47 protein-coding genes are annotated in these 52,858 nt (G+C 62.7%); 32 read left to right on the plus strand and 15 right to left on the minus strand.

All coding sequences use genetic code 11. From position 1 onward, the window contains the following. Window positions 1-156: 156 nt before the first annotated feature. From ligA to gyrA, 6 genes are all read left to right on the plus strand, one after another. A complete protein-coding gene (gene ligA / locus ACVOK8_RS09555) occupies window positions 157-2,634 on the plus strand; it encodes an NAD-dependent DNA ligase LigA (RefSeq protein ID WP_481566594.1) in 2,478 nt (825 codons plus the stop codon). Then, on the plus strand, window positions 2,631-3,107 hold the full coding sequence (locus ACVOK8_RS09560) for an N-acetyltransferase family protein (protein WP_481566595.1): 477 nt from the start codon (window positions 2,631-2,633) through the stop codon (window positions 3,105-3,107). The genes ligA and ACVOK8_RS09560 overlap by 4 nt, the downstream gene beginning before the upstream one ends. Further along, window positions 3,074-4,051: an EF-P lysine aminoacylase EpmA gene (gene epmA / locus ACVOK8_RS09565; protein ID WP_481566637.1), complete on the plus strand. Its 978-nt coding sequence runs from the start codon at window positions 3,074-3,076 to the stop codon at window positions 4,049-4,051. Before ACVOK8_RS09560 ends, epmA begins: the two co-directional genes overlap by 34 nt. A gap of 122 nt (window positions 4,052-4,173) precedes the next feature. Beyond that, window positions 4,174-4,857: a DUF3011 domain-containing protein gene (locus ACVOK8_RS09570; protein WP_481566596.1), complete on the plus strand. Its 684-nt coding sequence runs from the start codon at window positions 4,174-4,176 to the stop codon at window positions 4,855-4,857. A gap of 61 nt (window positions 4,858-4,918) precedes the next feature. After that, window positions 4,919-5,983, plus strand: coding sequence for an S-methyl-5-thioribose-1-phosphate isomerase (mtnA, locus tag ACVOK8_RS09575; RefSeq protein WP_481566597.1), 1,065 nt, complete (start codon window positions 4,919-4,921; stop codon window positions 5,981-5,983). 387 nt (window positions 5,984-6,370) lie between these two features. Further along, the gene (gene gyrA / locus ACVOK8_RS09580; protein ID WP_481566598.1) at window positions 6,371-9,088 is read left to right on the plus strand and encodes a DNA gyrase subunit A; all 2,718 of its coding nucleotides are present in this window, start codon (window positions 6,371-6,373) and stop codon (window positions 9,086-9,088) included. A 323-nt stretch (window positions 9,089-9,411) separates the two neighbouring features. Here gyrA and ACVOK8_RS09585 read toward each other — a convergent pair whose 3' ends face one another. Next, window positions 9,412-9,804, minus strand: coding sequence for a DUF3037 domain-containing protein (locus tag ACVOK8_RS09585; RefSeq protein WP_481566599.1), 393 nt, complete (start codon window positions 9,802-9,804; stop codon window positions 9,412-9,414). Next, entirely contained in the window at window positions 9,782-10,558 is a 777-nt protein-coding gene (locus ACVOK8_RS09590) for a HipA family kinase (protein ID WP_481566600.1), read from the minus strand. The genes ACVOK8_RS09585 and ACVOK8_RS09590 overlap by 23 nt, the downstream gene beginning before the upstream one ends. A 114-nt stretch (window positions 10,559-10,672) precedes the next feature. Between ACVOK8_RS09590 and ACVOK8_RS09595 the strand changes: the two genes are divergently transcribed. Further along, complete coding sequence (locus ACVOK8_RS09595; RefSeq protein WP_481566601.1) at window positions 10,673-11,326, plus strand: response regulator; 654 nt, start codon at window positions 10,673-10,675, stop codon at window positions 11,324-11,326. A 1-nt stretch (window position 11,327) separates the two neighbouring features. Here the strand turns inward: ACVOK8_RS09595 and ACVOK8_RS09600 are convergent, their stop codons facing one another. Then, window positions 11,328-12,299, minus strand: coding sequence for a hypothetical protein (locus ACVOK8_RS09600; RefSeq protein ID WP_481566602.1), 972 nt, complete (start codon window positions 12,297-12,299; stop codon window positions 11,328-11,330). 123 nt (window positions 12,300-12,422) lie between these two features. Between ACVOK8_RS09600 and ACVOK8_RS09605 the strand changes: the two genes are divergently transcribed. Further along, window positions 12,423-13,529, plus strand: a complete 1,107-nt coding sequence (locus ACVOK8_RS09605) for a DUF1615 domain-containing protein (protein ID WP_481566603.1) — start codon at window positions 12,423-12,425, stop codon at window positions 13,527-13,529. 164 nt (window positions 13,530-13,693) lie between these two features. On the opposite strand, the gene fabR is transcribed toward ACVOK8_RS09605, so the two are convergent. Next, complete coding sequence (fabR, locus tag ACVOK8_RS09610; protein WP_481566604.1) at window positions 13,694-14,356, minus strand: HTH-type transcriptional repressor FabR; 663 nt, start codon at window positions 14,354-14,356, stop codon at window positions 13,694-13,696. Between the two features lie 93 nt (window positions 14,357-14,449). Here fabR and ACVOK8_RS09615 point away from each other — a divergent pair, with 93 nt between their 5' ends. Next, a complete protein-coding gene (locus ACVOK8_RS09615) occupies window positions 14,450-15,502 on the plus strand; it encodes a ferredoxin reductase (protein WP_481566605.1) in 1,053 nt (350 codons plus the stop codon). A 3-nt stretch (window positions 15,503-15,505) separates the two neighbouring features. Beyond that, window positions 15,506-16,633 (plus strand): fatty acid desaturase family protein, encoded by a 1,128-nt coding sequence (locus ACVOK8_RS09620; RefSeq protein WP_481566606.1) that lies wholly within the window; start codon window positions 15,506-15,508, stop codon window positions 16,631-16,633. Between the two features lie 131 nt (window positions 16,634-16,764). Here the strand turns inward: ACVOK8_RS09620 and ACVOK8_RS09625 are convergent, their stop codons facing one another. Beyond that, window positions 16,765-17,703: an ABC transporter six-transmembrane domain-containing protein gene (locus ACVOK8_RS09625; RefSeq protein WP_481566607.1), complete on the minus strand. Its 939-nt coding sequence runs from the start codon at window positions 17,701-17,703 to the stop codon at window positions 16,765-16,767. 14 nt (window positions 17,704-17,717) lie between these two features. Here ACVOK8_RS09625 and ACVOK8_RS09630 point away from each other — a divergent pair, with 14 nt between their 5' ends. Then, entirely contained in the window at window positions 17,718-18,392 is a 675-nt protein-coding gene (locus ACVOK8_RS09630; protein WP_481566608.1) for a TetR/AcrR family transcriptional regulator, read from the plus strand. A gap of 14 nt (window positions 18,393-18,406) precedes the next feature. Here the strand turns inward: ACVOK8_RS09630 and ACVOK8_RS09635 are convergent, their stop codons facing one another. Next, window positions 18,407-19,600 (minus strand): acyltransferase family protein, encoded by a 1,194-nt coding sequence (locus ACVOK8_RS09635; protein WP_481566609.1) that lies wholly within the window; start codon window positions 19,598-19,600, stop codon window positions 18,407-18,409. 154 nt (window positions 19,601-19,754) lie between these two features. Between ACVOK8_RS09635 and ACVOK8_RS09640 the strand changes: the two genes are divergently transcribed. From ACVOK8_RS09640 to ACVOK8_RS09655, 4 genes are all read left to right on the plus strand, one after another. Beyond that, the gene (locus ACVOK8_RS09640) at window positions 19,755-20,660 is read left to right on the plus strand and encodes a LytTR family DNA-binding domain-containing protein (protein ID WP_481566610.1); all 906 of its coding nucleotides are present in this window, start codon (window positions 19,755-19,757) and stop codon (window positions 20,658-20,660) included. 77 nt (window positions 20,661-20,737) lie between these two features. After that, on the plus strand, window positions 20,738-21,418 hold the full coding sequence (locus ACVOK8_RS09645) for a hypothetical protein (protein ID WP_481566611.1): 681 nt from the start codon (window positions 20,738-20,740) through the stop codon (window positions 21,416-21,418). A gap of 183 nt (window positions 21,419-21,601) precedes the next feature. Then, window positions 21,602-22,348, plus strand: coding sequence for a DUF6794 domain-containing protein (locus tag ACVOK8_RS09650; RefSeq protein WP_481566612.1), 747 nt, complete (start codon window positions 21,602-21,604; stop codon window positions 22,346-22,348). Between the two features lie 123 nt (window positions 22,349-22,471). After that, window positions 22,472-25,324, plus strand: a complete 2,853-nt coding sequence (locus ACVOK8_RS09655) for a VIT domain-containing protein (protein WP_481566638.1) — start codon at window positions 22,472-22,474, stop codon at window positions 25,322-25,324. Between the two features lie 171 nt (window positions 25,325-25,495). Here the strand turns inward: ACVOK8_RS09655 and ACVOK8_RS09660 are convergent, their stop codons facing one another. Then, complete coding sequence (locus tag ACVOK8_RS09660; protein WP_481566613.1) at window positions 25,496-26,842, minus strand: ABC transporter substrate-binding protein; 1,347 nt, start codon at window positions 26,840-26,842, stop codon at window positions 25,496-25,498. 114 nt (window positions 26,843-26,956) lie between these two features. Next, a complete protein-coding gene (locus ACVOK8_RS09665; protein WP_481566614.1) occupies window positions 26,957-28,135 on the minus strand; it encodes a pre-peptidase C-terminal domain-containing protein in 1,179 nt (392 codons plus the stop codon). Window positions 28,136-28,293: 158 nt separating this feature from the next. Between ACVOK8_RS09665 and prfB the strand changes: the two genes are divergently transcribed. Both prfB and lysS read left to right on the plus strand, forming a co-directional pair. Then, a protein-coding gene (prfB, locus tag ACVOK8_RS09670) for a peptide chain release factor 2 (protein WP_481566615.1) occupies window positions 28,294-29,419 on the plus strand; the annotation gives its coding sequence in 2 pieces (ribosomal slippage) (window positions 28,294-28,368 and window positions 28,370-29,419; 1,125 coding nt in all). Between the two features lie 99 nt (window positions 29,420-29,518). Further along, a complete protein-coding gene (gene lysS, locus ACVOK8_RS09675) occupies window positions 29,519-31,039 on the plus strand; it encodes a lysine--tRNA ligase (protein WP_481566616.1) in 1,521 nt (506 codons plus the stop codon). 226 nt (window positions 31,040-31,265) lie between these two features. Here the strand turns inward: lysS and ACVOK8_RS09680 are convergent, their stop codons facing one another. Then, window positions 31,266-32,294 (minus strand): YeiH family protein, encoded by a 1,029-nt coding sequence (locus ACVOK8_RS09680; RefSeq protein ID WP_481566617.1) that lies wholly within the window; start codon window positions 32,292-32,294, stop codon window positions 31,266-31,268. 127 nt (window positions 32,295-32,421) lie between these two features. On the opposite strand from ACVOK8_RS09680, the gene ACVOK8_RS09685 reads away from it, so the two are divergent. From ACVOK8_RS09685 to ACVOK8_RS09700, 4 genes are all read left to right on the plus strand, one after another. Continuing rightward, window positions 32,422-33,327, plus strand: a complete 906-nt coding sequence (locus ACVOK8_RS09685) for a LysR family transcriptional regulator (RefSeq protein ID WP_481566618.1) — start codon at window positions 32,422-32,424, stop codon at window positions 33,325-33,327. A gap of 35 nt (window positions 33,328-33,362) precedes the next feature. Then, the gene (locus ACVOK8_RS09690; protein WP_481566619.1) at window positions 33,363-35,252 is read left to right on the plus strand and encodes an ATP-binding cassette domain-containing protein; all 1,890 of its coding nucleotides are present in this window, start codon (window positions 33,363-33,365) and stop codon (window positions 35,250-35,252) included. An 86-nt stretch (window positions 35,253-35,338) separates the two neighbouring features. Continuing rightward, window positions 35,339-35,767, plus strand: coding sequence for a VOC family protein (locus ACVOK8_RS09695; protein ID WP_481566620.1), 429 nt, complete (start codon window positions 35,339-35,341; stop codon window positions 35,765-35,767). 266 nt (window positions 35,768-36,033) lie between these two features. Next, window positions 36,034-36,561: an SRPBCC family protein gene (locus tag ACVOK8_RS09700; RefSeq protein WP_481566621.1), complete on the plus strand. Its 528-nt coding sequence runs from the start codon at window positions 36,034-36,036 to the stop codon at window positions 36,559-36,561. A gap of 3 nt (window positions 36,562-36,564) precedes the next feature. On the opposite strand, the gene ACVOK8_RS09705 is transcribed toward ACVOK8_RS09700, so the two are convergent. Continuing rightward, window positions 36,565-37,011 carry a barstar family protein gene (locus ACVOK8_RS09705; protein ID WP_481566622.1) on the minus strand — a complete coding sequence of 149 codons (447 nt, stop codon included), beginning with the start codon at window positions 37,009-37,011 and terminating at the stop codon, window positions 36,565-36,567. Continuing rightward, on the minus strand, window positions 37,008-37,472 hold the full coding sequence (locus ACVOK8_RS09710) for a guanyl-specific ribonuclease (protein ID WP_481566623.1): 465 nt from the start codon (window positions 37,470-37,472) through the stop codon (window positions 37,008-37,010). Before ACVOK8_RS09710 ends, ACVOK8_RS09705 begins: the two co-directional genes overlap by 4 nt. 261 nt (window positions 37,473-37,733) lie before the next feature. On the opposite strand from ACVOK8_RS09710, the gene ACVOK8_RS09715 reads away from it, so the two are divergent. Beyond that, window positions 37,734-38,345: a superoxide dismutase gene (locus ACVOK8_RS09715; RefSeq protein ID WP_481566624.1), complete on the plus strand. Its 612-nt coding sequence runs from the start codon at window positions 37,734-37,736 to the stop codon at window positions 38,343-38,345. 333 nt (window positions 38,346-38,678) lie between these two features. Here ACVOK8_RS09715 and ACVOK8_RS09720 read toward each other — a convergent pair whose 3' ends face one another. Then, the gene (locus tag ACVOK8_RS09720; protein ID WP_481566625.1) at window positions 38,679-39,440 is read right to left on the minus strand and encodes an endonuclease/exonuclease/phosphatase family protein; all 762 of its coding nucleotides are present in this window, start codon (window positions 39,438-39,440) and stop codon (window positions 38,679-38,681) included. Window positions 39,441-39,666: 226 nt separating this feature from the next. Here ACVOK8_RS09720 and ACVOK8_RS09725 point away from each other — a divergent pair, with 226 nt between their 5' ends. Both ACVOK8_RS09725 and ACVOK8_RS09730 read left to right on the plus strand, forming a co-directional pair. Further along, window positions 39,667-41,235 carry a POT-type proton-dependent oligopeptide transporter gene (locus ACVOK8_RS09725; protein ID WP_481566626.1) on the plus strand — a complete coding sequence of 523 codons (1,569 nt, stop codon included), beginning with the start codon at window positions 39,667-39,669 and terminating at the stop codon, window positions 41,233-41,235. A 2-nt stretch (window positions 41,236-41,237) separates the two neighbouring features. Beyond that, complete coding sequence (locus ACVOK8_RS09730) at window positions 41,238-41,858, plus strand: rhomboid family intramembrane serine protease (protein WP_481566627.1); 621 nt, start codon at window positions 41,238-41,240, stop codon at window positions 41,856-41,858. Window positions 41,859-41,990: 132 nt separating this feature from the next. Here ACVOK8_RS09730 and ACVOK8_RS09735 read toward each other — a convergent pair whose 3' ends face one another. Then, complete coding sequence (locus ACVOK8_RS09735; RefSeq protein WP_481546359.1) at window positions 41,991-42,155, minus strand: hypothetical protein; 165 nt, start codon at window positions 42,153-42,155, stop codon at window positions 41,991-41,993. Window positions 42,156-42,354: 199 nt separating this feature from the next. Here ACVOK8_RS09735 and ACVOK8_RS09740 point away from each other — a divergent pair, with 199 nt between their 5' ends. From ACVOK8_RS09740 to ACVOK8_RS09770, 7 genes are all read left to right on the plus strand, one after another. After that, a complete protein-coding gene (locus ACVOK8_RS09740) occupies window positions 42,355-42,648 on the plus strand; it encodes a GNAT family N-acetyltransferase (RefSeq protein ID WP_481566628.1) in 294 nt (97 codons plus the stop codon). A 60-nt stretch (window positions 42,649-42,708) separates the two neighbouring features. Beyond that, entirely contained in the window at window positions 42,709-43,536 is an 828-nt protein-coding gene (locus ACVOK8_RS09745) for a DUF3298 and DUF4163 domain-containing protein (protein WP_481566629.1), read from the plus strand. A gap of 17 nt (window positions 43,537-43,553) precedes the next feature. After that, window positions 43,554-44,669: a cyclopropane fatty acyl phospholipid synthase gene (gene cfa / locus ACVOK8_RS09750; protein WP_481566630.1), complete on the plus strand. Its 1,116-nt coding sequence runs from the start codon at window positions 43,554-43,556 to the stop codon at window positions 44,667-44,669. A 90-nt stretch (window positions 44,670-44,759) separates the two neighbouring features. Continuing rightward, window positions 44,760-45,254 (plus strand): MarR family winged helix-turn-helix transcriptional regulator, encoded by a 495-nt coding sequence (locus ACVOK8_RS09755; RefSeq protein WP_481566631.1) that lies wholly within the window; start codon window positions 44,760-44,762, stop codon window positions 45,252-45,254. Window positions 45,255-45,261: 7 nt separating this feature from the next. Further along, window positions 45,262-47,406 (plus strand): FUSC family protein, encoded by a 2,145-nt coding sequence (locus ACVOK8_RS09760; RefSeq protein WP_481566632.1) that lies wholly within the window; start codon window positions 45,262-45,264, stop codon window positions 47,404-47,406. Then, window positions 47,396-47,593 carry a DUF1656 domain-containing protein gene (locus ACVOK8_RS09765; RefSeq protein WP_481566633.1) on the plus strand — a complete coding sequence of 66 codons (198 nt, stop codon included), beginning with the start codon at window positions 47,396-47,398 and terminating at the stop codon, window positions 47,591-47,593. Before ACVOK8_RS09760 ends, ACVOK8_RS09765 begins: the two co-directional genes overlap by 11 nt. A gap of 9 nt (window positions 47,594-47,602) precedes the next feature. Beyond that, window positions 47,603-48,604: an HlyD family secretion protein gene (locus ACVOK8_RS09770; protein WP_481566634.1), complete on the plus strand. Its 1,002-nt coding sequence runs from the start codon at window positions 47,603-47,605 to the stop codon at window positions 48,602-48,604. A 363-nt stretch (window positions 48,605-48,967) separates the two neighbouring features. On the opposite strand, the gene ACVOK8_RS09775 is transcribed toward ACVOK8_RS09770, so the two are convergent. Then, the gene (locus ACVOK8_RS09775) at window positions 48,968-51,139 is read right to left on the minus strand and encodes a M3 family metallopeptidase (RefSeq protein WP_481566635.1); all 2,172 of its coding nucleotides are present in this window, start codon (window positions 51,137-51,139) and stop codon (window positions 48,968-48,970) included. A gap of 155 nt (window positions 51,140-51,294) precedes the next feature. Here ACVOK8_RS09775 and ACVOK8_RS09780 point away from each other — a divergent pair, with 155 nt between their 5' ends. Then, window positions 51,295-51,774: a glutathione peroxidase gene (locus ACVOK8_RS09780; RefSeq protein ID WP_481566636.1), complete on the plus strand. Its 480-nt coding sequence runs from the start codon at window positions 51,295-51,297 to the stop codon at window positions 51,772-51,774. A gap of 100 nt (window positions 51,775-51,874) precedes the next feature. Here the strand turns inward: ACVOK8_RS09780 and ACVOK8_RS09785 are convergent, their stop codons facing one another. After that, a complete protein-coding gene (locus tag ACVOK8_RS09785) occupies window positions 51,875-52,663 on the minus strand; it encodes a ferredoxin--NADP reductase (protein WP_303746558.1) in 789 nt (262 codons plus the stop codon). Between the last annotated feature and the right edge of the window lie 195 nt (window positions 52,664-52,858).

Below are 52,858 nucleotides of genomic sequence, written 5' to 3' on the forward strand. Positions count from 1 at the left end.
GCGCGGGGGGCGCGCTTCGGGGGGGGGGGGGGGTTTGCGCCTACGTTGCCGCTCCTCGCGGGGGTGGGCCGGGGAGGGGTGCTGTTCGCAGTAAACATAGGCGCCCTCGCACACCAACTCACCCGCGCCAACACTCCGCGCAGGTAAAATTGCCGCATGAACCAGAATACCGCCGCTACCCAGTGCATCAGCGAACTCCGCCGCCAGCTGGCCGACGCCTCGCGTGCGTACCATGAGCACGACGAGCAGATCATCCCGGACGCCGAATACGACCGGTTGATGCGTGAGCTGGAAGCGCTCGAAGCTGCGCACCCGGAACTGGACAGCGCCGATTCGCCCAGCCATCAGGTCGGTGGCAAGCCGTCATCGCGCTTCCCGGAAGTCGTGCATGCAGTGCCGATGCTGTCGCTGGGTAATGCCTTCAGCGATGCCGAAGTGCATGACTTCGTGCGGCGTATTGATGAGCGTCTGCATCGCCGCGAACTGTTCTTCTCCGCAGAGCCCAAGCTCGATGGCCTTGCCATCAACCTGCGCTACGAGAACGGCGTGTTCGTGCAAGGCGCGACCCGTGGCGACGGTGCCACCGGCGAAGACGTCAGCGCCAACCTACGCCAGATCAAGGTCATCCCGCAGCAACTGGACGGCGAAGGCTGGCCTGAAGTACTGGAAGTACGTGGCGAGGTCTATATGCCGCGCGCCGACTTCGAACGTTACAACGAGCAGGCGCGCCTGCATGGTGGCAAGGTGCTGGCCAATCCACGCAATGGCGCCGCCGGCTCGCTGCGCCAGCTTGATCCGAAGATCAGTGCGCAACGGCCGCTGAGCTTCTATGCCTATGGTCTGGGTGAGGTGTCCGGTGGCGAGCTGCCCGGGACGCATTCGGCAACCTTGGCGCAGCTGGCACAGTGGGGCTTCCCGGTCAGCGATCTGTGCAAGGTGGTGCAGGGCGTCGAAGGTCTGCTGGCGTACTACCGCGATATCGGTGAGCGCCGCGACAGCCTGGCTTATGACATCGATGGCGTGGTCTACAAACTTGACGACCGCGAAGGCCAGCAGGAGATGGGCTTCGTCGCGCGCGCGCCACGCTGGGCGATCGCGCACAAGTTCCCGGCGCAGGAACAGACCACCACGGTCGAAGCCATCGAGATCCAGATCGGCCGTACCGGTGCGGCAACGCCGGTTGCACGGTTGAAGCCAGTGCATGTGGCCGGAGTCGTCGTCACCAACGCAACCCTGCACAATGCCGATCAGATCGCGCGCCTGGATGTACGGGTCGGAGACTCGGTGATCGTGCGTCGCGCAGGCGATGTGATTCCGGAGGTGGTCAGCGTCATAGTCGATCGCCGCCCCGAAGGCACCACGCCATGGCAGATGCCGCGCGCCTGCCCGGTGTGTGGTTCGGAAATCGTGCGCGAGGAAGGCGAGGCGGCGTGGCGCTGCTCCGGCGAGCTCAGCTGCCCGGCGCAGCGCAAGGAAGCCATTGCCCACTTTGCCTCACGCAAGGCGATGGATATCGACGGGCTCGGCGACAAGTACATCGAGGTGCTGGTGGATGCCGGCATCGTGCGCGGCGTCGCTGATCTGTATGCACTCAACCGCGACCAGTTGCTGGTGCTGAAGCTTGCGTTGGATGCCGACTCACCGGAGGCGCTCGCTTCGCAGCTCGGCCTGCACCTGCAACCGGAAGGCAGCGGTGACACCCTCAATCGGATCCTCAAGCTGGATGCGGGCGATGCGTCCTGGCGTGCGCAGGCCTTGTCGGTGCCTGCCAGCTTCCAGTGGAACACCAAGAAGATTGCCACCAAATGGGCCGACAACCTGATTGCCGCGATTGCCGCCAGCCGCAACACCACGCTGGAGCGCTTGCTGTTTGCACTGGGTATCGAGCACGTAGGCGAAAGCACCGCCAAGGCCCTGTCGGCCTGGTTCGGTGATCTTGAGCTGATCCGCCACCTGCCGTGGCCGATATTCAAGCGCGTGCCGGATATCGGTGGTGAAGTTGCCCGCTCGATTGGTCACTTCATGGCGCAACCCGGCAACCAGCAAGCCATTGATGCACTGTTGGAGCGTGGCGTGCAGATCAGCGATACCCACGCGCCCAATTCAAAGCTGCGTGCCGATCTGAATCTGGCAACCGTGTTGGCGGACCTTGAGATTCCCAAGGTCACGCCGGTACGCGCGCGCCAGCTGGCCGAGGCGTTCCGTTCGACGGTGGCTATCCTGGATGAAGAAGCGCACAACTTCATGACCGCCGGTCTGCCCGCGGAAACCGCCAATGCCCTGGTTGCATGGTTGAACGTTGATGCCAACGCGCAGCTGTTCAGCGCTGCTGGCGCAGCATTGGAACGTTTGCTGGCAATCACGCCGGTGGAACAGCAACAGGTCGCCGGTGTGCTCGATGGCAAGACGGCGGTGCTGACCGGTACGCTGACGCAGATGGGCCGCGACGAGGCCAAGGCCAAGCTGGAGGTCCTGGGCGCCAAGGTCGCTGGCAGCGTCTCGAAGAAAACCAGTTTCGTGGTGGCCGGTGCCGAAGCCGGCTCCAAGTTGGACAAGGCAAATGAGCTTGGTGTGGAAGTGTGGGACGAAGCGCGTCTGCTTGCCTTCCTTGCCGAGCACGGAGAACAGGCATGAGTGAGATCAAGGCGCGCTTGGCGCAACCGCAAGACTTCCCGCAGCTGATCGCGATGGTGCGTGAGTTCTATGTGGAGGATCAGATTCCCTATATCGCCGAACGGGTGGAGCCGGGCCTGCACACGTTGCTGGAGCAGCCAAGCTGTGGCGCGGCGTTGCTGTTGCTGGATGGTGAAAGCGTGGTCGGCTACATCACCCTGGGCTGGTGCTTCAGCGTCGAGCAGGGCGGTCGTTTCGTATTGTTGGACGAGCTGTACCTGGGCCCGGCAGCGCGTGGTCGTGGCTGGGGTCGACAGGCCTTGGCGCTGGCTCGCGACTGGGCTGCAGGGCAGGGCGCTGCGGTGATCCGGCTTGAAGTGAATCACCACAATGCCAAGGCCAAGTCGTTGTATCTGTCGGCTGGCTACCGCGACGATGAGCGCGACATCCTGACCTTGTCATTGGACGGGCACTCCGGGCGTTTGCACTCGTGATCGAGGCCCTGCGTCAGCGCGCACGCTTGAATGCATTGATCCGCGGCTTTTTTGCCGAGCGCGATGTATTGGAAGTGGAAACGCCAATCATGTCGGCTGCCGGGAATACCGAGCCGAACATCGAGGGCTTCCATACCCGCTTCAGTGGTCACGTCGATGCCGGTTCGCCACAGCGTTGGCTGCGCACTTCGCCGGAGTATCCACTCAAGCGGCTGCTGGCTGCCGGCGCTGGTGATTGCTATGAACTGGGCCGGGTATTCCGCAACGGCGAGGCCGGTGGTCGCCATAATCCCGAGTTCACCATGCTGGAATGGTATCGGGTGGGTTGGGATCATCATCGCCTGATCGATGAAACGATTGCGCTGGTACAGCAGGCCTTGGTGATGGTGAAGCGTCCGCCGGCATCGGTGCGCATCGTCAGCTATCGCGACCTGTTCATCCAGGCAGTGGCATTGGATCCGTTCCTGGCTGACGAAGCGCAGCTACGTGCAGGTCTGGGCGAGGTCGATATCCAGCCCGATGGCCTGACCCGCGATGACTGGTTGGATCTGCTCATGAGTCATCGCATCCAGTCGCAGTTCGCAGCCGATGCCATTACCGTGATCCATGACTGGCCGGCCAGCCAGGCTGCGCTGGCGAGGATCCGTCAAGGCACGCCACCATTGGCTGAACGCTTTGAGCTGTATCTGGGCCCGTTTGAGCTGGCCAACGGCTATCACGAGCTGAACGACGCGGTCGAGCAGCGCCAGCGCTTCGAGCGTGATCTGGCTATCCGGGCGGCGCGCGGAGCTGAACAGCCGCCCTTGGATGAGGCCTTTCTTGCGGCATTGCCGTCGTTGCCTGCATGCGCCGGTGTTGCGGTTGGCGTGGATAGATTGCTGATGGCTTTGGCCGGTACGGCGCGTATCGGCGATGTGTTGGCGTTTGATTTCGCCAGCGCCTGATGCTGGTTTGCGCTGGATCATGGATCTGCAACCTTGCGGCGACGATGATAATGCTTTGCTCACAATGACTCAGGCAGTGTGTGATCATCGGAATCCATCATGACCGAACAGGGGGGCGTCTGATGAAGCGGGTCTGCGGCTTGCTGCTATTGCTGGCGCCGACAGTACTGGCAGCCCGGGAATCTGCGCCAGCAGCGGCGGACCGGCAGGTGGTGCGCTGTGAATCGGGTGAGCAGTTGCGGACGTTCTGCCCGATGGATGCCAGTGCTGGTGTGCAACTGGTGCGGCAGCTGTCCAGGCGCGACTGCATCCGCGAGACCAGTTGGGGCGTTGAAGGTAATGCGGTTTGGGTGAGCCAGGGCTGCAGCGCTGAATTTGCCCGCCCGCAGGCCTCCAGTCGCACGACGCGCCGCGTGGTGCGCTGCGAATCGAAAGGGCGAACGGAGGTTTGCCCGGTGGTGTTGCGTGGTGCGCCAGTGCGCTTGTTGCGGCAGCAGTCGGTGCTGCCATGCCGCGAAGGCCGCAGCTGGGGATACAGTGGCAAGGAAATCTGGGTCAGTCGAGGTTGCCAGGGGGTGTTCGAGGTTGGGGCCGAGGACGGCTCGGGCTTTGTCGATATCCCGCGCAGGGTGATCTGTGAGTCCAAGGGTGAGCTGCGGCGCGAATGCGGTGTCAGCGTGACTCGCCGGGTAACCTTGGTGGAGCAGCTGTCCAACGCCGCCTGCCGAGAGGGTGACAGCTGGGGCTGGGATCGCAATGGCATCTGGGTGGACAAAGGCTGCCGCGGCGAGTTTTCCGCCGATTGAGCGGGGCTGGCTGATCGGAGGTTGTTGATCCGCGCCGGGCAGCGCCGATTACAATGGGCAAATGAACGATACCCCTGCCATTGACTACGCTCGTTACGACCATATCCGCCCGATCCGCTGGACCGGCGAGGCCCTGGAGCTGCTGGACCAGCGCAAACTGCCATTTATCGTCGAGCACGTGCAGTGCCATGACAGCGATGCGGTTGCAGAAGCCATCCATGCCTTGACCGTGCGCGGTGCGCCCGCGATCGGTATCGCCGCCGCCTGGGGCGTTGTGTTGGCCGCGCGCGAGGTACAGGCCGATGACGGCGCGGCTGCGTTGCAGTTATTGGCGCCGGCGTTGGATCGACTCAATGCCTCGCGTCCTACCGCGGTCAACCTGGCTTGGGCGCTTGCACGCATGCGCCGCGCTTTGGTTGCCGCCGGTTCGGACTGGAAGCTGGTCGCCGCGCTTGAAGCGCAGGCAATCGCTGATGAAGACCTTGCTGCCAACCGTCATATGGGCGCCTTGGGTGCAGCGTTGATTGCACCGGGTAGCGGCGTGCTGACCCATTGCAACACCGGCTCGCTGGCCACCGCTGGCTTCGGCACCGCATTGGGCGTGATCCGCGCGGGCGTCGCGCAGGACCGTATCGTGAAGGTGTTTGCTGGGGAAACCCGGCCGTGGTTGCAGGGTGCGCGTCTGACCGTTTGGGAGCTGCAGCAGGACGGCATCGATGCAACCTTGATTGCCGACTCGGCTGCCTCGCACCTGATGAAGACCGGCGCGGTGCAATGGGTGATCGTCGGCGCTGACCGGATCTGCGCCAATGGCGACACCGCCAACAAGATCGGCACCTACCAGCTGGCCATCGCCGCGCGCCATCACGGTGTGAAGTTCATGGTGGTTGCCCCGTCTTCGACCGTGGACATGGGGACCGCGCATGGCGACGAGATCGAGATTGAGCAGCGTGACCCGGGCGAACTGTTCGGTGTGGGTGGTGTGCGTACCGTAGCCGAGGGCATTGCTGCCTGGAATCCGGTGTTCGACGTGACCCCGGGCGAGCTGATCGACGCCATCGTCACCGAGCGTGGCGTGATCCTGAAGCCGGATCTGGCGACGATGTCTGCCGCGTTCGCCGACTAACCGGTAATGCAGAGCCATGCTAGGCAGGGGCTTGCCCGGTAAGGCCCCAGCCTCGGCTCTACAGGGGGCACTTTGCATTGTGGGAGTGGCGTAAGCCGCGAGGCTGGCTGTGTTTGAATCCAAGGCGGCGCTGGGACCTGTTGGATCTATGGCTTCGCGGCTTACGCCGCTTCTACAAAGGGCTATCGGTAATGCCCCTGCCGAGCATGGCTCGGCACTACCCTGTAGCTGCCCCTAAGTTCCTGATTTCTTCCGGTAAAAGCACCCTAAGTGGCGGCGAAAAACCTGCCCTTGTGGTAGACTCCGCAGGTTGATCCGAGTTTCCGGCAGGGTGGCCCGTCAAGGTGCCACCGGCGGACGGGATCGCTACCTGACAACGGAACCCGAATGGCAGAAAACGCCAAGGAAATCATCCAGGTCAACCTGGAAGACGAGATGCGCAAGAGCTACCTCGATTACGCGATGAGCGTGATCGTCGGCCGCGCACTCCCCGATGCCCGCGATGGCCTCAAACCAGTTCATCGCCGCGTCCTGTTTGCGATGAATGAGCTGGGTGCTCATAGCAACAAGGCGTACTTCAAGTCGGCGCGTATCGTCGGTGACGTGATCGGTAAGTACCACCCGCACGGCGACCAGTCGGTTTACGACGCGCTGGTGCGTTTGGCGCAGCCATTCTCGCTGCGTTACATGCTGGTGGACGGCCAAGGTAACTTCGGTTCGGTCGACGGCGACTCGGCAGCAGCAATGCGTTACACCGAGGCCCGCATGTCGCGCCTGACGCACGAGTTGATGGCCGATATCGACAAGGAAACCGTCGATTTCCAGCCCAACTACGACGAAAAGGAACTGGAGCCGACGGTCATGCCGACCCGGTTCCCGAACCTGCTGGTCAATGGTTCTGCCGGTATCGCGGTGGGCATGGCGACCAATATTCCGCCGCACAACCTCACCGAAGCCATCACCGCCTGCATCGCGCTGATCGACGATCCGTCGATCGACGTTGACGGCTTGATGGAATACATCCCGGGTCCGGATTTCCCCACCGCCGGCATCATCAATGGCACCGCCGGCATCATCGCCGGTTACCGCACCGGTCGTGGCCGCGTGCGCATCCGTGCCAAGGCTGATATCGAAGTGGCTGACAATGGTCGTGAGTCGATCATCGTCACCGAGATTCCGTACCAGGTGAACAAGGCGCGGTTGATCGAGAAGATCGCCGAGCTGGTCAAGGAAAAGAAGCTCGAAGGCATCAGCGAGCTGCGCGATGAGTCCGACAAGGACGGCATGCGCATCTACATCGAAATCAAGCGTGGCGAGTCGGCCGAGGTTGTGCTTAACAATCTTTACCAGCAGACCCAGATGGAGTCGGTGTTCGGCATCAACATGGTGGCGCTGGTCGATGGCCGGCCGAAGCTGTTGAACCTCAAGGAGGTGCTGGAGGCGTTCATCCGCCATCGCCGTGAGGTTGTGACCCGCCGCACCATCTTTGAGCTGCGCAAGGCGCGTGCGCGTGCGCACGTGTTGGAAGGCCTGACCGTTGCCTTGGCCAACATCGATGAAATGATCGAGTTGATCAAGACCTCGGCCAATCCCGCTGAAGCCAAGGAGCGCATGCTCTCCAAGGTGTGGCAGCCGGGTCTTGTCGGTGCGCTGCTGGGCGCTGCCGGTGCCGAGGCCTCGCGTCCGGAAGACCTGCCCAAGGGTATTGGCCTGGTCGACGGCAACTACCAGCTCAGCGAAGTCCAGGCCACGCAGATCCTGGAAATGCGCCTGCACCGTCTGACCGGGCTGGAGCAGGACAGGCTGACCGAGGAATACAAGCAGCTGCTGGAGGTCATCGCTGGCCTGATCCGCATTCTGGAAAATCCGGATGTGCTGCTGCAGGTCATCCGCGATGAGCTGGAAAGCGTACGCGCCGAGTTTGGCGATGCGCGTCGTACCGAAATCCGTCACAGCGAAGAAGATCTGGACATCCTCGATCTGATCGCACCGGAAGATGTAGTGGTCACGCTGTCACGCGCCGGCTACGTCAAGCGCCAGCCGGTCAGTGCTTACCGCGCACAGCGTCGCGGTGGTCGTGGCCGCAGTGCCGCAGCGACCAAGGACGAGGATTCGATCGAACAGCTGTGGCTGGTCAACACCCATGACACGCTGTTGACCTTCACCAGCTCGGGCAAGGTGTTCTGGTTGCCGGTGCATCAGTTGCCGGAAGCCGGCTCCAATGCACGTGGCCGCCCGATCATCAACTGGATCGCGCTGGAGAACGGCGAGCGTGTGCAGGCCGTGTTGCCGGTGCGCGAGTACGACGAAAACCACTTCGTGTTCTTCGCTACCCGCAACGGTACGGTCAAGAAGACCCAGCTGAGCGAGTTCGCGTTCCGTCTGGCGCGCGGCAAGATCGCCATCAACCTCGATGACGGTGACGCGCTGGTCGGCGTCGGCCTCACTGATGGTGAGCGTGACATCGTGCTGTTCGCCTCCAACGGCAAGACCGTCCGCTTCGGCGAAGACAAGGTCCGCTCGATGGGCCGTACTGCTACCGGCGTGCGCGGCATCAAGATGCCCAAGGGCGAGGAAGTGGTCAGCCTGATCGTCGCCGAAAGTGCTGGCGGCGTTGAGGATGAGAACGAAGAAGAGAACGGCGTCGAGGAAGTGGCAGTGGACGGCGGCGAGATCGTCGAAGCTGCAGAGGATGCTGGCGTGCAGTACATCCTGACCGCGACCGAGAACGGCTACGGCAAGCGCACCCCGCTGGCGGATTACCCGCGCAAGGGCCGTGGTACCCAAGGCGTGATCGGCATCCAGACCAGCGAGCGCAACGGCAAGTTGGTCAGCGCGGTGCTGCTGGGTACCGGCGATGAAGTGTTGTTGATTTCCGACGGCGGTACCTTGGTGCGCACCCGTGGTTCGGAGATCTCGCGCGTCGGCCGCAACACCCAGGGCGTGACCCTGATCCGTCTGTCCAAGGGCGAGAAGCTGCAGGCGGTTGAACGCCTGGATGCTTCGCTTGAGGCTGAGGATGAGGTGCTGGAAGACGACGCTGCAGGCGCTGTGGAAGCTGTGGAAGCTGTGGAAGCTGTGGCACCGGCAGCGCCGGAAGCCTGATTTTTCAGCGGTTACGTTTGGAAAAAGCGCCGGCATGCCGGCGCTTTTTTTTCTTGTGCTTTTGTCTGGTTTTATCGGCTAGAAGCGCGCCCTCACCCCAACCCCTCTCCCGCGGGAGAGGGGTTGGGGTGAGGGCAGGCTTCTAGCTCGTAGCTCAAAGCCCAGCACGCCTCTGCAAGCAACTTTGCAGCGACAAGCGCCAAGCGTGTTATGCGGATTCCGTAGTGCCGAGCCATGCTCTGCAGTTGCTTTACTGGTAACGCCCATGCCGAGCATGGCTCGGCACTACAGGTGTCGATTGCTTACTCGCGCCTTTCGGTGACTTAGCGCGGTGTACGCACCATACGTTCCAGCAAATGCTCGACGATGCCGGCCGGGTTGGCGGTTCGACCTACATGGGTAACCGAGGTTTGCACCACCGAGCTGCGCTTGGCCGTCAGGAAGTGAAAGCGTGCACGCGGCGGCAGCTGCGCAATCGGTCCAGCACCCGGTTCGCCGCGACAGATCGCAACGATCGCATCCAGCCAGGGCTGCACGCCGCCCAGATCCAGTTGCGGCGCAAATGCCTGCAGGCGCACGACATCGATCTCGATGGCGGCCTGCAGGTGAGCAGCGCTGGGGCAGGAGACGATAACGCCCACGTTGATGAATTCCTCGCGCTCCACCCGCGGTACCACGCGGATGATGGCGTAATCATAGGTATGCAGCGTGGGCACGGATGGCCTCCTGTACGAAGGCTTCGCGCAATTGCAGGCGGCGCTTCAAATAGCTGGCGTACGCCGAGCGGTATGCGGTGGCATCCACGAAGCTTGGCTCGGTCTGCAGCCAGGTGTCCGGAATCTGCGCGACGATGCCGTCGATGACCGCGTCGGTCAGCAAAGGGGTCAGTGCCGCGTCGGCTTCGGCGATGCGACTGGCGAACGGCAGCAATACATGGTCCTTGATCAACACGAACGGCTTGCCACAGGCTTCGCCGGCGTTCTCCCAATCGTGATGGAAGTACAGCGCCGCGCCGTGATCAATCAGATAGAGCTTGCGGTGCCAGACCATCAGGTTGGGATTGCGGGCAGTGCGGTCGACGTTGCTGGTGTAGGCATCAAACCAGACGATGCGCGAGGCCAGTTCGGCATCGGGCTGCATTGCGGCAGGGTCATAATTGATTGCGCCCGGCAGGTAATCACTGCCCAGATTGGTGCCCTCGCTGGCACGGATCAGGTCCTGGATTTCTGGGTCGGGCTCGGTGCGGGCGAACTCGCGGTCCAGTTCGACCAGGGCGATGTCCGGCATCGGCAGGCCCAATACCTGCGCAAGCCGGCCAACCACCAGTTCGGCGATCAGCGCTTTGGGGCCTTGGCCGGCACCACGGAACTTGATGACGTACATGCCGTCGTCATCGGCTTCGATCACCGCTGGCAATGAGCCGCCTTCGCGCAGCGGAGTGATGTAGCGGGTGGCGTGGACCGTTCTCAAGGGAATTGAACCGGTTTGGCAGGGCGGCCAGCCTAACCCAAAGCCGGCCTGCCGACGCGGGATTTGTGCCGGTTGGCTCCCGCTGAGGTGTTGGAGCAACAGCCCGTCGGCAAAATGATCGCAGCCGATCCGCGCGAACGCGTTTTCGATCCGTTCTTCACCACCAAAAGCAGCGACAAGGGCAGCGGTCTAGGGCTGACGATGGTCAAGACCTTTGTCGAGAATTCCAATGGCCATGTCAGCATCGACTCGACGCCGGGAGTGGGTACCCGGGTAGCGCTGTATCTGCCGGTGTCGCATGTGCCGGTGGAGGCTGTGGCCGAGGACATTCCAAACCTGCAGCAGGGGGCGGGGTGGATCCTGCTGGTGGAAGATGACGATTCAGTGCGCGAGGCGATGAATTTCATCCTCAATCAACTCGGCTACGACACCCTTCCGTCTTTCAGCTCCGATCACGCTGTGACCCTGTTGCAGAGCGGGATACTACCGGATCTGATCATTTCCGACATCCGCTTGCCCGGCCGGCTTGCCGTGCTCGACCTGATTGCAGTGGTCGAGGCGCAGATCGGTACGCCCATCATCTTTGCAACCGGCTACAGCGCCGATGTGGTGATCAAAGAAGGCCTGGTGAACGACAGGTGCCCGGTGTTGTTCAAACCGTTTTCAGCGGCGGATATCTCCGTGCACATCCAGGCGGCGCTGAGCCCGCACTCGCGGATCGGCAATGGCGGTGCGGTCGCGAACGACGCAACATCGCCGCTGGGCTGATTCAATCGCTGTTGGCTGCACCGTCATTGCGCAGCAGGTTGCGGGCGCTGTCCCACCAGCCGGCAAGCATGCCCTTGCCCTCTTCGGTCATCTGCCCCAGCTTGCCGTTCTGCTGGTCGACGAAGCCGATAAGGCTGCGCATGCCCTGCGGACCATGCAGGCGTGCTTCGCGCCATACGATCATTGCGAACACGCGGGCAGTCCAGAGTGAGGAGTCGACGCTGCCGGTCTCGGCTTCAATCTCGCCGATCACCTGCTGCAGATAGTCGCGCACCTCGGCCGGGACGTGCGGATCATTGGACAGCCGCTTCAGCGCCACCAGGCCCTGCCGCAGGTCGCCCTGCTGGATTGCCAGCCCAGCGTTGCCCAGCTCGATCAGCCAGGGCAGTTCCAGAATCAGTGCGATGGCTTCCACATGCACCTGGGCGCGCGCCGAATCCTTGTCAGCCAGCGCGGCGTAGCCGAGTACTGCATGGATGACGAGGGCTTGCACCAGGGCCTGCTCGGCATTGACGGCACTGCTGCGCGGGCCGCCGTAGGTTGCCAGTTCGCTTTGCCCGCGCGCCAGCTGCGGCCACTCAAGGCGCTGGAAGGCCACCGAGCGTAGCGCCGCACTGAGCTGATCCAGGTCGCTGCAGGCTGGCAGGGCATCGACGATGTCGGCCTCGGCAATGGCCAGGGTGCCGCGGTTCGCGGTCAGTGCGCTGTAGCCGAGCAGGACGTGCACCAGGCATTCGTTGCTCTGCGTGAGTGGCGGCACCGGCTTGCCATTGGTCAATTGGCTGCTCAGCGCCCAGGTAGAGTAGGCGGCGGGCAGTCCCTTGTGCGAGACCTGCCGATAGCGCTTGTAGGTGAAGCTGTCGCGCAGAGCGTCCAGCTGTTGTTGTTCGGTCTTCTCGCCACAGGCCGTCAACAACAGGCAAGCGACGATGCAGCTCAGCAGCGGCTGGCGGCGAGGGCGGGGCGTTGGCATTCCGTTGCAGCTCCGGTAGTTCGTGAGCGCAAGTGTGCCATGCTGAACGGCAGCCATGCTTTCGTGACAGCTGCGGACGCGTTAGGGTCGGGCATTGATCGGACGGCGCGGAGTGCGACGGGCATGGGTGGTACCGGAACGATGGGGTGGCGACGTCTGCTGATGAGCGGTGCGGGCCTGGCGCTGCTGGTCGGTTGCAGCAGCATGCCCTCGGCACCTGCCGGCCCTGTTGCGGATGTGGCTCGGGCCGATATCGCACGTCGCATTCCGACCCGGGTAGATGACCGTGACGGCTGGGCGGCCGATATCCAGACAGCATTGGCCGCGCAGGAACTGCCCGCGAACCCGGAAAACATCTGCGCGACACTGGCGGTGATCGAGCAGGAATCCGGTTATCGCGCCAATCCCGAGGTGGCGGATCTGCCGCGTATTGCCAGGGCCGAGATAGACCGCCGCGCTGCCGCGTTGCATGTTCCCAAACTGTTGGTGGACACGGGCTTGAAGATGAAAGCCAATGATGGCCGCAGCTATGGTGAGCGGCTGGCGCGGGTACGCAGCGAGCGGGATCTCAGTGAGCTTTACGAGGAGATCATCGGTCGCGTGCCGATGGGGTCACGCTTGTTTGCCGGCAAGAACCCGGTGCAGACCGGTGGCGCGATGCAGGTCAGCATTCCGTTTGCGCAGGCCAATGCGCAGGACTACCCGTACCCGGTGGCGCGCAGCATCCGCGATGAAGTATTTACCCGCCGCGGTGGTGTGTACTTCGGCATCGCTCATCTACTCGACTACCAGACGCCGTACACGCAGAAGGTGCATCGGTTTGCTGATTACAACGCAGGCCGTTACGCCAGTCGCAACGCCGCATTCCAGAGCGCAGTGAGTAGTTTGACAGGGGTGTCGCTGGCGCTGGACGGCGATCTGCTGGTGCCGGATGCGCCCATCGACAAGCCGGGTCAGACCGAGCTGGCAGTGCGCAGACTTGCACCGCGACTGGGCATGGACGAGCGTGAGATACGTCGTGCGCTTGCGCAGTCGGATAGCCTGGAGTTCAGCAATAGCGGCTTGCATTCGCAGGTGTTCGCGCTGGCCGATGCACGCGCCGGGAAGACCTTGCCGCGCGCATTGATTCCCGGCATCCGCCTGGACAGCCCCAAAATCACCCGCGAACTGACCACCGAATGGTTTGCCAACCGGGTAGCCGACCGCTACCGCCAATGCCTGCAAAGGTAGTGCCGAGCCATGCTCGGCAGCGGCGTTGCCGATAGACGGGCTGTAGGAGGGGGGTAAGCGGCGAAGCCGATGCCAATGAAGTGCTGGAACAACCGTGATCGGACAGATCAGCAGCTTCGCGGCTGACGCCGCTCCCACAACCGAACAGATTTGCTCGGCCTGGATCAGGCCTTGACCGGATGCCGCGCCAGCGCGCGGGCGCCGGTGATGATCATGCGGATCATCTGCGACATCTCTTCGATCAACTCAGGGTCGCGCTGCTCGGGCAGGTCAATCGCGCTGCCGCCCATCGCGAACACCAGCCGGGTAATGGCTTTGGCGGCAAGCGCCGGTTCGTGCAGGGTGGCACCATCGAGCGCGGCCAGTCGTACAAGGTCGGCCTTCAGCTCTTCCTCGAAATACTCCAGCTCCCGTTCCACGGCGTGCTTGAAGGCGTCCGAGCCGGCGGTGCCTTCACGCAGCAGCACGTGCATCAGGCGGTCGTCGGCACGCAGCTGCTCCATGAAGGTTTCCACCGACAGGCGAATAACTCCGCGATTGCTGTCGGCTGCGCGCAACCGCGCCTGGCCGATGATGGTACGCAGTGAGCGACCCGCCAGATCGATCAGGGCAACTGTCAGTTCATCCATGTCGCGGAACTGGCGATAGAACGAATTTGGTGCGATCCCGGCCTCGCGCGCGACCTCGCGCAAGCTCAGCGTGGACACGCTGCGGTGCGGGCCGATAAGGGCGAGTGCGGCGGCCAGCAGGTCGTCACGCGAGATGGAAGCCTTGCGCGCCGGGTGCAGGTCGTCTTGTGCGGGCAGGGGCTGTTCGCGTGCTGTCATGGGGCTCGGGCCGGTCAGGTGCGTGAATCATAGCCTGTACTGGCAATATACAACTGTATACACAGTCGTATGCTCGGCCGTATAGTGCGCGACATGAGTGCTGTCTACCGCAATGCCTCGCCGCCGCCGATCCCGTGGCTGAGTGAAGGTTTCTTTGATTTCTGGTCTTCCCGGGTGCATCCGCTGTGGACGCTGCGGCGGCCACTGGCCCGACTGGTGGCGCGGCATGAGGCCAGCGCCGATGCCGTTACCCTTGAATTGCAGCCCAATCGCCACTTCCGCGGCGTGCAGGCTGGCCAACACATCAATCTTGGTGCCGAGCTGGATGGGCGCCTGACCACGCGGAGTTACAGTCCCGCCTTGCTTGAGAATGGCCGCCTTGCGATCACGGTCAAGCGTATCGCCGGTGGCAAACTCAGCCAGTACCTGTCTGAACAGGCGGCCATCGGCGAGGTGTTCGCGTTGGGGCAGGCCTTCGGTGAGATGTTGTTGCCGGCAACCCCGCCGCCGAAGCTGGTGATGTTGGCTGCAGGCAGCGGCATCACCCCGATGCGCGCCTTGCTGCGCCAGCTGGACGCGCAGGGCATGCCGGGTTCGGTCGATCTGGTTTACTGGGCGCGTCAGCGCGAGCAGTTGTGCTTCGTTGACGAGTTCAATGCCATCGCCGCGCGCCATCCGTCGTTCCGTCTGCATCTGGCGGTGACCGGGGAGGCTGCTACGCGCGTAGGCGATTACGACCTCGAAAGCTTTGGCGACCTGGCCGCGGCCCACGTTCTGGCCTGTGGCCCCGGCGGCTTTGTCGATGCGGCACGTGCCCGCCTGCAGGCACAGGTGGCGCAGTTCGACAGCGAGGCGTTCAGCGCGCCGCAGCAGGCTGAAGTTGAGCAGGGCAGTGTGCAGATACAGCTGCTCAAAACTGGCCGCACGCTCACCGTGCCGCGTGGCATTGCTTTGTTGCCAGCGCTTGAAGCAGCCGGCATCAAGCCAGCCAGCGGCTGCCGCATGGGTATCTGCAATACCTGTGTTTGCGGGAAAACCTCGGGCATCACCCGCCATACCTTGACCGGCGACTACGCCAGCGAGCCGTCTGTTCCACTCAAACTGTGCGTCAACAGCGCCAGTACCGATTTGACCCTGGAGTTGTAAGTCATGTCTTCCGTGCACAACCGCGTGCTGTCTCCCGCCGAGCTGCAGGCTTTTGGTGATGAACTGGACGGCGTACGCGCAAAGCACCAGGCCCTGCTCGGTGCCAGCGATGCGCGCTACATCCGCCGGATTGTGGCAGCCGTGCGGTGGACCGGCGTAGCCGGGCGTGCGCTGTTGTTCCTGGGCGCATTCGTGCACAGCGTGCTGGTGCCTGCATGGATTGCCGGTGTGCTGTTGCTCGCACTGTCCAAGATTCTGGAAAACATGGAGCTGGCGCACAATGTCATCCATGGCCAGTACGACTGGATGGGCGACCCGCAGCTGCAGGGCAAGACCTACGAATGGGATATCGCTGGCACCTCGGAAAACTGGCGCAAGACGCATAACTTCCGCCACCACACCTATACCAACGTGCGCGGGCTGGACGATGACATCGGCTACGGCCTGCTGCGGATTTTCCCGGAGCAGCGCTGGCATCCGTTCTTCCTCGCCCAACCGTTTGTGGCAGTGGTGTTCGCACTGCTGTTCGAATGGGGCATTGCCATACAGGATCTGCGCATCGGCCGCGTGCTGGTCGGCAAGATGACCCTCAAGCAGCTGTGGAACCAGGCACGTCCGGTTGGGCGCAAGGCAATGCTGCAGATTCTGAAGGACTACGTGCTGTTCCCGGCATTGGCCGGCCCGTTCTTCTTGCCGGTGTTGCTGGGTAATGTGGCGGCCAACATCATCCGCAACGTCTGGACGTATGTGGTGATCTTCTGCGGTCACTTCACCGCCGATGCTGAAACCTTCCCCAAGGAATGCATCCGCAACGAAGGCCGCGGCCATTGGTATCTGCGCCAGCTGCGCGGCTCATCCAATCTGACGGGCGGCAAGTTGATGAACGTGATGACCGGCAATCTCAGCCATCAGATCGAACACCATTTCTATCCGGATATCCCTGCCAACCGCTATGCGGCGATGGCGGTGGAAGTGAAGGACATCTGCGCGCGCTACGGTCAGCACTACAACACCGGCTCGCTGCCGCGCCAGTTCGGCCAGGTGATGTGGCGGATCCTGCGCCATGCCTTCCCGAGCAAGCCGGCGCCGGAACGGCCGTTGGTGCGCGAACCACAGGCGGAAGCAAGCTGAGACAGTTGAGTCTGCTGACGGCCTGAAAAACGCGACGCTACCCGTACGGGTGCGCCGCGCTCTGCTTTTCGCGTTGTGCTGCGCGCCTCAGCCCGCGGCTCTGTTCCTGGCTGCGAGTCCAGCGCACAGGCTCAGTGATCGGTATGTTCCGGAGCAGCCTCTTCCAGGCCGGGATTCACTCGCTTGCCGATGTCCTTCAGCCGAGCCAGCTGGTCGACCATTGTTGGACCGTCATCCAGACTGGTAACAAAGGTCCAGAGGTAGGTCATCACTGCATAGACATGCCCTGGCGTGACGTCCTTCGTGGTGGCCAGTTGCATCATGGTCAGTGCGAACAAGGCCGCAGCGGCGGTCCCAACCACGAGGAAGGCGCCGGCTTCCCGGTCAGACAGCCAGATGCGCAAGCGCGAAAGCACCGTGTAGTGGCGAAGCAGAGTCCCGGCATTGACCCGCTCCACCATCCGGATCTCATGCTCCAGCCGGTCATTCAGACGCCCATGCAAGCGCTCATTACGGCGGGCGTAGCGGGGAAGTACCGTCATTCCAAGCAGCAACACCGACAGGGCGGCGATGCCGACCCACGGCTCGATCACCAATAGCATGATCGCTGCACCGACCATCGATACCAACGCGGTGGTGATGATCGGCACGTGCTTCTCGAAGAAGTCGACAAATTCCCGGGCCAGTACAACCCGTGCCGCGACCGTGGAAGTTGCCTGCATCTGCTGCCGCTGCGCCAGCACTACGCCGACCGCCAGATCCGCGTAGATCCGGGTGAATACGCGGGTGTCCATCGCCCTGCGCGCTGCGCCTACCAGCCAGAAGGACAACACCACCCCCGCGTACCAGATCGCCTTGTACACATCGCCTTTGATGATCGAGTCCACGGCGAAACCGGCGAACAGCGGGTAGGCGAGCAGAAGCGCATTTTCCGCCGCGACGAGCGAAAGCGTCAGGCTGATCTGGCCCGGATAAGCCTTTGCCAGGGCAGCGAGCGTGCTTGCTGCAGTCTGCTGCCCGATCCGGGTGGCGGGTGCTGAGAGCGGCCCTGGAGATGGAAAGCGTTTCATGTAGAGATGTAGAATTGAGCGATCGCTCAATTCTACTTGAGCGATCGCTCAAGTGCTTGAGTCGATATGCTTTTCATTCAGTTCTGCCCAACAGGTGTCGTTTGGCCATTCCTTCCCGTCGAGATCAGATCATCGAAACAGCTTTGCATCTGTTTCGAACGAATGGCCTGGCCAATGTCTCAACACGCGATATATCCGCCCACGCTGGCATTTCCCGTAGTCACATCTATCACTACTTCGCTGACTGGAATGAGCTCCGCCGCGAAGCATTCGCCCGCTTCGCGAACGAGCAGCTTGAGCAGGTGAAGGTAGCGGTCCAGCCCCTCGCGCCGGACGAAGCACTCGCTTTCTTTCTGAGCGATTGTTTGCCGGCAACCGACGATGACTCCTGGGTGTTGTGGCTCGATGCCTGGGATGAGGCCATGCATGACGCCAAGCTGTCTGCGACCTATCTGGTCGTGAACCAGCAGTGGCAGGACCTTTTGGCCGGGATAGTGCAACGTGGCGTGGAAGCCGGCAGCTACCAATGCGCATCGCCAACGCGGGTAGCCCGGCAACTGTTCGCTCTGGCGATGGGCTATGCCAACGACCTGATGCTGCTGCGCTCGGACGATGAACGCTCAGCGATGGAAAGTGAGCTGGCCGAGGTTGCGCGGTTGTTGCTCGGCACTGCAACGCCACGTGGTTGATCGAGGCCCTCGGTTCAGTCCCTCACGGGCTTTGCCGATGACTGGATCAGTCTTGCCGCGGGCTGTGTGCGCAGCCCAAACAGCGGCCGCAGCGGCGCGCAGCGGCGGATCAGTTCGTAGGCAGCAAGACACAAAGCAAAAGTGATCACGATAAGGATGACGGCCTCGATGCCAGGATTCAGCTGCAGCGGCTTGAGCTTGTGTGCCAGCACCACAATCACCGTCTGGTGCAGGATGTACAGCGGGAACACCGCCAGGGTGAGATAGCGCAGCACCGGGCTGTCGGCCTCGCGCCAACGGTAGGCAAAGCCCAGCAAGGCGGCGATCGCGCACCATTGGTCCACCGCCCAGACAACCCGAAGGGCAAGGCGCAATTCCAGCGGCGGCGGTTGTGCGTCGTTGTAGCCGGAGAAATACCAGACGTGGAGAAGCACGGCGTAGCAGACTCCAGCAGCAACCAGTGATAGCCAGCGCAGGTGCTGCAGCGATTCCCAGAACCGGGTGTTGAAAGCGGCAAGGAAGCCGATCAGGAAGATGCTGGCGTACTGGGCATGGTTGTACCAGTCATCGGTCAGCGCGTGGGTCTGTTCGAAGCGGTTTACCAGCAGCAGACGCGCTGCTGCCAGAATGACTACCGGGACAATCAGCGCGCCCCAGCCGTTCAAGGCTACCTCGGTCCATTGGCGCAAACGCGACAATGCGGATGCAGGCAGCAATCGCCACAACAGCCAGGCCAGGACCGTGTAGCTCCATAGATAGGGCAGAAACCAGAGATGGTTCCAGGTAGGAACCCGCAGGCAGCCATCGCTGTCGCAGAAGCCACGATAGTCGCTGAGGTATTTTCCGTAGAACGCCCAGTAGGACTCGTTGTAGCCGCCGGGTAGCTGCTCGACCACTTGGTAGTAGGCCTGCGGCGGCACGATCACCGCCATCCCGAACAGCAACGGTAGCAGCAATTGCCATGAGCGGCGGCGTAGCAGGCCGCTAGGTTGGCGCTCGAAAATGAAGGCGGTAGCCACGCCGGAGATCAGGAACAGCAGCGACATCCGCCAGGGCGAAGTCAGCAGCATGAAAGGCTCCGGTGCGATGCTCGCGGCCGGGCTTTTGACGTGCCAGTCCCAGCTCACGTAGTACATGCCGACGTGGTAAACCACCAGCAGGCCAAAGGCGATCACCCGCAGCCAATCCAGATCGTGGCGCCTGTGCATTGCATGTCCAGCAGATGAGAAGGCCGTCACTACAACCCGGAATGTGCATCCCGTGGGGCCGGAAGGGCCGACCTGCGGGCGCCAAGGGACGAGTGGTGGTGATCTGGGGATGGCCAGCGACGGCTGCGGCCGCCGCGCCGTCTAGAATGCGCGGATGAACCAAACCGCATCGCCGACCTTGTTGAATCGCTCCATCCCCTGGCGGCAAAGCATGGAGCTGCTGTTCTGGTTGCTGTTGGTGTTGATCAACTGCAGCGGCAATGCGATCACTACCTGGATGGATGCCAACCGCTCCGGTGCGCCTTCCATGGAATGGTGGGAACCCTGGGTCTGGGAGTTCTCCAGTGGACTGGTCTGGCTGCTGTTGCTGGTACCGGCCATTGTCTGGTTCAGCAGGCGATGGCCACTGCATCTGGACAACTGGCGGCGACGCCTGCCCTGGTACCTGCTGGCCAGTGTGCCGATCTCGCTGCTGCACGTGCTGGCGATGTTCGGGATCAGGATGCTCGCCTATGCCGTGGTCGGGGAGCGCTATCAGGTCGGCTCCTGGCTGGACGAGCTGCTATACGAATACCTCAAGGACGTGCGCACCTACGCCGCCATCCTGTTCTGCATCGATGGCTACCGCTTTCTGCTTCGTCGTCTGCAAGGCGAGGCACAGTTGCTGGCCGAGCCTGATGAAGGGCCGCCGGTGGAGCCCATCGATCATCCGGAGCGGCTGCTGGTACGCAAGCTGGGCCGCGACTTCCTGATCGCAACGGCCGATATCGAATGGGCACAGGCCGCGGGCAACTACGTCAACCTGCACCTGCGCGGCCACGACTACCCGCTGCGGATCACCATGGCCGCGCTCGAGCAGAAGCTGGATGCCGCGTGTTTCGTTCGGGTCCATCGCAGTTGGTTGATCAACCTGGCGCATCTGGTGTCGATCGAACCGCAGGAAGGTGGTGAGGCCCTGCTGCATATGGCCGATGGGAAAGAGGTCGCCTGCAGCAGGCGTTACCTGCCGACGCTGAAGTCGAAGTTGAGCAGTACCAAGGAAGAGCCTGCCTCGACCTGAGCCCGGAAGGGGGCAGAGTTGGCCCGAAGGGAAAACACGGCACAATGCGAACAACAGGCGCCAGTCGAGCAAACAAGATGCAGAAATCGGTTCTTGCAGGATCATTGGCAGTATTGGCTACAGTCACGGCGTGGGTTGCACACGGGCAGGAAAAGCAGCCATTGCTGGACGCAATGCAGGCGATGACGGAAGGCAACATCGCACTGGATGCAATATTTGGCCGGAGTGACTCGGCGATTGACGGACCGCATTTCGATCGCTCAGCCAACGAATGGCGGATGGTAGTCGAGCGTGGTGCACCCAGCGCGCTGCAGACCGCACGTGACAAACGGCAAGGATTGGCCGAGGCAGCGCTGAATCCACCGCCCGATCTGCAGGGCGTAATGAAAGCGGTCTTACGCCATCAACTGGCCTCTGGCGGTTATCTGGCGAGCAATCGCATACCGGTATATGTGAGCATCAGTTCGCCCAGGGGTGACAGTGCGATCGACCTGTCGCCGGAATCAATCCGTGATCTTGGGGAAATCGGGGTCCAGCTTATGCCCGGTTCGGCATGGCAGCCACCACCTGAGGGCACGCGCGTGGGGACAACGATGAGCATGGGCTTGGGTGCTCCCATCCGACGTGCGGATGGGGATTACGACCTTGGGTTCGGATTCTTTTGTGGTGGCGCTTGTGGATCGCAGCATGAGGCCGTGCTGCGCCACGATGCATCAGGTTGGCGAGTGCTTTCCTCGGAGATGGGTGTGATTTTCTGAGGTTTATCAGCTGCCGTAGGCTTCGGGTGTCCGAGGTTGATCGCGACCGCAGGGCTGATCGCATACTGAGGACCTCAAGGACACATCTGGCGATCGTGCCAGCTATCGACGGAGTTACGAGATTTCCATCGGTTGGCTGGTTCTCACCGTTGCATCGATAGAAAACACACATGGATGAAGCGCATGCGCAAGGCTTTGATTTGGTCGCTTGGCATGCTTTCGGTGGTGCTCGGCGCATGCGCCCCGGGCGCGCCGCGGGCGGCAGAGGCACCGAAGAACACCCCTTGGCCGAGCACGGTTGATGAAGCTGTCGTTCGACTTCTTGGCAAGCTGCCCGCTGACGACATCGATTGGATGCGGCGAAACTCAAAGGACAGTGTCACCAACCAGCTCTACATGGGATACGGCACAGGCGTGCGCAACGAGTTTGGCTTGTGGGGCGGCAATGATGCACTCCGCAGGTCCTGCGGAACTGAAGATCCAGAAGGATGTTCGATCGTCATCCTCGAGGCTATGTGGGACCGAGTGCAGGCGCAAACAGATTCTGCTTTGCGGTCCTCTCTGCAATGCCAATTTGCAACGGTGCTCAAGATCCGGATCGATACGACTGGCTGGTATCTGATAACTGTCGGCGAGATGCTTGAAGCCATGCAAGCGCAGATCGACCGCCAAGTGGCTGGCGCGGCTGCGCCAGGCTGCCCTACGGAGTTGCGCATCGTGCCCGTGGGCGATTTGAACCGCCAATGCTTCGTTCGGGCGGAGTTCGAGAGCGAGGCGTCGCTCGATGCTGCGCTGGTGTGGCTCGGTTTCCGAAATGAACTTATCCCGCGCCATGCGCCTCCCAACCTGGAGTTAAAGTTCAACAAAGCATGCGTATGGCCCGAACGCCCGAGCCACTTCGCGCCCACTTCGGAAGAGTCCACTTCCTGACACAGGTAGCGAAAAGCGTGCCAGTGTCGAGGTCTGGCCAATTGAAATGATTTATCCGCCAACCCCGTTGTGGCTGTTGGGGCGTTTGATCTTCCAACCTTTGGATGGAGTGCTGCGATGAGCATGGTTAGCTGGCGGCGTTGTTGGATGATTTGCCTGGTGTTGGGCGTGGCGGTGACGCCAGTTGCCGCGCAGCAGGGCAGGGGGCTGATCCAGCCTCCGGTACTGATTGCCATCTCCAAGGACGAGCAGCCAATCCAGCTGCAACGGGCGATCATCGATGGCGAAGTGCAGGCCGGTGTAGCGCAGACCAGGATCGAGTTGGTATTCCACAACCCCAATCGGCGGGTGATGGAGGGTGAGCTGCAGTTCCCATTGGCTGATGGCCAACAGATCAGTGGGTTCGCCCTGGATATTGACGGGCAGCTGCGTGACGCGGTGCCGGTTCCGAAGGAGCGCGGCCGGCAGGTGTTCGAGGCTATCGTCCGGCAGGGTCAGGACCCAGCGTTGCTGGAGCAGACCGCCGGCAACCAGTTCCGCCTTCGTGTGTATCCGCTGCCAGCCGGCGGTAGCCGCCGGGTGCAGTTGACCATCCGTGAGGCGATGCCCTTGTCCAGCGAGGGCTGGCAGTGGCGTTTGCCGCTACAGTTCGCAGCCGCGGCAGGCGAGGTCAGTTTGCGCCTGCGTGCGAGCGGTGCGGACAAGCTTGGGCAGGCACCGTTCCGGTTGATGGCCGGTGCGCTGGATTGGCAGGGCGGCGGTCGCCAGTTGCCGGCGCAGCTGCAATGGCAGCTGCCAGCCAAGCCGCAGTCTGCGCTGCAGTCCGCGCGCTACGACGGGCAACACTATCTGCTTGCACAGCTGCCGGTGGCTGCGCCGGTTGCGCGTCGCATCCCGTCAAAGGTCGGCCTGCTTTGGGATGCGTCGGGCTCGGCGGGTACACGTAACCGGGCGCGGGAGTTTGCGCTGCTGGATCGTTATTTCGCGGCGATGGGTGAGGGCAGTGTCGTATTGACGGTGCTGCGCGACAAGCCGGAAGCGGAGCGTCGCTTCAGTATCCGCAACGGTGACTGGAGCGCGCTGCGCCGCGTGTTGGAGCAGACGCCGAACGATGGCGCCAGCGCCTTGGCGTCGTGGACGCCAAAGGCAGAGCTCGGCGAGTACCTGCTGCTCAGTGATGGCCTGTCCAATTGGGGTGCGTCGGCATTACCTGCACTGACGGCAGATCAGCGTCTGTATGCGATCAGCAGTGCGGCGGCGGGTGCCGATACCGCGCGCTTGCGTAGTTGGAGCGAGGTCAACGGCGGCAGTCTGGTGCAGCTGGATTCCGATGACGTGGCTGCTGCGGCAACTCGCCTGCTGGCGCTGCCGGCGGCGGTGGAAGTTGCACCGGCAGCAGGGCTGCACGATGTGGTGATTGATCGCCGTAGTCTGGAGCAGGGCTGGTTGTGGCTGTACGCGCGTGCCGATGCAGCGCCGGCCGAGCTGCGCTTGCGGATCAATGGTGGTCAGTGGCAAGCGCTGGGCGTCGCGCCCGGCAATGCTGATGGCGGCTTGATGGCCGGGCTGTGGGCGCAGGCGCGCTTGCAACAGCTGGCAGCGGACCCGCGTGGCAACCGCGAGGCGATGCAGTTGCTGTCGCAGCAGTTCGGCATGGTCAGCGAGGGCAGCTCCTTGCTTGTGCTGGATACGATAGACGACTACCTGCGCTACGCGATCCGGCCGCCGGCAGGCCTGCGGGCCGAATACGACCGTCGTTTTGCCCGCCAGGTTGCCGACCGTGAGGCTGCGCGCAGGACCCATCTTGATGAGGTGGCCGAGCAATGGCAGCAGCGCCAGGTGTGGTGGGACAAGCGTTGGCCGAAAGACTCGCCGTTGAAGGTGGCACAGGCTGCCAAGTTGGCAAGACAGCGTTCGAGTGGCGCGCCGGCCCCAGTAATGGCGATGGCACCGCCGCCTGCGCCGGCTGCCGCAATGGTGGCGGAGTCCGCTGTGGCCGCGGACAGTTTCAGGGTCGCCGATAGCGCTGTCGCGGCTGCGGCAGCTGAGGAGCAGATCAACTCTGGCGCGGTGCAGATCAGACTGGCCGCTTGGGAGCCGGATTCACCGTTCGCACAACGCTTGCGCAAGGCACCTGCCGGTGAGTTGTATGCGTGGTACCTGGATGAGCGCGAAGCCAATGCCAACAGTAGTGCGTTCTTCCTGGATGTGGCCGATATGTTGTTCGCTGCCGGGCAGCGTGAGTTGGCGTTGCGGGTACTGTCCAACCTGGTCGAGATGGAGCTGGACAACCGGCATCTGCTGCGGGTGTTGGGTTATCGGTTGATGCAGGCCGGTGAGCAGAGTCTGGCGGTGCCGGTGTTCGAGCAGGTGCTGGCAATGGCTGAGGACGAGCCGCAGAGTTTCCGCGATCTGGGCTTGGCGCTGGAGGCGGCAGGGCGAGCGCAGCAGGCAGTCGATCCGCTCTACGAAGTGGTGCAGCGCCAATGGGATGGCCGCTTCGACGGCGTGGCGCTGATCGCGCTGGATGAGTTGACCAACCTGATCGCACGCGGTGGCACGGCGCTGGATGCAAGGCAGGTTGATCCACGCCTGCGCAAGGCGATGCCGCTGGATCTGCGCGTTGTATTGGCTTGGGACGTGGACAACAGCGATATGGATCTGTGGGTGACCGATCCCAATGGCGAACGTGCGTACTACGGCAACCGTTTGACCTATCAGGGCGGACAGATGTCGCAGGATTTCACTGGTGGCTACGGGCCTGAGCAGTTCTCGTTGCGCGATGCCAAGCCTGGTATCTACAAGGTGGAGGCCAATTACTTTGGCAGTCGTCAGCAGTTGGTGACTGGTGCGGCAACTTTGATGCTGCGCTTGAGTACCCATTGGGGTACGCCAAGGCAGAAGGATCAGGCGGTGACCATGCGTTTGCAGGACGCCACCGACACCGTGCTGGTAGGTGAGTTCGAAGTGCGCTGAGCCGGTTGCTGTAGCAATCAGCTGTTTGTTTGTGGGAGCGGCGTAAGCCGCGAAGCCGGCGCTGCCAATCCCTTGTGCTGATGCATTGTTTGATTCGCGGCTTACGCCGCTCCCACAAAAAAAGAACCCCCGATGCCAGAGATCTGGCGTCGGGGGTTTGGTAAGGCTTGCTTACTTGCGACGTGCCAGCAGGCGGTAGCTGCCGGTAGCGTTCGGATCGAAGCTGTGGGCGAACACGATGTAGCGGCCGGCTTCCAGTTCGATTTCCAGGTTCGGATCCAGACTGGAGTCGCTGTCGTCCTGCTGGGCGACTTCTTCACCATTGCGCATCACGGTGATCATGCCATCCAGGCTCGAGGAGCCGGCCGTCATGCTGATCACGTACTTGCCCTTGCGCGGAATCTCCAAGGTGTACATGTCACGGTTGCCGGCACGCAGCTGGCCTTGGACTTCGCGGCCGATCTTGAGCTCGGGGCGGATCGGACCGTCGGGGGCGGCTGCAGTGCTGGTAGCCAGCTGGAACACGCCGCCACGGCTGTTCACCGAGCGCACCGATACGTTGTACTCGCCCGCGTCCAGTACCTGGCTGATGCGCGAATTGACACCGCCGCCGCCATCATCGTCGCTCAGGGTGATGTCGCCGCCCTGCAGGGTGAGCATGGTGTCCAGATCCTTGCCGCTGGCGTCGAGTTGTACGCGGCGACGCTCCGGCAGGTTCAATACAAAGCTGCGGGTGTCGTCAGCACCGATGAAGCCGCTCACGGTGCCTTCCAGCGGCAGGCTGGTGCCGTCGTTGAAGACCAGGCCTTCCGGGAAATCAGCCTGCTCCACGCCCAGGTAGAACGCGCCGGAAGCTTCGCCCAGACCGCCGGCGGTCAGCGTGTAGCGGCCCGGCTGCAATGGAGCGACCAGGCGCGCATTGAGGTTGTTGCCGCCATCGTCATCTTCCAGATTCAGGCCGTTGCCGCTCAGCTCCAGACGCGAATCGAACTCGCTGGACTCCAGGTTGATGGTGTACAGGCCGGGCTTGTCGACCTGCAGGACGAAGGTCTTGTCGCCGTTGCTCAGCCAATCGGTGACCCGGCGGCCGGCGGTCAGCGGCTTGCCGTCATAGGCGACGATTGGTTCGGCCGACAGCTGGAACGGGCCGAACGCACGTGCGTCGGCGCCGCTGACGGCGACCAGGTATTGGCCGGCCTTGTCGGCGCGCATGCTCAGCGTGGTGCTGCCTTCGCTGCCGGCGTCGGTGCGCGAGACCAGGACATCACGATTGAACACGGCCAGGGCGCCCTTGAGCGCACCTTCCAGCTTCAGCGAAACCGCTTGGCCGGCGCCCATCTGCAACGAAAACAGCTGGCTGCGGGTGCCGTCGCTGTAGTTGACCGGGCTTGAAGAAGTGATTTCGCCGTTGACATCGCCATCGATGGCGAGGGGGCGGGCCGGGCCGGCGGCATACGCGGGGGCGTGCACGGCGGCGGCAATGGCAAGGGACAGCAGTCCGGCTGCAAGTCGCTTCACTTGAACTCCTTTAGGTGGGAAGCAGGGGTAGGTAAAGAACGGCCACGCTGCCTGCGGGGGCAGGCGGCGTGGCCGTGGGCCCAACACGCCGGCTGGCGAGTTGGGCGGTGTGGCTTATTGGATGACGGCGGCGGCTGCGTCGGCAGCAGCGCTGGCGGCCTCTTCGGCAGCATCCTTGCGATTACTGTTGGCTGGGGCCGCGACATCGCCGCCACCGAGGTCGGTGGTTTCCAGCTCGAATACGCCCTGCTGGCTGCCCAGGCTGGTGACCGCAACGATGTAGCGGCCGGCACGCAGGTTCAGGGTCAGCTGGGCGTTGGTGCCGTTGCCGCCGTCGTCGTTCTCTTCGTCGACGCCCGGACCGGTGATGTGCAGCACCGAATCGAAACCATCGGCGATGGCGTCGAACTGGATGTGCTTGGGTGCGTCCAGATTCAGTACGAAGGTGCGGCGGCCACGCGAATCCATCATCGATTGTGCGGTCTGGCCTACGGTCAGCGCAGTGCCGTCACGGGTAACCAGGCCATTCTCGGTTGGGGTCAGCTTGACGTTTAGCTTGAACGAGCCGGTGTTGCCATTCACCGAGGACGCGGCGACGGTGTACTCGCCCGGCTCCAGGTAGGTGCGGATGCGGGCGTTGAGGTTGCCGCCGTTGTCATCGTCTTCCAGTTCGACGTTGCGGCCGTTCAGGCGCAGGTAGGAGTCGAATGCGCTGGACTCCACGGTGATGGCGTACAGCCCGGCCTTGTCGACCTTCAGCTTGTACTCCTGCTTGTCACCCATCAGCCAGTCGGTGATCTCGCTTTCGGCGCCCAGCGGCTTGCCGTCATACGGCACGACCTTGGCGCTCTTGAGCTTGAACGGGCCAAACGCGTCGGCGCTGGCGCTGTTGACTGCGACCAGGTAGGTGCCGTCCTTGGGGGCGCGGAAGGCCAGGTTGACCGAGCTGGAGGAGTCGCCTTCACTCATGCCCGAAGAGGAGGCATTGGCAATCATGTTCTGGCCGTCGAACACCGCCAGCTGGCCGCTGAGCGAGCCACCCAGTTCCAGGGAGACGGCTTCGCCGTTCTTCATGGTGATCTTGTAGCCCTGGTGACGGCTGCCGTCGTTGTAGTTCAGGGTGCTGGACGAGGTGATTTCACCAGAGACCGTCTCTCCGACGGTCAGGTTCGAAGCCTTGTCACCGCCGGTGGGGGCAAGGCCGCCCAGCTTCTGGCAGGCAGCAAGTGCCAAGGTCAAGGTGATGGCTGCAAACAGGCGAGCGTGTCTGGCGTTCAAGCTTAGGTCCTTCATGGTCAGAAATGTCTCCTTTTCCCGTCTTTGCGGGTCAGGGGGCGATTCTAACGTTAAGTCGTGTCTATTCAGCGAGAACGTCTTCACGGCCCAAAGGCCCAATTCAGGAGTCGGCTGGATGCTAGAATTGTCAGCTTGTCTGCCTTACTAGACCGACCATGATCGAACTCAATCCCATCCGCCAGCGAATCACCGATCTCACCGATCGCGTGCTATCGCTCAGGGGGTATCTTTGACTACGACGTCAAGAAAGAACGTCTCGAAGAAGTAACCCGCGAACTCGAAAACCCGGACATCTGGAACAACCCGGAATACGCCCAGACCTTGGGCCGTGAGCGCTCGATGCTGGACAAGACCGTCACCGGTATTGCCAACGTATTGGACGGCTTGTCCGAAGCCACCGAGCTGCTTGAGCTTGCCGAAAGCGAGCAGGACGAAGACACCGCACTGGCCGTGGTGGCTGACTTGGACAAGTTCCAGGCGCACATCGAGAAGCTCGAGTTCCAGCGCATGTTCTCCGGCGAGATGGACAGCTGCAATGCGTTCGTCGATATCCAGGCCGGTGCCGGTGGTACCGAAGCTCAAGACTGGGCGGAAATCATGCTGCGCATGTACCTGCGCTGGTGTGAATCGCGCGGCTGGAAGACTGAGCTGATGGAAGTGTCCGGCGGCGACGTCGCTGGCATCAAATCTGCCACCTTCCGCGTCGAGGGCGAGTTCGCCTATGGCTGGCTGAAGACCGAGATCGGCGTGCACCGGCTGGTGCGCAAGTCGCCGTTCGACTCGGACAATCGCCGCCACACCAGCTTCACCTCGGTATTCGTGTCGCCGGAAGTCGATGACAACATCGAAATCGACATCAACCCGGCCGACCTGCGCACCGACGTGTACCGTTCCTCCGGTGCCGGTGGTCAGCACGTCAACAAGACCGAGTCGGCGGTGCGTATCACCCACATCCCGACCAACACCGTGGTGGCCTGTCAGATCGGCCGTAGTCAGCACCAGAACCGCGACACCGCGATGAAGATGCTGGCTGCCAAGCTCTATGAGCTGGAAGTGCAGAAGCGCAACAGCGAGCGTGACGCGCTGGAAGCGACCAAGTCCGACATCGGCTGGGGCAGCCAGATCCGCAACTACGTGCTCGACCAGAGCCGTATCAAGGACCTGCGCACCGGCGTTGAACGTACTGACACGCAGAAGGTGCTGGACGGCGACCTTGATGAGTTCATCGAGGCCAGCCTCAAGTCCGGCCTGCAGGCCGGCGCCAAGCGCATCGACGCTTGATCCGGGATGGCCCTGCACGGGCCATTCCCTTGTTGTACGGTGCGGTTTCACCAGACGGTGGCCGCGCCTGGTTATCTCCCCCAATTAGAAAACAAAGCCATGACCGAACAGACCCCTGAAACGCAGCAGCTCCCCGTCGACGAGAACAGCCTCATCGCCGAGCGCCGCGCGAAACTCACGGCGCTGCGCGGGCAGGGCATCGCCTACCCGAACGACTTCCGTCGCGAAGACTTCGCCGGCACGTTGCAGGCCGAGTACGCCGATGCCGAGGCCTGGACCAGCGAAGCGCTGGAAGCCACCGGCCGCACCGTGAAAATGGCCGGCCGTTTGATGGCCAAGCGCATCATGGGCAAGGCCAGCTTCGCCCAGATCCAGGACGAGAGCGGCCGCATCCAGCTGTTCCTGCAGGCCGCCGCACTGGGCGACATCTACGCCGCGTTCAAGGGCTGGGACGTGGGCGATATCATCGCCGTCGAAGGCGGCCTGACCCGTACCAAGACTGGCGAACTGTCGGTCAAGGCGACCAGCATCCGCTTGCTGACCAAGTCGCTGCGCCCGCTGCCGGACAAGTGGCATGGCCTGGCCGACGTCGAGCAGCGCTATCGCCAGCGCTACGTCGACCTGATCGTCACCCCGGAATCGCGCGACGTCTTCATCAAGCGCTCCAAGATCATCCGCGCCATGCGTGCATGGCTGGACAATCGCGACTTCCTCGAAGTCGAAACGCCGATGATGCATTACATCCCCGGCGGCGCCACGGCCAAGCCGTTCACCACCCACCACAACGCGCTGGATATGCAGTTGTACCTGCGCGTGGCGCCGGAGTTGTACTTGAAGCGTCTGGTGGTTGGCGGCCTTGAGCGCGTCTACGAAATCAACCGCAACTTCCGCAACGAAGGCGTCAGCACCCGCCACAATCCGGAATTCACCATGATGGAGTTGTACGAGGCCTACGCCACGTACAACGAAGTGATGGACCTGACCGAAGGCGTGATCCGCGATGTCGCGCAGAGCGTGCTCGGCACCACTTCGGTGGAATGGGATGGCGTGCAGATCGACCTGGCCCCGGCCTTCCGCCGCTGGCGCATGGACGAGGCGGTGCGTCACCACAACCCGGAAATCACCGCCGCGGACTGCACCGATCGTGATGCACTGCTGCGCCATTGCGAACGCCTGAAGATCCGCGTCAAGCCGAGCTACGGCTGGGGCAAGCTGCTGCTGGAGATCTTCGAGGCCACGGTCGAACACACCTTGATCCAGCCGACCTTCATCACCGATCACCCGGTCGAGGTCTCGCCGCTGGCCCGCGCCAGCGACAACGACGCCGGCTACACCGATCGTTTCGAACTGTTCGTCAACGGCAAGGAACTGGCCAATGGCTTCTCCGAGTTGAACGACCCGGAAGACCAGGCCGCGCGTTTCCAGGCCCAGGTTGAAGCCAAGGACGGTGGCGATGATGAAGCCATGCACTACGACGCTGACTACATCCGTGCGCTGGAATATGGCATGGCACCGACCGGTGGTCTGGGCATCGGCATCGACCGTCTGGTGATGATGCTGACCGGCCGCGCCTCGATCCGCGACGTACTGCTGTTCCCGTACATGCGCCCGGAAGCCTGATCCAAGGCGACCCGGTTGCAGCCGCAAGAACAAAGGCCTTCCCGTAACTGGGAAGGCCTTTTTGTTTCTGAAATGTAGTGCCGAGCCATGCTCGGCAGGGGCTTTACCAGCGAGAAGCTGCCCTCACCCCAACCCCTCTCCCGCACGCGGGAGAGGGGCTAAAGCCGTCGCGGCCCCAATCCTGTAGTGCCGAGCCATGCTCGGCAGGGGCTTTCCCGGTAGCGCCTCAGCCCAGCACAGCCCGCACGCCCAGATTGATCAACATGCCGCCAGCCAACAACCAGATGAACAACAACAAAGCCAACAACATCGGCTTGGCACCGGCCTGACGCAGCGCCGAAGCATGCGTGGTCAGGCCCAGCGCGGCCATCGCCATCGCCAGCAACACGGTGTCCAGATCCACCAATACCTTCACCACCTCAGCCGGCAGCAACTGCAGCGAGTTGAAACCGACCATCGCGATGAAGCCGAACGCAAACCACGGAATGGTGATCTTCGAACGTTCGCCATTGCCGCTGCTCTGGCCGCGGGCCAGCAAAGCAGACAGACCGACCAGGAACGGTGCCAGCATCATCACCCGCACCATCTTGGTGATGACAGCGGCATCGGCGGCAGGCTCACTGACCGCACGTCCAGCAGCCACCACCTGGGCGACCTCATGCACAGTAGAGCCGGTAAATACACCGAACGCCGTCTCATCCAACGGCATCCAGCCCGCCGACACGCCCCACTGATACAGCAGCGGGTACAGGAACATCGCGATCGTGCCGAACACCACCACCGTGGCCACGGCGACCGCTACCTGTTCGGCGCGGCCCTTGATCACTGGTTCGGCCGCCATCACCGCGGCGGCGCCACAGATCGAACTGCCGGCGCCGATCAGCAGCGCAGAGTTGCGGTCCATGCCCAGCAACCTGGTGCCCAGCCACCAGGCCAGGCCGAAGGTCGAGCACAGTACCAGCGCATCGATCGCCACGCCGGCAACGCCAACCTGGCCGATATCCTGCAGGGTCAGCCGCAGGCCATAGAGAATGATGCCGGCGCGCAGCAAGGTGGCCTTGGAGAAACCAACGCCAGCGTCGGCGCGGGTCGCAAGGCTGCGATAGACCGTGTTTCCGAGAACAATGCCGATGACGATGGCCAGAGTCAGCGCGCTGATGCCGTGGCTCTGCATCCACGGCAAGGTACCCAGCCAGATCGACAGGCCGGCGACTGCGGCCGTCAACAGCAGGCCGGGGAGACGGGAGAGGGGCATCGAGGTAAGCCCTTGGGTCGAGGTGTTCATAACGTTGGGTTATTAGAAGATAGCCCATGCTGCACCCAAGGTTATTACCTGTAAAACGGATAATATTGGTTGAATCAACCGATTTTAGAGATAGGTTATGCATCTCTCCCTGCGTCAGTTGCAGATCTTTTCCGGTATCGCCGAGGCCGGCACCACGACTGCGGCCGGTGAGCTGCTGGGCTTGTCGCAATCGGCGGTCAGTGCCGCCCTGGTCGAATTGGAGAGCCTGCTCGGGCTGGCTTTGTTCGATCGGATTGGGCGCCGGCTGGTGCTCAACGGCCACGGCAGAGCCTTGCTGCCGCAGGCGCGAGCGTTGTTGGCGGGTATGACCGATATCGAGCGTCGGTTCCGGGCCGACAGCCAGACCGGTGCGGCCGTGCGTTGGCAGGTGGGCGCCAGTACCACCATCGGCAACTACCTGATGCCGGCGCGGATAGCAGACCTGCAGGCCTCCAATCCGCATGCCCATGTGGAGCTGGTGATCGGCAATACCCGGGAAGTCACCAGCGCCGTGCAGCGGCTGGAAGTGGATGTCGGCTTGATTGAAGGGCCCAGCCACGAGCCGGGGCTGGAAGTGGCGCATTGGCAGCAGGACGAACTGGTGGTGGTGTTTGGCCAACGCCATCCGCTGGCGACGCAATTCAGTAAGGGAGCGGACCTGGCGATGTTGCGGCAGGCACGTTGGCTGCTGCGCGAACCCGGTTCAGGTACCCGTGAGGCCGCCGAGCATGCCTTGTTGCCGCATCTGCATGGGTTTGCCGAGGTGCTGCAGCTGGGCGGCACCGAGGCGATCAAGCAGGGCGCGGTCGCCGGGCTCGGCCTGGCCTGCCTGTCGCGGCACGCGGTGGCGGACCTGGTGACGCTGGGCAAGCTGAATGTGTTGGCGACGCCGTTGCCACCACTGCAGCGCCAATTGTGGGCGGTGCGCCACCCCGGCAAGCGCATTCCGGCCAGCCTGCGCCAGCTGCTCGGCCTGCCGGCGGGCGTGTTTAGCGACGATTGAGCGCGGTCGGCCGCCAGAGCCCGTACAATACGCCCATGCCTTTGATTACCTTGCAGAACGTCGACTACAGCGTCGGCGGCCCGTTGTTGCTGGAAAAAGCCGAACTGTCGATCGAGACTGGCGAGCGTATCGCCCTGATCGGCCGCAACGGCGCCGGCAAATCCACTCTCATGAAGCTGATGGCTGGCGAGCTCAAGCCCGATGACGGCGAGGTGCGCGTGCAGCAGGGCGTGCGCGTCACCCGGCTCGAGCAGGAAGTGCCGCATGGCGCTGCCGGCAGCGTGTTCGACGTGGTCGCCGATGGCCTTGGCGAACTCGGCCATTGGCTGGCCGAGTTCCACCGCCTGAGCCACGCCGAGGTCTTCGATGGCGAGGCCATGGGCAATGTGCAGGCCAAGATCGATGCCGCCGATGGCTGGGGTCTGGATCAGCGTGTCGAGGAAACCCTGACCAAACTCGACCTGGATGGCGATGCCGAATTCGGCCGTCTGTCCGGCGGCATGAAGCGCCGCGTGCTGCTGGCGCGTGCGCTGGTCGCTGGCCCGGACGTGCTGCTGCTCGACGAGCCGACCAACCATCTGGACATCGAAGCCATCGATTGGCTGGAAACCTTCCTCAAGGGCTGGAACGGCTGCGTGGTGTTCGTCACCCATGACCGCCGCTTCCTGCGTGCCCTGGCCACCCGCATCGTCGAGATCGATCGCGGCCAGGTAACCAGCTGGCCGGGTGACTGGGACAACTACGAGCGCCGCCGCGAAGAGCGCCTCAACGCGCAGGCCCAGGAAAACGCCCGCTTCGACAAGCTGCTGGCGCAGGAAGAAGTCTGGATCCGCCAAGGCATCAAGGCGCGCCGTACCCGCGACGAAGGTCGTGTACGCCGGCTCAAGGCGATGCGCAACGAGCGCAGCCAGCGCCGTGAGCTCGGTGGCAACGTCAAGCTGGAAGCGGCCGGTGCCGAGAACTCCGGCAAGAAGGTCATCGACATCAAGAACATCTCCTTCTCGTTCGGCGAGCGGGTGATGGTCAAGGATTTCGAAACCACCATCCTGCGCGGTGACCGTATCGGCCTGATCGGCCCCAACGGCAGCGGCAAGACCACCTTGCTGAAGCTGCTGCTGGGCGAACTGCAGCCGGACAGCGGTGAAGTGCGCCAGGGTACCAACCTGCAGATCGCCTATTTCGACCAGTACCGCGCCACCCTGCGCGAAGACTGGAGTGCGATCGAGAACGTGGCCGAAGGCGCGGACTTCATCGATCTCAACGGCAAGCGCAAGCATGTGCATGCCTACCTGCAGGACTTCCTGTTCACCCCGGAACGCGCACGCGCGCCGATCACCCGCCTGTCCGGTGGCGAGCGCAACCGTCTGCTGCTGGCCAAGCTGTTTGCGCAGCCGTCCAATCTACTGGTGATGGACGAACCGACCAACGACCTGGATGTGGAAACCCTGGAGCTGCTGGAAGAACTGCTGGCCGACTACACCGGCACCTTGCTGCTGGTCAGTCATGACCGTGACTTCCTCGACAACGTGGTGACCTCCACGCTGGTGCTGGAAGGCGAGGGCAGGGTAGGCGATTACATCGGCGGCTACAGCGACTCGCTGCGCCAGCGCCCGGCACCGACCCAGACCGCGATGGCGGTGGCCAAGGCTTCGGCGACGGCGGCACCTACAGCTGCGCCTGCCGCTCCGGTGGCCGATGCCGCGCCCAAGCGCAAGCTCAGCTTCAAGGACGCGCGCGAACTGGAGCAGCTGCCGGCCAAGATCGAAAGGCTGGAACTGGATGTGGAAGGCCTGACGTCGGCGATGAATGACCCCTCGTTCTATACCCGTTCCAGTGCCGAAGTCACTGCGCACACGGCGCAGCTGACCAAGGTGCAGGCCGAGCTGGATGCCGCCTACGCCCGTTGGCAGGAACTGGACGCCTGAGCCGGGTCTGACGGTCTACGCCTTGCTTCACCTGCCGTCCTCGCAGAGGACGGCAGGATGGTGTCCATGGATGCTGCGAGGTGATGATGAAAAGGCCGTTTGAGATTGAGCGTATCGATCACGTGGTGTTCCGGGTCCGCGACCTGGAGCGCAGCATTGCTTTCTATTCAACGGTGCTGGGCTGCGAGGTGGTGCGACGACGCGACCATCTTGGTTTGGTGCATCTGCGTGCCGGCGCGTCGATGATCGACCTGATCAGTCTGGATGGTAGCTTGGGTGTGCGCGGTGGTGCCGGGCCGGGGTTGGAAGCGCGTAATGTTGATCATCTGTGCCTGCGCGTCGAGCCTTTCGATGAGGCCAGCTTGGTGGCATATCTTTCCTTGCATGGCGCAACGCCGTTGGCGGCAGCCGAAGTGAACTTTGGCGCTGAAGGGGATGGGCTGTCGCTGTATTTCAGAGATCCGGATGGCAACACCATTGAATTGAAGGGGCCGGTTTCGGTGGCGGTCGGCTGATGCTCTGCTCCCTCCCTTGCGCCGTGGGCGTAGGGGAGGGTTGGGGAGGGGTGCTTTGAGCTGTTGATCTTCGGATTTTCGGCCTACAGCTGCAGCGCTGATTGGTTGCTGGGAAGGCTCCTGCCGAGCATGGCTCGGCACTACGCTCCCTCCCTTGCACCGCAGGTGCAGGGGAGGGCAGGGAGGGGTGCTCTTAGGCACGAGCTAGCGCTTGCGGCCCAACCACGCTCCGCGCATGCTCATGCCATTCAACAAGAGCAGCAGCCATGCACCGCAGACTCAATACGCTCCTGCTGCTCGCAACCGCTTTCGCCTTACCGGCCTACGCCGAAGTCAAAGACGCCACACCCGGTGGCTTCACCGTCGAAAACAGTGTCCTGATCGCAGCCGCGCCTAAGCGTGTGTGGCGGGCGATGACCGCCGATATCGACCTTTGGTGGCCAAAAGACCACAGTTGGTGGGGCAAGGGTGCAACGCTGTCCATCGATGCCCGCGCCGGTGGCTGTTTCTGCGAGATCGTAGGCGCGCAGCAGGCACAGCATCTGCAGGTCGTGTTCGTAGATCCGGAGAAAATCCTGCGCATGACTGGCGGGCTGGGGCCGATGCAGGGCATGGGTCTGCACGGTGTCGCCGAATGGACCCTGCAGGCAGAAGGCACTTCAACCCGGGTAAGTTGGCGCTACCGCGCAGGCGGTTACAGCCCCGATGATCTCAGCGCCCTGGCGCCAGTGGTGGACAAGGTCCAGGCGCAACAGCTGGACGGCCTGGCGCGCTGGCTGCAGGCCGCCCGCTGAGGGTTACTCTTCTTCGTCGCCAGCTGCTTCCTCACCGCCACCCGGTAGTTCCAGGAAGGCCCAGAACGCCACCTTGTCCTCGGCCCAGCTGGCCGAGGCTTCGGACAGCACGTCCAGCAAGGTATCGAAGTCAGCCGGGCTGCCTTGGCGCAGGTCGTTTGCATCGCTGAACAACAACGCATAGCCGTTGGCCGGCAGCCAGGACAGGTCACGCAATCCATCGGACAGCGCATCCCAGTTGCGGCTCCGGCCGGTCGGGAAGTCGAGCTGGGTGCCAAGGCGCATCAGCAAGGTGCGCTTGTCGGTGCAGCCTTCCAGGTCGATGCGGCACACGCGCAGTCCGGCATCGCGTGCTACCGCCGCCAAACCGCCGAGGTCGCCGTCGCCAACACCGTAGACGCCGGCCTGGCTGACGTCTTCCAGGCCCATATCAAAACCGCTGTCACTCATGGCGTACTCCTGGCGGGGACTTCAAAGCTGCGGAAGCTCTCGTAATGGTCGTCGGTGTAATACCAAGCATCCGGCGGGTCGCCGCCGGTGACGATGCGCTTGGCGCCACGATGGCTCAGTCCCGGCGTATCCACGGTGTACTCGCGGTAATACCCGCGCGGCCGCTGCGGTAGCTGGCGCTCGCGGTTGCCGAAGGTGCTGCCATCCTGGCGGTGCGGGTGGGGGCCGCCGCGCTGGATCAGGGCGATGGTCTCGCGTGCCTCGGGCGGCAGGAAGGCCGGAAGCGGGTCCTTGCTCTGTTCCTCAGCGCGTGCGGCTTGGCTGGTCCCCGCCGATGCGGGCAAGTCCTGCGAAAGCGACGGCGCGAACTGCGGAGGCGCAGGTTGCTGCAGCACGCGCATGCCCCACAGTCCCCCGATGAGCAGAACGATGGCGACAACAAGGAGCAGAGGCTTACGCATGGGCAGTAGGAGGATTCCGAAACAAGCGACGATTATCACGCCATGACAGCGTGTTTGTTGAACAGATGGTTCAGTACGTTGGCTTCACGCAACAGTAACAACGGTCGCGCAGATCGTGCATGCACTGTCCAGCGCCCGCGTGCGGGACAAAGTTTCCTTTACGACACCCTTGGTAAGTTGCTGCTTCGTCCCTACCATTGATAGCGCACCGTCTGGTTTTTCGACCAGACACAGAAACCGGCTATCCAAAGGAGATCCCTCATGGCTTACACCCTGCCCAAGCTGCCTTACGCCTACGACGCCCTGGAACCGCATATCGATGCGGCCACGATGGAGATCCACCACAGCAAGCACCACCAGACCTACATCAACAACGTCAATGCTGCGCTGGAAGGCACCGAGTACGCCGACCTGCCGGTTGATGAGCTGGTGAAGAAGACCAAGTCGCTGCCGGAAAACCTGCAGGGTCCGGTGCGCAACAACGGTGGCGGCCATGCCAACCATTCCCTGTTCTGGACCGTGATGTCGCCCAACGGCGGCGGCCAGCCGGTCGGTGACGTCGGCAAGGCGATCGAATCGCAGCTGGGCGGTTTCGAGAAGTTCAAGGACGCCTTCACCAAAGCCGCGCTGACCCGTTTCGGCAGCGGCTGGGCGTGGCTGAGCGTGACCCCGGACAAGAAGGTTGTCGTCGAGTCCTCGGCCAACCAGGACAGCCCGCTGATGGACGGCAACACCCCCATCCTGGCGCTGGACGTTTGGGAACACGCCTACTACCTGAAGTACCAGAACCGTCGCCCGGAATACATCGGCGCGTTCTTCAACGTGGTCGACTGGAACGAAGTCGAGCGTCGTTACCAGGAAGCGATTGCCTGATAGCGGTGACATGAAGCGGCTGTTCCGGTTGAGACGGCCGCTCCAGCAAAGGCCGGGCATTGCCCGGCCTTTGCCGTTGCTGGCGCCCCAAACCCCATGTTGGGGAGCGGCGTCAGCCGCGAAGCTGGTGCAACATCAGATTGCAAGGATGCCCGCAACTACGGCAACGCCAGCTTCGCGGGCACAGGGCAAACGCAGGCTGGCAGGCTCTTGTAGGAGCGGCGTCAGCCGCGAAGCACACACATCATCGGAGTGCATGTGTGCCCGCAGCTCCACCCACCCCAGCTTCGCGGCTGACGCCGCTCTCACAAACGACTGCAGGCAACTGCCGCCTCAGGGCTGCTCAGCGTCCTCAGTTACGGGGATGCGGGTGATACGCAACGTTGCCATCATGCCCAGCGGTTCGGGGGTGGGTTGCGTTTCGCTGGCTGGTAATTGGATCGCCTGCTGGGTGATGTCTGCGAAGCTGCGGACCTGGTACAGCACGTCCAGCCCGTGTTGGGCGTCGGCTGCGAGGCGGGCATCACCACGGCGATTGGACGGATTCCTGCGTGCCGGCTGATAACCGGGCAGTTGCCGAACCAGTTCCTCGGTGGGCGCGGCAAAGTTGCCGATGATCAGTGACGGCAGGCCTTCGGCGGTGGCATCCATCCAGGAGCGCAGATCTGCCGCCTGGTGTCCGCGCGCCACCGGGCTGTTGTCGCTGGGGCACATGCTGGCCGCATAGATGTTCAGTTGGGTCTGCTGCAGCTGCAGGCGCTGCATGCCGGCCGCGGTCGGGGCGTCATCTCCGTGCAGCAGGGTGATGCCATCCTGCTGTGCCTGCAGGCGGGTCAACACCGCATTGCCGCGGCGCACCGGCTGGCTGGGGCGATCGGCACTGATGAAATCGCAGCTGTATTTGAGGCGGCTGCCCAGCCAGCACGCAGGGTTGGGGGTGTTGGCCAGCTGGCGCACATCCTGCACCACGATCACGTCAGGACGCAGGTCTTCCATCAGCGCGGCGATCCGGTCGCGCTGGCCGGTCCAGATTTCGCCGCTGTCGGGCAGGCGCAGGTTGGCGATCTTGATGACCGGAATTACCGGCTCAGCCATGACACCAAATGACAGGACAAGCAGTCCAAAACAGCCCCAGCGCAGCATTGCAACGCCTCAAGATGAGGGGCTGTCATCCTAATGCTTTCCGCGTAGAAGGGGCGTGCAGGCGGCTGTAATAGGGTTTTGCTGGTGTGGGCGGTAGGTGTTTTACCTGTTGGATCCAGTCTGGCGGGCAGCGTGATGCGTTACGCTTGCAACCTTTGTATTCACGGATCGCCCGCAGATGACGACCAACGACGTGGCAGCAGCCCCGAACCCCAAGGCAAAAATGCCGCGCCAGATCGGCTACATCATCGGTAACGAGGCGTGCGAACGCTTCAGTTTCTACGGGATGCGCAACATCCTGGTGCAGTTCCTGATCACCTCGCTGCTGTTGCAGGAGATCACCGCCGAAGGCCGTGCAGGCGAAGCCAAGGACATCATGCACAGCTTCATGATCGGCGTGTATTTCTTCCCGCTGCTCGGTGGCTGGCTGGCAGACCGCTTTTTCGGCAAGTACCACACCATTCTCTGGTTCAGCCTGATCTACTGCGTCGGCCATCTGTGCCTGGCGCTGTTCGAGGGCAACCGCCAAGGCTTCTTCCTGGGCTTGGGGCTGATCGCCTTGGGTGCAGGTGGCATCAAGCCGCTGGTGGCGTCGTTCATGGGCGACCAGTTCGACCAGGGCAACAAGCATCTGGCCAAGATCGTGTTTGACGCGTTCTACTGGATCATCAATTTCGGCTCGCTGTTCGCCTCGCTGCTGATTCCGCTGGCGCTGAAGAACCTCGGCCCACAGTGGGCATTCGGCATCCCCGGCATCCTGATGTTCGTGGCCACCTTCGTGTTCTGGCTGGGCCGCAAGCGCTATGTGCTGGTGCCGCTGCCGCCCAAGGACCCGCATTCCTTCGCCAACGTGATCCGCACCGCGCTGCTGGCACAGGCGCCTGGCCAGGGCCGCATGGGTCTGGTGGTGGCGGTGCTCGGCGTGCTGCTGGCGCTGGCTTCGTTCGCGTTGGTGCCCAGTTTGGGCATCGTGATCTGCCTGTGTCTGGCGCTGGTCTCGGTGCTGGCCGGTATTGGCGGCGGCACCATGCTGCAGCTGGACCGCGCCCGTGGCGTGCACCCGGAGGCGGCTGTTGAAGGCGTACGTTCGGTAATGAAGGTGCTGGTGATCTTCGCCCTGACCACGCCGTTCTTCTCGCTGTTCGACCAGAAAGCCTCGACCTGGGTGCTGCAGGGCCAGCAGATGAGCATGCCCAGCTGGTTCACCGCTTCGCAGATGCAGGCACTCAACCCGCTGCTGGTGATGATCCTGATCCCGTTCAACAATCTGGTGCTGTACCCGGCGCTGCGTCGCTTCGGCTTCGAGCCGACCGCGCTGCGGCGGATGACCGCCGGTATTGCCTTCAGCGGCCTGGCCTGGATCGTGGTGGGTGGCATCCAGGTGGTCATGGACGGCGGCGATGCGATGTCGATCTTCTGGCAGGTGCTGCCGTATGCGCTGCTGACTTTCGGTGAAGTGCTGGTCTCGGCGACCGGTCTGGAATTTGCCTACAGCCAGGCACCGGCATCCATGAAGGGTGTGGTGATGAGCTTCTGGAACCTGACCACCACCATCGGTAACCTGTGGGTGCTGCTGTCCAATGCGGCGGTGCGCAACCACGCGGTCACCGACCGCATTGCCAGTACCGGCTTGAGTGAAACGGCGTTCCTGATGTTCTTCTTTGCCGGCTTCGCCTTCATCGCGGCGCTGGCATTTGGCATCTATGCACGCCGTTACAAGATGGTCGACAACTACCGGGCGGTTTGAACATGCAAGGACCGATAACCCTGATCCTGATCGCCGTCACCGCCCTGGTGTCGTGGATGGCGTTCAATAACCGCAAGTTGGCTGACCGGCTGATCCTGTGGCCGCCGGCGATCGACAAGCACAAGCAGTACGACCGGCTGGTGACCTATGGGTTCATCCATGCCGATTTCGGCCACCTGTTGTTCAACATGGTGACCTTGTACTTCTTCGGCCGCTCGATCGAAGTCATCATGCTCGGCATCACCGGGCAGTGGTGGGTCTACCCGCTGTTCTATCTGGCGGCGCTGGTGGTGTCGATCCTGCCGACTTACCTGAAGAACCAGAAGAACCCGAACTATCTGAGCCTGGGTGCTTCAGGGGCGGTGTCGGCGGTGCTGTTTGCCTACATCCTGATCGCGCCTTGGAAGCTGATCCTGGTGATGTTCATCCCGGCCCCGGCCATCGTCTACGCTGCGTTCTACGTCGGTTACAGCATCTGGATGGACAAGAAGGGCGGGGACAACGTCAATCACAGCGCACACCTGGCCGGTGCCGCATTCGGTGTGATGTTCATGCTGATCATGGAGCCGGAGCTGCTGCAGCACTTCCTGCAGAGTCTGATGAATCCTACTTTCCGCTTCTGATCGGCGGAAAGGGAGCTGGGGGCTGTATCGCCCCGCATGCCAGGGGCCGCGCGCATCGTGTCGACGCGGCCCCTTTTCGTTCATGGCAGCTGCGCCTTGGGCGCGCCGCGTGCGTGAACGCTGGTGGCTGGCTCAGGCAGCGTAGCTGTCGAGCAGGCGCGAATAGACTTCGCTGTCGATCTTCTTGAATTCCCAGCCGTCGGTGTCGCCGGCGACGGCTAGCTGGAACAGGCCCTCCAGCAGGGTGGAGTCATGGTCGTTGGACGGGATCTGCATCGTGCGGTCGTTGTCGAACATGAGACGCCTCGCCTGCTATCGGTTGTTTGCAGGTGTATGGAGCAAATCCCATGCCAGCTTTTGGGGCACAGTCCATGCTTTGATTGCGGTGGCGCTGACGGCGTCGATGTCGGAAAGTGACGTAAAGCGGCGCTTCTGTCTGATCGGCCGCGTCATCACGCCGCTTTCATCGAATCCACCGCGTTGCGCAGGAGTAGCCATGAACTTGAACAAACCGTCGGTCCCGGGCATCGAACATGATGCAGCTGCAAGCCGCTTCCAGATCCAGGTCGATGGCCAGCTCGCCGTGCTGGACTACGAGCTGGACGATGGCGTCATGGTCATTACCCATACCGGAGTGCCCGAAGCCATTGGCGGCCGTGGCATTGCCGCAGCATTGACCCGCTTCGCGCTGGAGCATGCTCGTGCGGCTGGCTGGAAGGTGATACCGGCCTGCGCTTATGCCGCCGTTTTCATGCAACGTCATGGCGAATATGCGGACCTGCTGGGATAATTCGCTGGCATGGCCAAGCCCGACCGGGCGGCCGCACACACCTCCAAGGGATCAAAGGGCATGAACAGGTTGGTACGGGGATCGTCTGCCGCAGCGGTATTGCTGCTGGCATTGGCTGGTTGCAAGCAGGATGAGCAAGGTGCGCCGGTCGCACCGGCCGCGGAACCGGTGCAGGCACCGGTTGCGGTCGCACCTGCGGCAGCTGATCTGCGCGATGTGATTGAGAACACCCCAAGCTATGTCATTGGTATCAGCTACCCGCCGGCAGCCGCCAAGTATCCGGGCCTGGCCAATGCGCTGAGCGACTATGCAGGCCACGCCAAGGCCGACCTGTTGAAGTCGGTCGCCGAACTCGGCAACGACAAGCCCACCGCGCCGTATGAGTTGTCACTGGCCTTCGACATGCTGGTGGAGTCGCCGGCGGTGGTTGCTGTGTCCGCCGATGGCAGCAGCTATACCGGTGGTGCCCACGGCCAGCCGTTGGTAGCCCGTTTTGTCTGGCTGCCAGAGCAGCAGCAGTTGCTCAAGGCAGAAGACCTGATTACCTCGGCCAAGGGCTGGCAGGCGATCAGTGATTTCACCGAGGACAAGCTGCTGGAGCAGGCTATGGTGCGCGCCCAGGGCGAGGACATGTCGCCGGAGGAGCAGCAGGCCCAGGTCCGTAATCTGTCCAAGATGATCGACGAAGGCACCACGGCCGACGCCACCAACTTCGGTCAGTTCCAGCCGGTGCTGGACGCGGCTGGCAAGATTTCGGCGCTGCGGTTCGTGTTCCCGCCCTATCAGGTGGGACCGTATTCGGATGGCACGCAGACGGTGGATGTGCCGGCGGCGGTGCTGTTGCCGCATGTGGTGGCGGCTTACCAGGGGCTGTTCGCGCACCCCTGAAACACAGGAGGTCAGTGATGGATGCAGGGCTGCAACGACGTGTGGAAGCACTGCTGCAGGAGGCCGATATCACCCCGGGTGGTGATAGGCCGCAGGACCTGGACATCCTGGACCCGCGCTTCTATGCGCGGGTGCTGGCCGACGGCTCGCTGGGTCTGGGCGAGAGCTATATGGAGGGATGGTGGCAGGCACATTCGCTGGATGGCCTGCTCACCCACCTGCTCGACGCGCGGCTTGATGAGCGCGTGCATGGTGGTGGCGAGGTCTGGGATGCGCTAAAGGCAAAGCTGTTCAACCTGCAGAGCGGGCAGGGCAGCTACGAGGTAGGCAAACGCCACTACGACCTCGGCAACGACCTATACCGGGCCATGCTCGGCAAGCGGCTGGTCTACAGCTGCGGCTACTGGCGCAATGCAGCGAATCTCGATGACGCGCAGGAAGCCAAGCTGGAACTGATCTGCCGCAAGCTTGGCCTGCAACCGGGCATGCGTGTGCTGGATATCGGTTGTGGCTGGGGCGAGGCACTCAAGTTCGCCGCCGAGCGCTATGGCGTGCAGGGCGTTGGGGTGACCATTTCGCAGGAGCAGGCGGAGTTTGCCCGCCAGCTATGCGCCGGGCTGCCGGTAGAGATACGCCTGCAGGACTACCGCGAGCTGGACGAGCACTTCGACGCCGTGTTTTCGGTGGGCATGTTCGAGCATGTCGGGGTCAAGAACTACCGCAGCTACTTCGAGGTTGCCCGGCGCTGCCTGGGCGAGCAGGGCTTGTTCCTGTTGCACAGCATCGGCACCAACGTCAGTCGCGACCGCACTGATCCGTGGATCGCCAAGTACATCTTCCCCAACTCCATGCTGCCTTCGGCTGCGCAGATCACCCACGCGATGGAAGGGCTGTTTGTGCTGGAGGACTGGCATAACTTCGGCACCGACTACGACCGCACCCTGCGGGCTTGGCGTGACAACGTCGAAGCGGCTTGGGAGCAGTTGGACGCCCGCTACGACGAACGCTTCCGGCGCATGTGGCGTTTCTACCTGGCGGCTTCGATGGCGACCTTCCGTACCCGCCACTCGCAGCTCTGGCAATTGCTGCTGTCGCCGCGCGGGGTTCGAGAGGGTTATCTGGCGCCACGCTGAACATGGAACGCTGTAACCGCAAAACTGTTTTATAAGTTTATATTACATATGTGTATTATCTGCCTCATTCTAGGATGAGCCGGATAGCCCATGAGCAGCTTCGACGCGACCGAAACCCGGATTGATGCCACCTGCGCCCGCTGGCCTGGATTCCCGCGTGAACCGGCCGTGCTGGTGCGCCTGGTCAAAGGCATCTACAAGACGGTCCACGACCGCGCCAACGCCGTGTTGCGTGATTTCGACCTCAGTCACGCTGAGTACAACATCCTGATGATGTTGTACGGCACGCCGGATCATCCGCTGACCCCGTCGGAGCTGGCCGAGGCCGCCACCGAGAAGTCGGCCAACATCACCCGGCTCACCGACCAGTTATGCAGCAAGGGCCTGTTGGAGCGTATTCCCGATACCAATGACCGGCGCAAATTGGGCCTGCACCTGACCGCTTCCGGTCTTGCCTGCATACAGAGCCTGTTGCCAAAGATGGCGGAGCTGTTGGTCATGCAGGTGCAAGGTCTGGATGAGGGTGAGCAGCACCAGCTCGAACGCCTGCTGAAAAAGATGCTGGACGGCATCGAGGCGAGCTGAGTAGGTCATGTCAGCAACCCCGACATCAGCAAGCCCGCAGCTCGCGGAGCCTTGGTACGCAGGCATGCGCGGCTTCCTCAAGGGCGAGGCCGACACCTGGCTGTTCGTGCTGCGCACGACCGTGGCTTTCTTCCTGACCGGTTGGCTGGCCATGCGCCTGCAGTTGCCGCAGCCAGGTACGGCGATGATGACGACGGTCATCGTCATGCACCGGCAAAGCGGCATGGTGCTGGCCAAGGCTTTTTACCGGGTACTTGGCACCTTTGTAGGTGCGGCCGGTGCGTTGTTGATCGTGGGCCTGTTTCCGCAGCAGCGCGAGCCGTTCCTGCTGTTGATGGCGTTATGGATCGCCGGCTGCACTGCCGGGGCCACCTTGCATCGCAACTTCAAATCCTATGCGTTCGTGCTGGCCGGCTACACCGCGGCCATCGTTGCCTTGCCGGTGATATCCACGCATCCAGGGCAGGTCTTCGATTCGGCGGTGGCACGCATCAGTGAGGTGCTGCTGGGCTTGCTGGTTACCGCGGTTATCAGCGACACGATGTTTCCGGTGCGCCTGCGCGACACCTTGCGTACAGCGGTGAACAATCAGTACGAAAATTTCCTTGGTTTCACGCGCGGCGCCCTGCTTGGCGAAATGCCACGCGAGCGGATGGAGCAGGCGCATCTTCGCGTGGTACGTGACGCGGTGGCGTTGGAGGATCTGCGCAGCTCGGTGATCTTCGAAGACGGCGAAGCGCGTGCGCGCAGCACGCATCTACAACGATTCAACCAGCGCTTCATGGCGGCATCGACCAGTTTTCAGTCTCTACACCATCTGATCAATCGTCTGCTGCGTCAGCCAGACCCTGCTGCTGGCCAGGCCTTGCAGAGGCTGTACCAGCCGCTGGGCGCGGCCCTGCAGTCGAGTGAGCAGTCGCCCGCGCAGCTGGCCGAACAGATCCACGAGGTGCGCAGAAACCTTGCGACCCGAGCTGCCCAGTTGCGCGCAGAACTGAACGGTATTTCGCAGGTCGAGGACTTCGATGTTGGTGCGCAGTTGTTGCGGCGCTTCGTAAAGGAGCTTGAACAGTACGTGCATGCGCGTCGGCAGCTTACCCTGCAGATCGCGCCGACCGAGGAGGACGCACGTGCCCACTTCATCCGCGGCAATGATTATCTCGGTGCCGCGGTAGCGTTCGCCCGCACGGCCATCACCATGTTGTTGTTGGGCGCATTGTGGGCTGCCAGCGGCTGGGCGATGGCGGTCAATGTGATGCTCTTGGCGACGATCTTTTCCGGCCTGTTCGCCACCATGCCAAACGCCGCGCAGATGACCGGCAAGGTTGCCTGGGGCTATCTGGTTGGTGTGTTGGCGGCTTATGTCTGCGACTACATGGTGTTGACCCGGATGGAAGGCTTCACCTTGTTGGTAGCGGGGCTGCTGCCGTTTTTCATGGTCGGCCCCTATATGGTCAGCCGGCCCAAGCTGGCGGTGTTCGGTCTTGGTTACACGATGGGGCTGGTCAACATCCTGGCCATTACCGGCGTGCACGCCTTTGATCCAGTGCGTTTTTTCAACGAAGGCACCTCGCAGATGATCGCGATGGGAGCGGCGGTATTGAGCTTCGCGCTGATGCCACCGCTGGTGGGCACGGCTTGGTTGCGACGACGGCAAATGGCCGGCCTGCGCGCGCAGGTAGGTCTGGCTGCGCAGGCGCCGCTGCGCGGCCTGCAGCATCGTTTTGAGAGCACCAATAGTGATCTGTTGCACCAGATCGTCGCCCACACTGCGGCGGGTAGCGAGGAGTCACGCCTGCAGCTGGCCTGGGCATTGGCGGTCAATGAAACCGGCCGTGCGCTTATCCATCTGCGCCAGGACGTGGCCCACGAACCGGCAACGAAGCAGTTGCACCAATGTGTGGACGAGGTGGTTTCTGTGCTGTCCGACTTCTTTGCAGTACCAAGCGCGCAGGCGTGGCAACGCGCCGACAGCGTGTTGACTGCCGCCGTTGAGCGTGCCCGCAGCCAAGCCAAGGACGGGGGCGTTGCAGCACGGGTGTTGCTGCATCTGCGCCTGGTGCGACTGGCCATGGTGGATGACAGCTCGGTGATGGCGACCTATATCACGCCCCTTGATTCAAGCTTGGAGACGGCTCGTCATGCCTATTGAAATTGCGTTTGCGGGAACCTTGTTTCCTGGCTTGCTGTTGTTGTTCGTCGCGGTTTGCGTCGTGTTGTGGGCGCTGGACTCCTTGGCTGGCCGTCGCGGCTGGTACCGCCATGTCTGGCACCCGGCCTTGTTCCGCACCGCGATCTTCATCTGTCTGTTTGGTGGCTTCGGCCTGCTGCTGTTCTGAGAATCTTCCATGACCCCAAAAGTCCAATCCATTCTTCGTTTCTCCATCACTGCCGTGATGGTGGTGATTGCCGCGCTGATCGCAACGGCGATGTGGCGCCATTACATGTATTCGCCATGGACCCGCGAAGGTCGCCTGCGTGCCGAGGTGGTACGGGTTGCACCGGATGTTTCCGGTCCGGTCAGCGCGGTAGCGGTGCGCGACAATCAGTTGGTGAAGCGCGGTGAGGTGCTGTATCAGATCGACCCGGCGCGCTACCAGAACGCCTTGAATCAGGCGCGTGGCAATCTGGCCGCCGCACAGGCATCAGCGCGAGCAGCGGGTGCAAGCATCCAGGTTGCAGCAGCCGGTGCCGCGCAGCAGAGTGCGAATGCCAGCCGCTACGAGCAGCAGTACGAGCGTCGCCAGCGCATCACTGGCAGTTTGATCTCCGAAGAAGCGCGTACCGATGCGCTCAGCGCCGCGCAGGCCGCGCGTGCCGGTGTGGCGCAGGCGCAGGCCAGCCGCCAGCAAGCCAGTGCTTCGCAGCAGCAGGCAGTGGCTGCGGTGGAGCAGGCACAGGCTGCATTGGATACTGCAGAGTTGAATCTGGAGCGCACCCAGGTGCGTGCACCGGTGGATGGCTATGTCACCAACCTGGAAGTGCGGCAGGGTGATTACGCCACAGCTGGTGCGGCCAAGCTGGCAGTCATCGATACCGATTCGTTCTGGGTTTACGGCTATTTCGAAGAGACCAAGCTGGCGCAGCTGCATGTGGGTGACGGCACCCGCGTGCAGCTGATGAGCGGGCAGGAGCTGCATGGGCATATCGAGAGCATTTCGCATGGCATCACCGACGCGGATAGTCCGACCGGTAGCGACCTGCTGGCCAATGTGAATCCGACCTACAACTGGGTGCGCTTGGCGCAGCGGATTCCGGTACGGATCAAGCTGGATGCGGGGTCGTTTGCAAAGGGTGTTGTATTGGCCAATGGCATGACCGCTACGGTGATTGTGGAGCGGGGGCGGTAGGCTTGGGTTGAACCTTCTCGCTGACTGCTCGTTGGTTGTGCGAAGTCCAGAGCACAAAGCCAGAAGCACAAAGCCAGAAGCACAAAGCCAGAAGCACAAAGCCCCCTCATCCGCCCTCCGGGCACCTTCTCCCGCTTGCGGGAGAAGGGAATGCAGGCGCTTGCTTGAGTTGATAGCTTGCCGCGCAATGCGTGAGCTCAAGCAAAGCATCAGCCCCCCCGCGGTGCCTGACCACTCCCTTCTCCCGCCTGCGGGAGAAGGTGCCCGGAGGGCGGATGAGGGGGGCTTTTGATCTGCCGCACGAAGCAAAAGAAAACGCCCGGCAAAGCCGGGCGTTTTCATTTCATCAAAACCAGCAGCCGCTTACTTGGCAGCAGCACCGGTGGTCAAACCACGCTTCTCCAGCAGCGGCTCGATCTGCGGCTCGTGGCCGGCGAAGTTGCGGAACAGCTCCATCGCATCGACGCTGCCGCCCTTGGACAGCAGGGTCTTGCGGAAGTGGTCGCCGTTGGCGCGCGACAGACCACCATTTTCGCGGAACCACTTCTGGGTGTTGGCATCCAGCACTTCCGACCAGATGTAGGCGTAGTAGCCGGCCGAGTAGCCGCCCATGATGTGGCTGAAGTACGGGGTCTTGTAACGCGGCGGGACCGGCGCGTAATAGATGCCGTCCTTGACCAGCGCTTCATGCTCGAACTTCATCACGTCCTTCGGTGCCGGGATCTGGCCGACGCCGATCTGGTGCCAGTTCTGGTCCAGCATCGCTGCGCCCAGATATTCGGTGGTGGCAAAGCCCTGGTTGAACTTGGACGCGGCAATCACCTTGTCCAGCAGTGCCTGCGGCATCGCCGAGCCGTTCTGGTAGTGCTTGGCGTAGTTGGCCAGGATGGTCGGCTCGTCGGACCACATCTCGTTCACCTGCGAGGGGAACTCGACGAAGTCACGCGGCACCGCGGTACCGGCGAAGTACGGGTACTTCACGTCCGAGAACATGCCGTGCAGTGCATGGCCGAACTCGTGGAAGGTGGTGGTCACTTCGTCCCAGGTCAGCAGGGTCGGCTTGCCGGCCGGCGGCTTGGGGATGTTGAGGTGGTTGGCAACCACCGGCTTGTCGCCGGTCAGGCCCGACTGCGACACATAGGCATTCATCCATGCACCGCCACGCTTGGACTCGCGTGCATACGGGTCGAAGATGAAGATGGCCAGCTGGCTGCCATCGGCGTCGAACACGTCATAGACGGTGACGTCGTCGTGGTAGACCGGCAGGTCGGTGCGCTGCTTGAAACTCAGGCCGAACTCCTTGCCGGCGGCGAAGAACACGCCGTTCTCCAGCACGTTCTTCAGTTCGAAGTAGGGCTTGAGCTGCGATTCGTCGAAGTTGTACTTGGCCTGGCGCACCTTCTCGCTGTAGAAGGCCCAGTCCCACGGCTGCAGTTCGAACGTCGGCTTGCCGGCGGCCTTCTGCTCGCTGTCGATCATCGCCTGCAGGTCAGCGGCTTCGCGCTTGGCGTTGGTGACGGCGGCCGGAGCCAGCTGGCCGAGCATCGCGTTGACTGCTTCCGGAGTCTTGGCGGTCTGGTTGCCCAGCGAATAGGTGGCGAAGTTCGGGAAGCCCATCAGTGCGGCCTTCTCGGCGCGCAGGGTCATGATGCGCGACACCAGTGCGGTGTTGTCGTACTCACCGCCCTTGCTGCCACGCGAGATCGAGGCTTCGTAGATCTTCTGGCGCAGTTCGCGGTTGGCCAGGTTGGTCAGCGGCGGCTGGCCGGTGGTGTTGAGCAGGGCGATGACGTACTTGCCATCCAGCTTGCGGGCCTTGGCGGCTTCAGCAGCGGCGGCGATCTGCTCGGCCGACAGGCCGTCCAGCTGCTTGACGTCATCGACCACGATGAAAGAAGCGTTGACCTCGGCCAGCACGTTCTGGCTGAACTTGGTGCCCAGGTTGGCCAGCTCGGCGTTCATTGCCTTGAGCTTGGCCTTGTCTGCGTCGGACAGCTTGGCGCCGGCACGGACGAAGTTGTCATGGTACTTCTCGACCAGACGCAGGCTCTCAGCGTCCAGGCCCAGCTTGGCGCGGTTGTTGTACAGGGTCTCGATGCGCGAGAACAGCTTGCCGTTGAGGTTGATGGCGTCGCTATGCGCAGCGAACTTGGCGGAATAGTCGGCCTGCAGCTTCTTGCGCGCGTCGTTGGTGTCGGCGCCGATCAGCGCGAAGAAGACAGTGGTGGCGCGGTCGAGCACGGCGCCACTGTTTTCCAGCGCAACCAAAGTGTTTTCAAAGGTCGGCGCGGCTGGGTTGTTGGCGATCGCTTCCACTTCCTGCAGCTGCTGCGCCATGCCGGCGTCGAAGGCCGGCGCGAAGTCGGCGTCCTTGATCTTGTCGAACTGCGGGTAGTGCAGCGGCAGCGGGCTTTCAGCGAAGAACGGATTGGCCTGCTGGGCAGATTGGGTGGTCGCAGTGGTTGCGGCCTGGCTGTAAGCCGGCAGGGCAAGACCCAGGGTCGCGGCAAGGGCGAGGGCGAGACGGGTGTTCAAGGCGGAAACTCCGGTAAAAAAGACTGATCTTTCAGGTTACCTGTAGGCGCGCCTGTATGGGTGTGTCGAATGGCATGGTTGCGCTGAAAGGCCACATCTTGCATGCCGTTGGCATCGTGATGGCGTACGCTGGCGGTCCTGTCAGGAGCCGCGCCATGCCTAATGCCTTCGATTTCGAGCTGACCGCGCTGGACGGCCGCCCGCTGCCGCTGGCTGCCTTTGATGGCAAGGTGCTGCTGATCGTCAATACCGCGTCCAAGTGCGGCTTCACCCCGCAGTACGAAGGGCTGGAGCAGCTGTGGCAGGAATTGGGCCCGCAAGGGCTGGTGGTGCTGGGCTGCCCCTGCGACCAGTTCGGCCATCAGGAGCCGGGCGATGCTGCGGCCATCCAGGATTTCTGCAGCATCAATTACGGCGTCAGCTTCCCGCTGTCGGCCAAGCTCAAAGTCAACGGTGCGGATGCTGATCCGCTGTGGCAGTGGCTGCAGCGTCAGAAGCGCGGCGCGCTGGGCATTGCCGCTATCAAATGGAATTTCAGCAAGTTCCTGATCGGACGCAATGGGCAGGTGGTTGCCCGTTACGCGCCGACCGCACGCCCGGAGGCGCTGGAAGCGGATATCAAGGCGGCGCTGTAGGCGCCGTCGTGTGGGAACGAGGTAAACCACGAGGCTCGCAGAAACGCCCAATTCAGCGGCAACAGCAGCTTCGCGGCTTACGCCGCTCCCACAAATCTGCTTATTTCTCTACGAACGCGCGCTCGAACACATAGTGGCCCGGGGTGCCGATGCGGGTGGAGACCTCAAAGCCGCGTGCATCCAGCACGGTGCGAAGGTCGGCTAGCATCTGCGGGCTGCCACAGATCATGAAGCGGTCGTTGGCCGGGTCCAGCTGCGGCAGGCCGAGTGCCTCCTGCATCTGCCCGCTTTCCATCAGCGACGTCAGGCGGCCCTGGTTGGGGAAGGGCTCGCGGGTGACGGCCGGGTAATACAGCAGCTTGTCGCGGACGATATCGCCGAGGATCTCGTCGTTCGGCAGTTCCTGCTCGAAGTACTCGCGGTAGGCGAGGTCCTTCTCGTAACGCACGCCGTGGCAGACGATCACCTTGTCGAAGCGCTCGTAGGTTTCCGGGTCCTTGACCACGCTCAACCACGGTGCCAGACCGGTGCCGGTGCCCAGCAGGTAGAGGTTCTTGCCGGGGTGCAGATCGCTGATCAGCAGGGTGCCGGTGGGCTTCTTGCCGACCAGGACCTTGTCGCCGGGTTTGAGGTGCTGCAGACGCGAGGTCAGCGCACCTTCCTGCACCTTGATGCTGAAGAAGTGCAGCTGCTCTTCCCAGTTGGCGCTGGCGATGGAATAGGCACGCAACACCGGGCGAGCGCCTTCGTTTTCGTTTTCCAGCCCGATCATCACGAACTGGCCATTCTCGAAGCGGAAGCCGCTGTCACGGGTGGTGGAGAAGCTGAAGTAGGCGTCCGTCCAATGACGGACTTCAAGCACCGTTTCGGCGCCAAAAGCGGAAGACATGCCGTGATTCGTATATTGGAGATCGGCCTATTCTAGCCGATTTCCCTTAAATGGGAATGAATCTCATTTGACTGGGGCGTTGTAGTGGCGGGGCCGCCCCCGCGGGGGGGGGGGGGGCTGGGGGGCTGGGCGGGCGGGGGGGGGCGCCGGGGGGGGGGCCCGTGGGGGCGCGGCGCGGGGGGGGGGGGGGGCGGG

Source organism: Stenotrophomonas sp. STEN083, from assembly GCF_056759195.1.

Coding starts and splice junctions, on each gene's coding strand:
- ligA (WP_481566594.1), top strand. CDS start 157: ATGAACCAGAATACCGCCGCTACCCAGTGCATCAGCGAACTCCGCCGC.
- ACVOK8_RS09560 (WP_481566595.1), top strand. CDS start 2,631: ATGAGTGAGATCAAGGCGCGCTTGGCGCAACCGCAAGACTTCCCGCAG.
- ACVOK8_RS09570 (WP_481566596.1), top strand. CDS start 4,174: ATGAAGCGGGTCTGCGGCTTGCTGCTATTGCTGGCGCCGACAGTACTG.
- mtnA (WP_481566597.1), top strand. CDS start 4,919: ATGAACGATACCCCTGCCATTGACTACGCTCGTTACGACCATATCCGC.
- gyrA (WP_481566598.1), top strand. CDS start 6,371: ATGGCAGAAAACGCCAAGGAAATCATCCAGGTCAACCTGGAAGACGAG.
- ACVOK8_RS09595 (WP_481566601.1), top strand. CDS start 10,673: ATGATCGCAGCCGATCCGCGCGAACGCGTTTTCGATCCGTTCTTCACC.
- ACVOK8_RS09600 (WP_481566602.1), bottom strand. CDS start 12,299: ATGCCAACGCCCCGCCCTCGCCGCCAGCCGCTGCTGAGCTGCATCGTC.
- ACVOK8_RS09605 (WP_481566603.1), top strand. CDS start 12,423: ATGGGTGGTACCGGAACGATGGGGTGGCGACGTCTGCTGATGAGCGGT.
- fabR (WP_481566604.1), bottom strand. CDS start 14,356: ATGACAGCACGCGAACAGCCCCTGCCCGCACAAGACGACCTGCACCCG.
- ACVOK8_RS09615 (WP_481566605.1), top strand. CDS start 14,450: ATGAGTGCTGTCTACCGCAATGCCTCGCCGCCGCCGATCCCGTGGCTG.
- ACVOK8_RS09620 (WP_481566606.1), top strand. CDS start 15,506: ATGTCTTCCGTGCACAACCGCGTGCTGTCTCCCGCCGAGCTGCAGGCT.
- ACVOK8_RS09625 (WP_481566607.1), bottom strand. CDS start 17,703: ATGAAACGCTTTCCATCTCCAGGGCCGCTCTCAGCACCCGCCACCCGG.
- ACVOK8_RS09635 (WP_481566609.1), bottom strand. CDS start 19,600: ATGCACAGGCGCCACGATCTGGATTGGCTGCGGGTGATCGCCTTTGGC.
- ACVOK8_RS09640 (WP_481566610.1), top strand. CDS start 19,755: ATGAACCAAACCGCATCGCCGACCTTGTTGAATCGCTCCATCCCCTGG.
- ACVOK8_RS09645 (WP_481566611.1), top strand. CDS start 20,738: ATGCAGAAATCGGTTCTTGCAGGATCATTGGCAGTATTGGCTACAGTC.
- ACVOK8_RS09650 (WP_481566612.1), top strand. CDS start 21,602: ATGCGCAAGGCTTTGATTTGGTCGCTTGGCATGCTTTCGGTGGTGCTC.
- ACVOK8_RS09655 (WP_481566638.1), top strand. CDS start 22,472: ATGGTTAGCTGGCGGCGTTGTTGGATGATTTGCCTGGTGTTGGGCGTG.
- ACVOK8_RS09665 (WP_481566614.1), bottom strand. CDS start 28,135: ATGAAGGACCTAAGCTTGAACGCCAGACACGCTCGCCTGTTTGCAGCC.
- lysS (WP_481566616.1), top strand. CDS start 29,519: ATGACCGAACAGACCCCTGAAACGCAGCAGCTCCCCGTCGACGAGAAC.
- ACVOK8_RS09680 (WP_481566617.1), bottom strand. CDS start 32,294: ATGCCCCTCTCCCGTCTCCCCGGCCTGCTGTTGACGGCCGCAGTCGCC.
- ACVOK8_RS09685 (WP_481566618.1), top strand. CDS start 32,422: ATGCATCTCTCCCTGCGTCAGTTGCAGATCTTTTCCGGTATCGCCGAG.
- ACVOK8_RS09690 (WP_481566619.1), top strand. CDS start 33,363: ATGCCTTTGATTACCTTGCAGAACGTCGACTACAGCGTCGGCGGCCCG.
- ACVOK8_RS09695 (WP_481566620.1), top strand. CDS start 35,339: ATGAAAAGGCCGTTTGAGATTGAGCGTATCGATCACGTGGTGTTCCGG.
- ACVOK8_RS09700 (WP_481566621.1), top strand. CDS start 36,034: ATGCACCGCAGACTCAATACGCTCCTGCTGCTCGCAACCGCTTTCGCC.
- ACVOK8_RS09705 (WP_481566622.1), bottom strand. CDS start 37,011: ATGAGTGACAGCGGTTTTGATATGGGCCTGGAAGACGTCAGCCAGGCC.
- ACVOK8_RS09710 (WP_481566623.1), bottom strand. CDS start 37,472: ATGCGTAAGCCTCTGCTCCTTGTTGTCGCCATCGTTCTGCTCATCGGG.
- ACVOK8_RS09715 (WP_481566624.1), top strand. CDS start 37,734: ATGGCTTACACCCTGCCCAAGCTGCCTTACGCCTACGACGCCCTGGAA.
- ACVOK8_RS09720 (WP_481566625.1), bottom strand. CDS start 39,440: ATGGCTGAGCCGGTAATTCCGGTCATCAAGATCGCCAACCTGCGCCTG.
- ACVOK8_RS09725 (WP_481566626.1), top strand. CDS start 39,667: ATGACGACCAACGACGTGGCAGCAGCCCCGAACCCCAAGGCAAAAATG.
- ACVOK8_RS09730 (WP_481566627.1), top strand. CDS start 41,238: ATGCAAGGACCGATAACCCTGATCCTGATCGCCGTCACCGCCCTGGTG.
- ACVOK8_RS09735 (WP_481546359.1), bottom strand. CDS start 42,155: ATGTTCGACAACGACCGCACGATGCAGATCCCGTCCAACGACCATGAC.
- ACVOK8_RS09740 (WP_481566628.1), top strand. CDS start 42,355: ATGAACTTGAACAAACCGTCGGTCCCGGGCATCGAACATGATGCAGCT.
- ACVOK8_RS09745 (WP_481566629.1), top strand. CDS start 42,709: ATGAACAGGTTGGTACGGGGATCGTCTGCCGCAGCGGTATTGCTGCTG.
- cfa (WP_481566630.1), top strand. CDS start 43,554: ATGGATGCAGGGCTGCAACGACGTGTGGAAGCACTGCTGCAGGAGGCC.
- ACVOK8_RS09755 (WP_481566631.1), top strand. CDS start 44,760: ATGAGCAGCTTCGACGCGACCGAAACCCGGATTGATGCCACCTGCGCC.
- ACVOK8_RS09760 (WP_481566632.1), top strand. CDS start 45,262: ATGTCAGCAACCCCGACATCAGCAAGCCCGCAGCTCGCGGAGCCTTGG.
- ACVOK8_RS09765 (WP_481566633.1), top strand. CDS start 47,396: ATGCCTATTGAAATTGCGTTTGCGGGAACCTTGTTTCCTGGCTTGCTG.
- ACVOK8_RS09770 (WP_481566634.1), top strand. CDS start 47,603: ATGACCCCAAAAGTCCAATCCATTCTTCGTTTCTCCATCACTGCCGTG.
- ACVOK8_RS09780 (WP_481566636.1), top strand. CDS start 51,295: ATGCCTAATGCCTTCGATTTCGAGCTGACCGCGCTGGACGGCCGCCCG.
- ACVOK8_RS09785 (WP_303746558.1), bottom strand. CDS start 52,663: ATGTCTTCCGCTTTTGGCGCCGAAACGGTGCTTGAAGTCCGTCATTGG.